This is a genomic window from Pseudomonas sp. UBA5666 (assembly GCF_002420785.1).
Taxonomy (GTDB): domain Bacteria; phylum Pseudomonadota; class Gammaproteobacteria; order Pseudomonadales; family Pseudomonadaceae; genus Aquipseudomonas; species Aquipseudomonas fulva.
On sequence record NZ_DIIQ01000002.1, the window covers coordinates 414,664 to 472,334 of the forward strand.

The 57,671-nt window shown below is 57.7% G+C and carries 53 protein-coding genes (2 of these 53 only partly in view); 16 read left to right on the forward strand and 37 right to left on the reverse strand.

The window, feature by feature from the left end; translation table 11 throughout:
- The 6 genes from B2Y33_RS02195 to B2Y33_RS02220 all read right to left on the reverse strand — a co-directional run.
- On the reverse strand, positions 1-1,749 hold the 5' portion of the coding sequence (locus B2Y33_RS02195) for an efflux RND transporter permease subunit (protein ID WP_023048566.1). It extends 1,410 nt beyond the left edge of the window; 1,749 of the gene's 3,159 nt are visible here — the first part of the coding sequence; its start codon is at positions 1,747-1,749; its stop codon lies off the left edge, out of view.
- Positions 1,746-3,206: an efflux RND transporter periplasmic adaptor subunit gene (locus tag B2Y33_RS02200; RefSeq protein ID WP_206405076.1), complete on the reverse strand. Its 1,461-nt coding sequence runs from the start codon at positions 3,204-3,206 to the stop codon at positions 1,746-1,748. Before B2Y33_RS02200 ends, B2Y33_RS02195 begins: the two co-directional genes overlap by 4 nt.
- Positions 3,203-4,453, reverse strand: coding sequence for a TolC family protein (locus B2Y33_RS02205; protein ID WP_206405166.1), 1,251 nt, complete (start codon positions 4,451-4,453; stop codon positions 3,203-3,205). Before B2Y33_RS02205 ends, B2Y33_RS02200 begins: the two co-directional genes overlap by 4 nt.
- An 86-nt stretch (positions 4,454-4,539) precedes the next feature.
- Entirely contained in the window at positions 4,540-4,887 is a 348-nt protein-coding gene (locus B2Y33_RS02210) for a hypothetical protein (RefSeq protein WP_206405075.1), read from the reverse strand.
- A 36-nt stretch (positions 4,888-4,923) separates the two neighbouring features.
- Complete coding sequence (locus tag B2Y33_RS02215) at positions 4,924-6,324, reverse strand: heavy metal sensor histidine kinase (RefSeq protein ID WP_125924308.1); 1,401 nt, start codon at positions 6,322-6,324, stop codon at positions 4,924-4,926.
- The gene (locus B2Y33_RS02220; protein ID WP_012316925.1) at positions 6,324-7,001 is read right to left on the reverse strand and encodes a heavy metal response regulator transcription factor; all 678 of its coding nucleotides are present in this window, start codon (positions 6,999-7,001) and stop codon (positions 6,324-6,326) included. Before B2Y33_RS02220 ends, B2Y33_RS02215 begins: the two co-directional genes overlap by 1 nt.
- 165 nt (positions 7,002-7,166) lie before the next feature.
- On the opposite strand from B2Y33_RS02220, the gene B2Y33_RS02225 reads away from it, so the two are divergent.
- The 6 genes from B2Y33_RS02225 (at position 7,167) to B2Y33_RS02250 (ending at position 12,053) form a co-directional block, all read left to right on the forward strand.
- Positions 7,167-7,373, forward strand: coding sequence for a co-regulatory protein PtrA N-terminal domain-containing protein (locus tag B2Y33_RS02225; RefSeq protein ID WP_053868003.1), 207 nt, complete (start codon positions 7,167-7,169; stop codon positions 7,371-7,373).
- Positions 7,374-7,554: 181 nt separating this feature from the next.
- On the forward strand, positions 7,555-9,372 hold the full coding sequence (locus tag B2Y33_RS02230) for a copper resistance system multicopper oxidase (protein ID WP_125924298.1): 1,818 nt from the start codon (positions 7,555-7,557) through the stop codon (positions 9,370-9,372).
- A 14-nt stretch (positions 9,373-9,386) separates the two neighbouring features.
- Complete coding sequence (locus tag B2Y33_RS02235) at positions 9,387-9,710, forward strand: hypothetical protein (protein WP_125924299.1); 324 nt, start codon at positions 9,387-9,389, stop codon at positions 9,708-9,710.
- Positions 9,700-10,815: a copper resistance protein B gene (locus tag B2Y33_RS02240; protein ID WP_206405074.1), complete on the forward strand. Its 1,116-nt coding sequence runs from the start codon at positions 9,700-9,702 to the stop codon at positions 10,813-10,815. The genes B2Y33_RS02235 and B2Y33_RS02240 overlap by 11 nt, the downstream gene beginning before the upstream one ends.
- 10 nt (positions 10,816-10,825) lie before the next feature.
- Positions 10,826-11,608: a c-type cytochrome gene (locus B2Y33_RS02245; RefSeq protein WP_206405164.1), complete on the forward strand. Its 783-nt coding sequence runs from the start codon at positions 10,826-10,828 to the stop codon at positions 11,606-11,608.
- Complete coding sequence (locus B2Y33_RS02250) at positions 11,598-12,053, forward strand: DUF411 domain-containing protein (protein ID WP_023048571.1); 456 nt, start codon at positions 11,598-11,600, stop codon at positions 12,051-12,053. The genes B2Y33_RS02245 and B2Y33_RS02250 overlap by 11 nt, the downstream gene beginning before the upstream one ends.
- A gap of 105 nt (positions 12,054-12,158) precedes the next feature.
- Here B2Y33_RS02250 and B2Y33_RS02255 read toward each other — a convergent pair whose 3' ends face one another.
- The 3 genes from B2Y33_RS02255 to B2Y33_RS02265 form a co-directional block, all read right to left on the reverse strand.
- Entirely contained in the window at positions 12,159-12,347 is a 189-nt protein-coding gene (locus B2Y33_RS02255) for an AbrB/MazE/SpoVT family DNA-binding domain-containing protein (protein ID WP_016489899.1), read from the reverse strand.
- Positions 12,348-12,484: 137 nt separating this feature from the next.
- Complete coding sequence (locus B2Y33_RS02260) at positions 12,485-12,817, reverse strand: DUF2790 domain-containing protein (protein WP_012316932.1); 333 nt, start codon at positions 12,815-12,817, stop codon at positions 12,485-12,487.
- 145 nt (positions 12,818-12,962) lie between these two features.
- The gene (locus tag B2Y33_RS02265; RefSeq protein ID WP_023048572.1) at positions 12,963-13,475 is read right to left on the reverse strand and encodes an antitoxin Xre/MbcA/ParS toxin-binding domain-containing protein; all 513 of its coding nucleotides are present in this window, start codon (positions 13,473-13,475) and stop codon (positions 12,963-12,965) included.
- A gap of 137 nt (positions 13,476-13,612) precedes the next feature.
- On the opposite strand from B2Y33_RS02265, the gene B2Y33_RS02270 reads away from it, so the two are divergent.
- Positions 13,613-14,536 carry a TniQ family protein gene (locus tag B2Y33_RS02270; RefSeq protein WP_125924300.1) on the forward strand — a complete coding sequence of 308 codons (924 nt, stop codon included), beginning with the start codon at positions 13,613-13,615 and terminating at the stop codon, positions 14,534-14,536.
- Here the strand turns inward: B2Y33_RS02270 and B2Y33_RS02275 are convergent.
- From B2Y33_RS02275 to rpmH, 25 genes are all read right to left on the reverse strand, one after another.
- A complete protein-coding gene (locus B2Y33_RS02275; protein WP_031312166.1) occupies positions 14,508-15,986 on the reverse strand; it encodes a TnsD family Tn7-like transposition protein in 1,479 nt (492 codons plus the stop codon). The two genes, B2Y33_RS02270 and B2Y33_RS02275, sit on opposite strands and share 29 nt — an antisense overlap.
- A 24-nt stretch (positions 15,987-16,010) precedes the next feature.
- Entirely contained in the window at positions 16,011-17,459 is a 1,449-nt protein-coding gene (locus B2Y33_RS02280; protein ID WP_023048574.1) for an ATP-binding protein, read from the reverse strand.
- On the reverse strand, positions 17,456-19,624 hold the full coding sequence (locus tag B2Y33_RS02285) for a Mu transposase C-terminal domain-containing protein (protein ID WP_206405073.1): 2,169 nt from the start codon (positions 19,622-19,624) through the stop codon (positions 17,456-17,458). The genes B2Y33_RS02280 and B2Y33_RS02285 overlap by 4 nt, the downstream gene beginning before the upstream one ends.
- On the reverse strand, positions 19,617-20,516 hold the full coding sequence (locus B2Y33_RS02290; RefSeq protein WP_049695266.1) for a TnsA endonuclease N-terminal domain-containing protein: 900 nt from the start codon (positions 20,514-20,516) through the stop codon (positions 19,617-19,619). The genes B2Y33_RS02285 and B2Y33_RS02290 overlap by 8 nt, the downstream gene beginning before the upstream one ends.
- Positions 20,517-20,784: 268 nt before the next feature.
- Positions 20,785-22,620: a glutamine--fructose-6-phosphate transaminase (isomerizing) gene (gene glmS / locus B2Y33_RS02295; protein WP_027913315.1), complete on the reverse strand. Its 1,836-nt coding sequence runs from the start codon at positions 22,618-22,620 to the stop codon at positions 20,785-20,787.
- A gap of 6 nt (positions 22,621-22,626) precedes the next feature.
- Positions 22,627-23,400 carry a DeoR/GlpR family DNA-binding transcription regulator gene (locus B2Y33_RS02300; RefSeq protein WP_049695265.1) on the reverse strand — a complete coding sequence of 258 codons (774 nt, stop codon included), beginning with the start codon at positions 23,398-23,400 and terminating at the stop codon, positions 22,627-22,629.
- Positions 23,401-23,599: 199 nt separating this feature from the next.
- The gene (gene glmU / locus B2Y33_RS02305; RefSeq protein WP_049695264.1) at positions 23,600-24,967 is read right to left on the reverse strand and encodes a bifunctional UDP-N-acetylglucosamine diphosphorylase/glucosamine-1-phosphate N-acetyltransferase GlmU; all 1,368 of its coding nucleotides are present in this window, start codon (positions 24,965-24,967) and stop codon (positions 23,600-23,602) included.
- Positions 24,968-25,087: 120 nt separating this feature from the next.
- Positions 25,088-25,507, reverse strand: a complete 420-nt coding sequence (locus B2Y33_RS02310) for a F0F1 ATP synthase subunit epsilon (RefSeq protein WP_023532701.1) — start codon at positions 25,505-25,507, stop codon at positions 25,088-25,090.
- A 44-nt stretch (positions 25,508-25,551) separates the two neighbouring features.
- Entirely contained in the window at positions 25,552-26,928 is a 1,377-nt protein-coding gene (atpD, locus tag B2Y33_RS02315) for a F0F1 ATP synthase subunit beta (protein WP_023532615.1), read from the reverse strand.
- A 27-nt stretch (positions 26,929-26,955) separates the two neighbouring features.
- Positions 26,956-27,816: a F0F1 ATP synthase subunit gamma gene (gene atpG, locus B2Y33_RS02320; protein ID WP_023532742.1), complete on the reverse strand. Its 861-nt coding sequence runs from the start codon at positions 27,814-27,816 to the stop codon at positions 26,956-26,958.
- Positions 27,817-27,864: 48 nt separating this feature from the next.
- The gene (gene atpA, locus B2Y33_RS02325) at positions 27,865-29,409 is read right to left on the reverse strand and encodes a F0F1 ATP synthase subunit alpha (protein ID WP_023532736.1); all 1,545 of its coding nucleotides are present in this window, start codon (positions 29,407-29,409) and stop codon (positions 27,865-27,867) included.
- 21 nt (positions 29,410-29,430) lie between these two features.
- Positions 29,431-29,967: a F0F1 ATP synthase subunit delta gene (locus B2Y33_RS02330; RefSeq protein ID WP_023532623.1), complete on the reverse strand. Its 537-nt coding sequence runs from the start codon at positions 29,965-29,967 to the stop codon at positions 29,431-29,433.
- Positions 29,968-29,979: 12 nt separating this feature from the next.
- Positions 29,980-30,450 (reverse strand): F0F1 ATP synthase subunit B, encoded by a 471-nt coding sequence (locus B2Y33_RS02335; protein ID WP_011536505.1) that lies wholly within the window; start codon positions 30,448-30,450, stop codon positions 29,980-29,982.
- A gap of 57 nt (positions 30,451-30,507) precedes the next feature.
- On the reverse strand, positions 30,508-30,765 hold the full coding sequence (atpE, locus tag B2Y33_RS02340) for a F0F1 ATP synthase subunit C (protein ID WP_003097235.1): 258 nt from the start codon (positions 30,763-30,765) through the stop codon (positions 30,508-30,510).
- 145 nt (positions 30,766-30,910) lie between these two features.
- The gene (gene atpB / locus B2Y33_RS02345; protein WP_023532311.1) at positions 30,911-31,780 is read right to left on the reverse strand and encodes a F0F1 ATP synthase subunit A; all 870 of its coding nucleotides are present in this window, start codon (positions 31,778-31,780) and stop codon (positions 30,911-30,913) included.
- Positions 31,781-31,796: 16 nt separating this feature from the next.
- The gene (locus B2Y33_RS02350; protein ID WP_023532288.1) at positions 31,797-32,204 is read right to left on the reverse strand and encodes a F0F1 ATP synthase subunit I; all 408 of its coding nucleotides are present in this window, start codon (positions 32,202-32,204) and stop codon (positions 31,797-31,799) included.
- A gap of 148 nt (positions 32,205-32,352) precedes the next feature.
- Complete coding sequence (locus B2Y33_RS02355; protein WP_027913312.1) at positions 32,353-33,225, reverse strand: ParB/RepB/Spo0J family partition protein; 873 nt, start codon at positions 33,223-33,225, stop codon at positions 32,353-32,355.
- 9 nt (positions 33,226-33,234) lie between these two features.
- On the reverse strand, positions 33,235-34,026 hold the full coding sequence (locus B2Y33_RS02360) for a ParA family protein (protein WP_027913311.1): 792 nt from the start codon (positions 34,024-34,026) through the stop codon (positions 33,235-33,237).
- 18 nt (positions 34,027-34,044) lie between these two features.
- On the reverse strand, positions 34,045-34,695 hold the full coding sequence (gene rsmG / locus B2Y33_RS02365; protein WP_027913310.1) for a 16S rRNA (guanine(527)-N(7))-methyltransferase RsmG: 651 nt from the start codon (positions 34,693-34,695) through the stop codon (positions 34,045-34,047).
- Entirely contained in the window at positions 34,692-36,584 is a 1,893-nt protein-coding gene (gene mnmG, locus B2Y33_RS02370; RefSeq protein ID WP_206405072.1) for a tRNA uridine-5-carboxymethylaminomethyl(34) synthesis enzyme MnmG, read from the reverse strand. The genes rsmG and mnmG overlap by 4 nt, the downstream gene beginning before the upstream one ends.
- Positions 36,585-37,066: 482 nt before the next feature.
- Entirely contained in the window at positions 37,067-38,437 is a 1,371-nt protein-coding gene (gene mnmE, locus B2Y33_RS02375) for a tRNA uridine-5-carboxymethylaminomethyl(34) synthesis GTPase MnmE (RefSeq protein WP_028686810.1), read from the reverse strand.
- Between the two features lie 87 nt (positions 38,438-38,524).
- Positions 38,525-40,213 (reverse strand): membrane protein insertase YidC, encoded by a 1,689-nt coding sequence (gene yidC, locus B2Y33_RS02380; protein ID WP_028686811.1) that lies wholly within the window; start codon positions 40,211-40,213, stop codon positions 38,525-38,527.
- Positions 40,214-40,215: 2 nt separating this feature from the next.
- Positions 40,216-40,461, reverse strand: a complete 246-nt coding sequence (gene yidD / locus B2Y33_RS02385) for a membrane protein insertion efficiency factor YidD (protein ID WP_078477749.1) — start codon at positions 40,459-40,461, stop codon at positions 40,216-40,218.
- Entirely contained in the window at positions 40,454-40,858 is a 405-nt protein-coding gene (rnpA, locus tag B2Y33_RS02390; protein WP_027913306.1) for a ribonuclease P protein component, read from the reverse strand. Before rnpA ends, yidD begins: the two co-directional genes overlap by 8 nt.
- 13 nt (positions 40,859-40,871) lie before the next feature.
- The gene (gene rpmH, locus B2Y33_RS02395) at positions 40,872-41,006 is read right to left on the reverse strand and encodes a 50S ribosomal protein L34 (protein ID WP_003253163.1); all 135 of its coding nucleotides are present in this window, start codon (positions 41,004-41,006) and stop codon (positions 40,872-40,874) included.
- 599 nt (positions 41,007-41,605) lie between these two features.
- Between rpmH and dnaA the strand changes: the two genes are divergently transcribed.
- Genes dnaA through gyrB form a run of 4 tightly spaced genes read left to right on the forward strand, consistent with a single transcriptional unit; the run spans position 41,606 to position 47,819 of the window.
- A complete protein-coding gene (gene dnaA / locus B2Y33_RS02400) occupies positions 41,606-43,132 on the forward strand; it encodes a chromosomal replication initiator protein DnaA (RefSeq protein ID WP_027913305.1) in 1,527 nt (508 codons plus the stop codon).
- 40 nt (positions 43,133-43,172) lie between these two features.
- Complete coding sequence (gene dnaN, locus B2Y33_RS02405) at positions 43,173-44,276, forward strand: DNA polymerase III subunit beta (protein ID WP_023532585.1); 1,104 nt, start codon at positions 43,173-43,175, stop codon at positions 44,274-44,276.
- Positions 44,277-44,290: 14 nt separating this feature from the next.
- Entirely contained in the window at positions 44,291-45,394 is a 1,104-nt protein-coding gene (gene recF, locus B2Y33_RS02410) for a DNA replication/repair protein RecF (RefSeq protein WP_028686812.1), read from the forward strand.
- Positions 45,395-45,398: 4 nt separating this feature from the next.
- Positions 45,399-47,819 (forward strand): DNA topoisomerase (ATP-hydrolyzing) subunit B, encoded by a 2,421-nt coding sequence (gene gyrB, locus B2Y33_RS02415; protein WP_027913303.1) that lies wholly within the window; start codon positions 45,399-45,401, stop codon positions 47,817-47,819.
- Between the two features lie 278 nt (positions 47,820-48,097).
- Here gyrB and B2Y33_RS02420 read toward each other — a convergent pair whose 3' ends face one another.
- Positions 48,098-49,396 (reverse strand): sigma-54 interaction domain-containing protein, encoded by a 1,299-nt coding sequence (locus tag B2Y33_RS02420; RefSeq protein ID WP_088522806.1) that lies wholly within the window; start codon positions 49,394-49,396, stop codon positions 48,098-48,100.
- Positions 49,397-49,625: 229 nt separating this feature from the next.
- Between B2Y33_RS02420 and B2Y33_RS02425 the strand changes: the two genes are divergently transcribed.
- The 3 genes from B2Y33_RS02425 to B2Y33_RS02435 are packed head-to-tail and all read left to right on the forward strand — an operon-like array spanning position 49,626 to position 52,634.
- Complete coding sequence (locus tag B2Y33_RS02425) at positions 49,626-50,510, forward strand: MBL fold metallo-hydrolase (protein WP_027913301.1); 885 nt, start codon at positions 49,626-49,628, stop codon at positions 50,508-50,510.
- Positions 50,511-50,547: 37 nt separating this feature from the next.
- Positions 50,548-51,819 (forward strand): NAD(P)/FAD-dependent oxidoreductase, encoded by a 1,272-nt coding sequence (locus tag B2Y33_RS02430; RefSeq protein ID WP_027913300.1) that lies wholly within the window; start codon positions 50,548-50,550, stop codon positions 51,817-51,819.
- Positions 51,816-52,634, forward strand: coding sequence for a sulfite exporter TauE/SafE family protein (locus B2Y33_RS02435; protein ID WP_027913299.1), 819 nt, complete (start codon positions 51,816-51,818; stop codon positions 52,632-52,634). Before B2Y33_RS02430 ends, B2Y33_RS02435 begins: the two co-directional genes overlap by 4 nt.
- On the opposite strand, the gene B2Y33_RS02440 is transcribed toward B2Y33_RS02435, so the two are convergent.
- On the reverse strand, positions 52,623-53,510 hold the full coding sequence (locus B2Y33_RS02440) for a LysR family transcriptional regulator (protein WP_027913298.1): 888 nt from the start codon (positions 53,508-53,510) through the stop codon (positions 52,623-52,625). The genes B2Y33_RS02435 and B2Y33_RS02440 overlap by 12 nt on opposite strands.
- A gap of 168 nt (positions 53,511-53,678) precedes the next feature.
- Here B2Y33_RS02440 and B2Y33_RS02445 point away from each other — a divergent pair, with 168 nt between their 5' ends.
- Both B2Y33_RS02445 and B2Y33_RS02450 read left to right on the forward strand, forming a co-directional pair.
- The gene (locus B2Y33_RS02445; RefSeq protein WP_027913297.1) at positions 53,679-55,325 is read left to right on the forward strand and encodes a GMC family oxidoreductase; all 1,647 of its coding nucleotides are present in this window, start codon (positions 53,679-53,681) and stop codon (positions 55,323-55,325) included.
- Positions 55,326-55,418: 93 nt separating this feature from the next.
- On the forward strand, positions 55,419-57,038 hold the full coding sequence (locus B2Y33_RS02450; RefSeq protein ID WP_027913296.1) for an MFS transporter: 1,620 nt from the start codon (positions 55,419-55,421) through the stop codon (positions 57,036-57,038).
- A 180-nt stretch (positions 57,039-57,218) separates the two neighbouring features.
- Here B2Y33_RS02450 and B2Y33_RS02455 read toward each other — a convergent pair whose 3' ends face one another.
- Positions 57,219-57,671 carry the 3' portion of a lysophospholipid acyltransferase family protein gene (locus B2Y33_RS02455; RefSeq protein ID WP_206405071.1) on the reverse strand. 330 nt of this gene lie beyond the right edge of the window, so the window shows 453 of its 783 coding nt (coding positions 331-783); its start codon lies off the right edge, out of view — the gene reads right to left on this strand; its stop codon occupies positions 57,219-57,221.

Here is a 57,671-nt window from a genome sequence, read left to right on the forward strand (position 1 = left end):
CTGCGCGGAGAGTCCAGGCAAGGCTGAAGGCATGTAGAGCAGATCACCTTCATCAAGTGGGGGAAGAAACTCGCCACCCAGATGGTTCAAGGGCCACAGACTGCTGAGCAGGATGAGCAATGCTCCAGCGAGGGTAAGCAAGGGCCGGCGCAGGACGACCTCCAATGCCGGACGGTACAGCCGGATGAGGCCCCGGTTGAGCGGGTTGCGCTGTTCCGCAGGCAGTGGCCCTCTGATCCAGTACCCCATCAGCACCGGTATCAGGGTCACCGATAGCGCAGCCGCCGCTGCCATCGCGTAGGTCTTGGTAAAGGCCAGGGGGGCAAAGAGGCGGCCCTCCTGGGCTTGCAGCGTGAACACCGGGATGAACGAGAGCGTGATGATCATGAGGCTGAAGAACAGCGCTGGTCCAACCTCGACGGCCGCCTCCGTCATTACGTTCCAATGCGCTTCGCCCCGCAAAGGTTGACCAGGATGCTGGGCATGCCAGGCCTCTACACGTTTGTGGGCGTTCTCGATCATGACCACGGCAGCGTCCACCATTGCACCGATGGCAATAGCGATTCCGCCAAGGGACATGATGTTGGCGTTGATGCCCTGATGACGCATGACGATCAGCGCAATCAGGATTCCCACGGGCAGCGACACGATGGCCACCAGCGACGAGCGCAGGTGCCAGAGAAACGCTGCGCATACCAACGCCACTACCACAAACTCCTCGACCAGTTTGTGACTGAGGTTCTCCACAGCACGGTCGATCAGCTGGCTGCGGTCGTAGACGGTGACAAGCTCCACCCCGGCAGGCAGGCCTTTCTTCAGGGTTTCGAGCTTGGCCTTGACGTGCGCGATGGCCTCACGAGCATTCTTGCCGCTGCGCAGGATAACCACTCCACCTACGGCTTCACCGAGGCCGTCCAGTTCACCTATGCCTCTGCGGGCTTCCGGACCTATCTGCACCGTAGCGACATCGCCTAAGTTCACCGGCACGCCCTTGGTAGCCAGTCGCAGAGGGATCGCTCTGAAATCGTCCAGCGATCCTAGGTAGCCGGCCGCACGAACCATGAATTCTGCTTCGCCTTGCTCCAGCACACCACCGCCGGTCTCCTGGTTGGCCTTACCTATAGCCTCTATCACCTCAGCTTGGGTGATACCGAGGCTGGCCATGCGAAGCGGATCGAGGAGGACTTGGTATTGCTTGACCATACCGCCGATGGTGGCCACCTCAGCGACATCCGGCAGGGTCTTGAGCTCATAGCGCAGGAACCAGTCCTGCAGGCTGCGCAGTTGCGACAGGTCATGGCCACCGTTGCGATCGACCAGCGCATACTGAAAAATCCACCCGACTCCGGTGGCGTCCGGTCCGAGTACCGGCTTGGCTGCCGCAGGTAATCGCGATTGTGCCTGGCTCAGGTACTCAAGAACCCGAGAGCGCGCCCAATACAGATCGGTGCCGTCCTCGAACAGCACGTAGACGAAGCTGTCACCGAAGGCGGAGAAGCCGCGTACCGTTTTGGCCTCCGGAACCGAGAGCATTGTGGTGGTCAGCGGATAGGTCACCTGATTCTCAACGATCTGAGGAGCCTGACCTGGGTAGGACGTGCGGATGATCACCTGTACATCCGACAGGTCGGGCAAGGCGTCGATTGGCAGACTGCGCACCGAGACGAAGCCCCATGCCACCAGAAACAGCGTAGCGAGCAGCACCAGTACCCGGTTGCCTACCGACCAGCGGATCAGTTTGGCAATCATGGTTGGCCCTCCAACACTTTGATCTGCTCAACCACCATGCCCTCGTCGCGTTCGCGTATCCCAAAGCGAATCTGTGCACCGACCTTGAGGCCATCAAGGAGCGACTGATCAGCCACCGGGAAGGTCATGGTCATCCCAGGCATACCCAGGGTGAGGAAGGGACCATGGTCAACGGTGAGCTGGGCTCCGTCTATCTGCACGATACGGCCGTTCGCTTCATGTAAGGCGGGCCCCGCTTTTGGCTGAGCGTCTTGCGCCGTCGCCGCTTCGATGCCTTTCAAATTAGCTTCGGAGTCCAGTAGGAATTGCCCCGACGCTACGATGCGCTGACCTGCCTGAAGGCCCTGCAACACCGCAACTTGCCCCTTGCTCTCCTGACCCAACACGACTTCCACCGGTCGGAAGCGACCACCTTCTTCAGCCAGCATCACCAGATCCCGCTTGCCGGTACGTATGACCGCCTCGGCAGGCACCAAGAGGCTCTGCTCGGCAGACACGCCGGGATTGAGAGCCACTTGAGCGGTCATCCCAGGACGAAGCCGTCCATCCGGGTTGGGCAACTCGATACGCAGGCGCAACGTGCGGCTTTGCAAATCGGCATCAGCCAACAGCGCGGTCAACTTGCCCGGTACCGGATCGCCTGGGAAAGCTGGCAATTGCGCTTGCACAGGCTGGCCTTCGCGCAGGCCTTGAGCCTGGGCTTCTGGCACAGCGGCTTCCAGCCAGACGTTGGCCACTCCGTTGATCCTTGCCAAGGTAGTCCCCGGCGTCAGCGTCATGCCGGGTCGCAGATCGAGAACCTGGATGACACCGGCAGTGGGCGCGGAAAGTGTGATCGAGAGCTGTACCTTTCCAGTGCTCGCGACCCGGTTGATCAGGTAGACCGGCATGCCGGAGAGCAGGAGCCGCTGTCGTGCCGCCGCTGTCAGTTGAGCGTCGCCGGAATGCCGCAACGCCAGATATTCCTCCTGCAAACCAGCCCACTCCGGGGTCAGCACATCGGCTAGGGGAGCCCCTTTAGCAACTATATCCCCCGCCGCCCGGCCATATACGCGTTCGACGTAACCGCCAGTACGGGCCTGCAACACGCTGAAGTCGCGTTCGTCGAACGCCAGAACGCCGCTCACGCTCAGGGATCGTTCAAGCCTGCCAGCCATCACCGTTGCCAATCGCATCCCGAGATTTTGCTGGAGCCCAGCCGAGACCTGAACCGCAGGCTGCCCCTTGTCATCCGTCTCGCCTGAATACTTGGGCACGAGCGGCATGTCCATGAACGGCGACTTTCCGGGTGCCGGGAAATGCTGCTGGGGATACATCGGGTCGTACCAATACAGCGCTTTTTGCTCACCTACTGGCTGCGATGGGGTAACCGTGCCCCGTCCACCTAGCCAGAAGCCCGCGCCTGCTCCAATAGCAAGGGCAGCAGCCACAACCAACCCAATCGACCTATTCCTCATGCCCGCACCTCTCCATATACGAAATGCAGACGCGCTGCTGTTGCAGCCAACTGTCCTTGCAGATCCACATCCTGTAACAGCGCTTCCACGCGTTGCCGACGTGCCGACAGCACTTCACTCAACGGCGACTTACCGGCGCGGTAGTCCGCCAGAGCGAGGCGTACCCGGTCCTCGGCCAGAGGTAGAAGCGTCTCGCGACTGCGCCGCACCGCCCGCTGCAAACGTTGGTACTCGGCAAGGTCTGTTTCAAGCTGGGCTTGATGCTCGCGCAGGGCTGCATCCTGCTCATCCTCCAACTGACGAACTTGCGCGCGTCGTGCCGCAATCATCGGGTCTTGCCGGGAGCCGGTGAACAACGGCAGCTGGAAGCTGACTTGCAAGCTGACCATGTTGCTGAAGTCCGGGCCACGACGCTGATAATCCACCCCCCAAGACCAATCCGACTTCTTTTCTGCCTGGGCCTGGTGTACCTGGGCTTGCGCCTCGCGTGTCATGGCGTTGTAGGTATTGAGCTCCGGGTGGGCATGTACGGAGTGCAGGTATTCAGCTGCGTCTACAGGCCAGAGTGGGAACGTCGGCGCCCCTACTTCGGCGTCCTGCCCAATCCAGCGCTTCAGCGCGGATCGCGCTTGAGCTGCCTGACTCAATAAAACATCCTTCTGCTCGTCCAGCTGCGCCAATTCCTGTTTCGGAGCCAGCGTATCGGTCGTCGAGCCTGCGCCACCGGCCAGGCGCGCCCGCACCGTAGAAGCCAGCAGCTGGTTTTCTTTGTAGAAAGCGTCGAACTGTTCAAGTTTTCGCTGCACGGTGTACGCATTAACCCAAGCCTGCGCGGTTGCCGCTCGAATCTTCAGGCGCTCGAAGACCGCCTCAGCATCGGCTCGCTCGACCGTGGCCTGAGCTGTCTCTACGCGAGCTTTACGTTTGTCCCGGTTCGGTACGTCCTGAGACAGGCCAACCACCTGCATGGTCATGAAGTCTCTGTTCAAGCTCCAGCGATCAGCGCCTTCAATCGGCAGGTTTTGTACTCCAAGATTCAGGCGCGGATCGGGTAGTTCGCCCGCTGGAATGACCAAGTTGCGCGCAGCTGATGCCTGCTCTTGGCGGGCTTGTAGAGAGGGAGCGTTGCGTTCAGCCAGTTGCAGCGCTTCATCCAGCGACAGCGTTGTCGCCTGTGCTGAGACAGCCGGCAGCAGTATGAAAAGGACGGCAGTGGGAGTTCGTCCCTGAAAACGTTGGGGAGTCATGAGAATGATTCCTCGAAAGATCAGCGCCCAGGCGCGTGCCATCGGCCCGCTGCTAGGCAGAACGATGGTGTGAAATTAAGAGGGAGTCAGACGCGGGGAGGACGCCATGGATCGGGGGGAGAACCTGTTGCTATGCCTACAGCGTAGGGATCGGCAGGTCGTGGCTTGGCATAGGTCAGTCCAGGCGTCAGGAAGCTGAGCTGCACTGTGCTGGCAGTTCTGCACTCCTGGCCTACCTTGCAGGATTTGGCATGGTCACCAGTCTTGCCCGGCTCTTGGTCCTGGCAGCAGTCATGGTCCATGCCCGCCATCATTTCCATGCCCATGGTCTGCATTGGGCAAGGTTCAGTCGCCGAATCGATGCCCGCCATCCCGTTAAGCGGAAGCGCCACGATAAGCATCAGGATGGTGAGCAGTCGAATGAAGCGTTTCATGATGGGCGAATATAGGTTACCGGGATGAATTCAGCATTAAGAGGCTTCACCAAACAACCGCTTGGAGGCTGGAAGGCTGATGTAAAAGGTTGTGAATCCCTCCGCTGAAGTACACCAAATTCGTCCGCTGTGAGCCTCGATGATGGAGCGTGTTATCGACAGGCCCAGGCCTGCATTGCTTGGTCCGCCTTCGCGTCTGGCTGGATCAGCCCGATAGAACCGGTCGAAGATCTTGCCAATGTGCTGAGGATCGATGGTTACTCCGCTGTTACGTATGGACAACGTCACGTTTTCACGTGTTTGCTCGATCTGCACTGATATCTCGTTGCCTTCCGGGGTGTAGCGCAACGCGTTCGATAAAAGGTTGGAAAGCGCTCGGTCAATCATCAAGAGATCGCCACGAACCTTGCCACGACCTTGGAGGGTCAGCTGGATGCCTTGATCCTCAGCCAGAAACTGGTAGTACTCGAACAGCTTGGATACGAGTTCGGAGAGCTCCACATCAATCTGCTCAGGCACGATCAGACCGTTATCCGCCTTCGCGAGGAAAAGCATGTCGTCGATCATGCGCGACATGCGCTTGAGGTCTTCAAGGTTCGAATAGAGGTTTTCCTCATAGGCATCCAGGTCACGCTTCTTGGTGAGCACCACTTCGGTATGGGTAAGTAGGTTGCTGACCGGCGTTCTCAACTCATGAGCGATATCGGCAGAGAAGTTGGACAACCGAACGAATGCATCCTCCAACCGTCCCAGCATCCCGTTGAAAGACAGGATGAGCTCCTGAAGCTCTAGCGGTACGGGCTCCAGCGGAATGCGCTCGCGGAGCGATCTTGCCGACATCCCGGTGGCCACTTTGGTGATTTGCCCGACAGGCCGAAGCCCACTCTTGGCAACGACCCAGCCCAAGCCTGCGCTCACAATCGCGCTGATCACCAAGCCGATGCCGAACCACCATTGCAGGGTGACAAAGAAATGCGCGTGAGTGGTGACATCGAGCATCAGCACGGCCGTCACCGGTTCCGGCTCGCCCGCGATGGTCATCTGGGCGGTGATACCGCGGAAGTTCTGCGCTTCATCCTGCCATTCCCAAACTGCGCCCCGGTGCGCCTGCTCGAACTGCTTAGGAATTTGCGAAGCCTTGGGATCTGAAAAAAGGACCGTTCCGTCAGCCTTGGTGATTTTCGCCGACAGATCCTGATGTGCGCCGAGCAATGCCCGCAGCTGCTGCTTCTGATCGTCGAGCCCGCCTCGCGCTACTGAAATGGACAGAATATGACGCGTTGACTCCAGCTTTTCGGAGAGCGCCTGCTCATCCAGCATCCGGAAATGGTGCTGGCTGAGCCCGTAGAAAGCCACGCCGGCAACGACCAAGACAGCAGTCACCGCGAACATGAACATCAGGGTCAGTCGCTTGACGAGCGATGATTGCGGGCGCATCACTCGGCCACATCCATCATGTAGCCCATGCCTCGGGCGGTATGGATGAGCTTTGGCGCGAAGTCGTCATCAATCTTGGCCCGCAGTCGGCGAATCGCGACCTCGATCACGTTGGTGTCACTGTCGAAGTTCATGTCCCAGACCTGAGAAGCGATCAGCGACTTGGGGAGCACCTCCCCGCGTCGGCGCATGAGCAGCTCCAAAAGGGCAAACTCCTTGGCAGTAAGGTCGATCCGCTTGCCGTTTCGCGTAGCCCGGCGCTTGAGCAGGTCAACCTCAAGGTCCGCCATCTTCATGGTGGTTTGAGCAGAACCACCGTTGCCTCTGCGCAGCAGTGTGCGGACCCGAGCCAACAGCTCAGAGAACGCAAAGGGCTTCACAAGGTAGTCATCAGCACCCAGCTCCAAGCCTTTAACGCGATCATCTACGCCATCACGGGCCGTGAGAAAGAGGACCGGCACGTCTTTCCCCGCTGCCCGGATCTTGCGCAGGACCTCCCAGCCATCGAGCCCCGGCATCATTACGTCCAAGATCAGCAAGTCATACGCTTCGCTCTGCGCCTGTTGCAGGGCGTCAGTGCCTGTCATCACCCGGTCTACAGTGAAGCCAGCCTCTGTTAGGCCTTGCTGGAGGTAGACACCGGTTTTCGGCTCATCTTCGGCTACGAGTAATTTCATCTGCTCTCATCCACGCGGAGTGCATCTCCAGTTTGCAGGAAAAAAGACGCCCAACCAGAAGCTGACGGAAAAGTAATGTCGCGATCAGTTTTCTGACAGCACCGCGAGGCTAATTTGACCCTGTACCTGACGCCATGAGGCGCAGAACCCACTGAGGATCTCCAGATGAACATGGTCAAAGCAATTGTGATGGTCGTTACCTTCGGCATGGCAGGCATCGCCCTGGCAGAGGGCGGCGCGGACCGGACCTTTGCGCGGATGGAAGCGGCTCGCCAAAACTCCATGCAGGCCTATCAGGTTGCGCAGCAGGAGAAAGAGCAGCCGCCGGTCGCCGCACAGTCCAGCAAGCATGTCGGCCACGAGAGCTGCTGATCCGAGCTTACAGAAATGTAATCACTCCGGAATCTGAACTATGGCAGTTTCAGACTACGGCCTCTCATCAGCCTCGCGCAGTAGCGAAAGTCTACGAGACTGGTGAGAGCTCCAACGAACCCAAGGGCTGCGCCATCGAGCAGCCTGGATATCAGCGATCTACCTGACTGGACGCAACGGCATGCAAAGCAAAACCACGAGACGATCATTCGTCAAAGGCCTGGCCGCTACCGGACTTCTGGGTGGGCTCGGCATGTGGCGCGCGCCGGTCTGGGCTGTGACCAGCCCTGGCCAACCGAACGTGCTCAGCGGCAATGAATTCGACCTGTATATCGGTGAACTGCCCGTCAACATTACGGGGGCAGCTCGTACGGCCATGGCCATCAACGGCTCCGTGCCAGGGCCGATCCTGCGATGGCGCGAAGGCGACACCGTGACGCTGCGCGTACGCAACCAGTTGAAACAGGACACCTCCATTCACTGGCACGGCATAATCCTGCCCGCCAATATGGACGGTGTGCCGGGCTTGAGCTTTCACGGCATCGCTCCCGATGGCATGTACGAATACAAGTTCAAGGTCCATCAGAACGGCACTTACTGGTATCACAGCCACTCAGGCCTCCAAGAGCAGTCTGGGGTCTATGGCGCACTGGTGATCGATGCTAAGGATCCCGAGCCGTTTGTATATGACCGCGATTACGTCGTCATGCTCAGCGATTGGACGGATGAGGACCCGGCGCGGGTGCTCTCCAAACTCAAGAAGCAGTCCGACTATTACAACTTCCACAAGCGCACGGTCAGCGACTTCGTTGACGACGTGAGCGAGAAAGGCTGGTCGGCCGCTGTAGCGGATCGGAAGATGTGGGCTGAAATGAAGATGAGCCCCACCGACCTCGCAGATGTGAGCGGGTATACCTACACCTACCTCATGAACGGCCAAGCTCCGAACGGCAACTGGACGGGTATCTTCAAGCCCGGCGAGAAGATCCGCCTGCGATTCATCAACGGCTCGGCCATGACCTATTTCGATGTCCGGATTCCTGGGCTCAAGATGACGGTTGTGGCTGCCGACGGCCAGTACGTCAAACCCGTATCGGTCGATGAGTTCCGGATCGCCGTTGCTGAAACCTACGATGTCATCGTCGAGCCTGAAAACGAACAGGCCTATACGATTTTCGCGCAATCCATGGACCGTACCGGGTATTCCCGAGGCACCCTGGCAGTTCGCGAAGGCTTGCAAGCGCCCGTACCGGCGGTAGATCCACGCCCGATCATCGCCATGAGCGATATGGGCATGGACCACGGCAGCATGGGCGGAATGGATCATGGCAGCATGGCTGGCATGGACCAGGGCAGCATGGCCGGCATGGATCACAGCAAGATGGCTGGAATGGACCACGGCAGCATGGCCGGTATGGACCACAGCAAGATGACTGGGATGGGCAATGAAGGCATGGCCGGCATGAGCGGCGCAATGCAAAGCCATCCGGCTTCCGAGACCAACAACCCACTGGTCGATATGCAGACTATGTCGCCAACGCCAAAGCTGAACGATCCGGGAATTGGCCTACGCAACAACGGGCGTCGAGTGCTGACGTACGCCGATCTGCGGAGCACCTTCATCGATCCCGATGGTCGAGAGCCTGGACGGACAATCGAACTGCACCTTACCGGCCACATGGAGAAGTTCGCGTGGTCGTTCGACGGTATCAAATTCTCCGACGCTGAACCGCTGCGGTTGAAATATGGCGAGCGTCTTCGCATCACCTTGGTCAACGACACCATGATGACTCACCCCATCCACCTCCACGGTATGTGGAGTGATCTGGAGGACGAGAACGGCAACTTCATGGTTCGCAAGCACACCATCGACATGCCACCTGGCTCAAAACGAAGCTATCGCGTCACCGCAGATGCCTTGGGACGTTGGGCCTATCACTGTCACCTACTGTTCCACATGGAAATGGGCATGTTCCGAGAAGTACGTGTGGACGAATGAACTGGAGATTTGAGATGAGCAAACCAATGAAACGAAGCGCCTTTTTCCTTTCTGCTGCGATGGTAGGCATTCTGGCTGTTTATGCCCCGTCGTCGTGGTCCAGCGACAATCATGATCAGCATTCCCAGAAAACCACAGAGGCCGGCAAAGCCAAAGGCTCGCAGGACAAGCAGGGCCGGGGGATGAACCATGAAGGCATGGACCATGGTTCCATGGAAGGTATGGACCACGGCTCGATGAAGGGAATGGACCATGGCTCGATGGAAGGCATGGACCACGACAAAATGATGAAATCGCATGGCAGCGACAAAGCTAAGGCAGGGAAAGATGGCCAATAGCCTCGGGCGGCCTTCGCTGCTGGCTCTGACCGTTTCGATCAGCATGCTGGGCGTAACGCCCAGCTTCGCTGCTGAAGAAATGGATCACTCGGGCATGGATCATTCGAAAATGGGGCACGGCTCCATGCAAATGGATGCTGCTCCATCCGAATCGATGCCGGCGATGGATCACAGCAAGATGGGGATGGGCAAACAGCAGAAAAAGCCTGCCCCTGTTGATCACAGCCAGATGGGGCATGCTCAAAGCAAGAGTAAATCCAGCCCGGTGGACCACAACAAGATGGACCACAGCAAAATGAACCATGGAAACATGCAGGGCATGGATCACGGCTCTATGAAGGGCATGGACCATTCCCAGATGAACCATAGCTCAGCGACTTCTCCGACCACGACGAGCCGCACGCCGATTCCAGTGCTCACTGATGCGGATCGCGAGTCGGCCTTTCCGCCCCTGGGTGGCCACCAAGTGCACGACAGCGGAATCAACAGCTTCTTCCTGTTGGACCAGCTCGAATACCAGGACGCCGATGAGGGCAGCACCCTGGCCTGGGACGCATCAGGCTGGATAGGCGGCGACATTAATCGCCTCTGGGTTCGTTCGGAAGGCGAGCGCACCAATGGGGTAACCGAAGATGCTGAGCTGCAACTCCTGTACGGGCGCTCGGTCAGCCCTTGGTGGGATGTGGTCGCCGGGGTCCGCCAGGATTTCAAACCGGAATCCCCACAGACCTGGGCAGCCTTTGGTATTCAGGGCATGGCTCTGTATGACTTCGAGGCCGAAGCCACGGCGTTTATAGGCGAGAACGGTCAGGCTGCTGCGCGTCTTGAGGGCGAATACGACATCCTGCTGACCAATCGCTTGATTTTGCAGCCCACGGCCGAGGTCAATTTCTATGGCAAGAACGATCCTGAGCGCGGCGTTGGCTCGGGCCTTGCCAATACCGAAGTCGGGCTGCGCCTACGGTATGAAATTGTCCGCCAGTTTGCTCCATACATAGGCGTTACCTGGAGCCGCTCCTACGGCAACACCGCTGACTTCATCCGAGACGAGGGTGGAGATGTTGATGAGGCACGCTTCGTTGCCGGTATCCGGATGTGGTTCTGAGAATTCCAACATGAAAAAAACAATTACAACGCTGCTTGGGGCCGGTGCTGTCGGAAGTGCTGCGGTATTGGGCACAGCCTATTTCGGTCTGGTGAATGTCGGCGCTGATGATCCTCACTTCCCGGCAGTCCATTCCTTTCTCGCCATGGCTCGTGATCGGTCTATTGAGGTTCGAGCGCGAGACATCGAAGTCCCTGATCTGAAGGAAGCCGCGTTGATCAAAGCGGGGGCGGGCAACTACAACGCCATGTGTATAGGCTGTCACCTTGCCCCTGGCGTTGGGAAGACTGAGCTAAGCCAAGCGCTATACCCGTCGCCACCCGACCTCACCAAGGTGGGTGTCGGAGGCGATCCAGCCGCCGCATTCTGGACAATCAAGCACGGTATCAAAGCCACGGGCATGCCCGCCTGGGGCAAGAGCATGGGCGATGAGTACATCTGGGGAATCGTCGCGTTCCTGGATCAACTGCCCCAGATGAATGCCGAGCAGTACAAGGCCTTGGTGGCCACGAGCGGCGGCCACCAGCACGGCGGCGGTGAAAGCGATATGCATAACCATGAGGGTCAGCACGGCGTAAGCGGTCATGCCGAGCATGGTGATCACGATGAAGCGGCAGACGACGATCATGCCCAGGCAGCTCACGACCATGGAGCTGCACCCGCAGGCTCCGCTCAAGCGGCAGATCATCACGGTGACCACAATGCGGCCGAGGCCCATTCGGATGCCCACCCGACATCGTCGCCAAAGACGCATGTTCACAAAGACGGTAAGGAGCACACTCATGCCAACTAACCGGATATTCGTTCGGCTAGCCGCTATCGCTGGGCTTCTGGTGACCTCGGCGGCCTATGCTGCCGAGCCATTGTCCATCGACGTTCACCGAGACGCGAACTGCGGTTGCTGCAAGAAGTGGATCGCGCACCTGGAAGCCAATGGTTTCAAAGTGACCGACCATGTTGAGACGGACATGAGCGCAGTGAAACAGAAGCTGGGCGTAGCGCCACGGTTAGCGTCCTGCCACACAGCTGTGATCGACGGAAAGTTTGTTGAAGGTCACGTGCCAGCTGAGCAGATTCGAGAACTCAGGGGGCGGAACGATCTAGTCGGGATCGCCGTACCAGGAATGCCAGCTGGGTCCCCAGGCATGGAGGTTGATGGCGTAAGCCATGCCTACCAAGTCATTGGTTTAATCAAAAGCGGCGAGGACCAAGTAGTCGCCAACTATCCAGCCAAATAACGCACCTACCAGGAGGACGGCGGTAGGCTGACTGCCGTCCCTTATTCCCCCGCTAGAAAGCTTCATCAGCTCAACAGGACGACAGAGAGGGGCTACAAAGGGTAGCTAGTCAGATTCACGGCGCTCGCGGACTGGCTTGAGTACGATATCGCCGTTGATGAGCTCGATGGAGAGTCTGTCGCCCGTCGTGACCCCGAGCTCGCGCAAAATGTCATCGGGTAATTCCACAATCACATCGCCGGAGCCGTCGCCGGGATCTAGGCACTTTACCGTGGTGCGCGCTGATTGAGTCATTGGACTCTCCTGCCTGAGCTACCAGTCCTCATCGTACTCCACCAGTCATGAAAGCCGGTAACCAGGCGATCTATTGCCGGAATTGACGCTTCAACCCGGCGTTTTATCAGAGTAAGTCCTGTCCACTCGCTCAGTGCTCAGTTCTGGCCCCGGCAACCGACTCCAGCGGTCCGGTATTCAAGGATTTTCACGTCTCCGTTGGAATCCTCGTAATTCATCTGTGCCGGCATCACGTCACAGCTCGCCTTGGTCGACGTCATGCTGATCACCTTCGCCACGTCGAGCCGCATCCCGTAGCGATAGTGGATCACCTCCGGTGGGTTCTTTCCCTTGGCAGCGGCATAAGCTCGCATAGCTTGCTCATTGGCCTGAATCATCTTTCCATGCAGACGGTCGGATCCTCCTTCGGCGAGTACGGCTGACGAAGCCACTAGGGCCAGGATAGCGGTGATACTTTTGATGACTTTCATTTCAATCACTCCAATAAACGTGACTGAAGATTAGGGGTTGATCGCTGTCAATTGAGTGATACGGGAATTACAAGGTTGTAAGTCCCGCATGTAAAAAGAGGTAGCGTTGCCTCCTCGCCGCATACCAACCTCGCCCTCAGGCAAGCTACTGGTAGACACCCAAGCGTATACGCTCAAGATAGTCCGCTACGACGCTGAACCCGAGCGACGTGTCGAGCATCTCGAAGGGTACAAACCCCAACAAACGGCCGCACGGCCGACAAAGCCACTGCTCCGCGAGCATCTGAGAGCCAAATACCTTCGATGCAAGCTCCAGTCCTTTCGCATACTGGAACGCCACCGCGCTCTGCTGGGCATCCAGACGATGGGCCTGAGCGGGATGGCTCAGACGGTGAATGCTTCTGGTCGATCTTCCTGTGATTCGCCCGACGAGGTTACGAGCCTTGAACAGGCTCGATGACTCGACCATGCACTTCACGTCGCTGAAAAAGAATCCTGTTTGGACTAGACTCAGGAGCTCCAGCTGGCTCAACCCGTCGGGGTGGGTATGAACCAGGTGGAACGTTGGTGGAAAGGCCTGCGATTCAACAGGTGGGCGAGTGCTTGTAGGATTCACTGCATCGACCTCCTCTTGTGCGTTGGCTGCCAGACTAGCCATTTTGATTCCCAAGCACGTCCGGCGCCCTTCCACCTTCACAATAGCCCAATACGGTCACCAATGTGGATGCGATACCGGTGACTTCTAACTAAAATGGCATACCGCCCGTCTAGCAACGTGTACAAGCACTTCAATTAATGAGAATTTTCGCACCATTACCTGGAGAATATGTCGCATCAGCGCTTAAGCGAGGCAATGAGCTTCTAGGTATTAAATCTCTAAAAACTGAAGATTTCTATATAAAACCGATACCTCGTGTTGGCTTCGGGATTAGTAAAACCTTAAGCACCGTGCAAGCAGAGTGGCGGCCGCATCAAGAATTTTATTACCCAAAACTGCTAGACGACCACAAAATTTCCGAACTAGTCCTAAACGACCACACTTTGTATCCTATGATAGCTGCGCTTGGTCGTCATCGAGCGACCGCAATCGTCACACCAAAGACTTGGCAGAAAGTTTGTCCAGATTGCGTTCTCGAAGATTTGAATAACTGCGGAAGCCCCTATATTCATTGCAGGCACGTGTTGGGTTCCGTACAGGTTTGCAGTACTCATGCTTGCACTCTAATCGAAACATGTCCGGCCTGCTCAATGCCACTGAAAAAGCACGAGATTGGTCACCTAGCCAAGTGCAGCAAGCAGGGCAAATGGTCAAGACGTCAAAAGCGAGAATTCGGATCAACCCGTCATATGTACGCCAAATTTGTCGCAGATCTTCTGGGCTACCGCGGCCCGATGATACATGATGGAACGGCAGACTTTATCGCATATGCAAGCCTCATGATTAATCGCACTAGAGAATTCGAACGCACCGAGCTGGATATTTCCAAACTGATTTACAAAGAAATGGGGATTACGTCGAGACTTACCACGAGCAGTATCTCCACCAGTGACAAATTTCCTATGTATGTATTTTTAGGATGTCACACCGCTGAGAATTATTTAAATTTGCTAGCGAACCAAGATGAGCAAGACCTCCTGCGAGAGAAGAAAAAATCCATATTCAATAAACTCTTGCACGAAGCCAATAGAACTAGTCCATATCGTCACGTATCTGCATGAGGATTTCATCTTCGGATACGCGAGATATCCGTATTCCGGCATAACGGTAGAGAACACTCATGGCACAGTGTTCAGTCAGAGAGTATTCTCGGATTGCCCACCGGATTTTACGCAGCTGGTGGTCATGAGTAGACTCAAGCAAATCCGCCATCAACCTTATGCTCCTCGGAAAATGTTCCGGCATTTTAAGGAAAGCGTGGGCGTTTACCACAAGCCTGCATAGAGCAGCGCGGGTGACCTGCTGAGGCTTTCCGTGTACAGAAAGTAAGATCGCCCTAGCTTTAGCGAGCTCTGACGCAAGGGTGAAGTCCCTGGATTGCCAGTCGATTCGAATCTTTCGATCTCTGAGGTAGGGGTTTGCAGCAACATAGTTGACCAACCATTCCCTGTCGTGGCGGTACAACCACTGATAGCCCGGCTTGTCATGACATTTGGGGTTAGCACTGTTTGCAAAGGCTAACCGGCGGGCTTGGAGGTCATTGTCATCAGTAAGGTTATTCGGCCTATCACGACAGACCATAACACCAGCGGATATATCGGCCTCTGGACAGTAGGTCTTGAGGTGTTCCAGCTCCAGATCGAGGAGCCAGCAGAGGAAATAGAACTTGAAGGGCTGCACGATTCGCTCTCGTCGCCGTATGATCTGCAAAACCCAGTCACAGGACCGAACCATTTCTTCAAACTCGGCAGCGCTAGGACTGCACCGAAGTCGCCTGGTTAAGAACTCTCTCAGCATTCCCTCTCTAATTCGACCAGACCTAATAAAACTCATCTCGTCCAAACGGGTCCTGAAAAAATTTCCAGCCTGGATCGCTTTGATCTCATCGGGGTGGTCGAGCCCCCATAGCTGCATACGGGCAATCGCAATGGCCGCGCTGTGTTCTCCACAGTCCATAACCGGCGTTCCACCTGATTCGCCCGGTAGCAACATGCAACGCCAATCTGCCCCTTTGGGAAATCTCATCGCCTGTAGCACTTCGCTGTGGCGCGGACAGACGCAAATGCCCGAAGCTTGATGAATACGATGCCAGTAGGCTAAGCCGCACTCCAGCATGTCCTGTCCGACGCAGCTCTCGCAATATCTAAACGAGGCGTGTTGGAGGAAACGCGACGCTGTTATGCCCAAGGCCATCTTGAGTCCTGTACCCCGATTACCTCCCATTAGAACAACGGCATCGCGGCCCTTCTGTTCATTCAAAAACGGCAAATAAAGCGGTAAAAGTGTGAAGCGATTGATCAACTCTCCTACGGGAATGGCGCCTCCCAGACGCTCAGACAGAGCCCCTAAGCAGCATGGCAAAATGGAACCACAGGTACGCGAGTAGCTACCGAAGAGCTCGTGGCTTGACACGCGGTATCCTGGATTGGCCGCTAGCTTGTGATAGCGCACGGCCAGGCTGTAGAGCGACTCATCCGGGAACGGCTGGGGGAAGAACAGAAGGTTAGCCACTGCCTTGAGCTCCCGATCCTCATGTCACCAGGAGGAATCCCTATCCACCCAGCCGCGCTGTTCGAGCTGAGCCTGAAGGTCTTCGTCCTTCGAAAAATGCACGTTAGCTAATGCTCCGTCAGCAACCGGGACCACGGTACGACCCGTAGCCTTCGATGCCGATTTATCCTTGGCTTGAGGTGGAGGAGTGATCGCGGCCTGGGTAAGTAGCGAAAGATGAGCTCTGTCGGCCCGGCGAGCCAAGTCGTAGTTCATCATCTGGGCGATCTGGTCTTTTGTAGGCATCATGTCCTCGAAGTCAGCAATCTGAAGAGGATCACCGCTTCGTAGAGCCTCGATGGGCTTGTGTAGAAGCCTCATTTGATTGTCATACACCTGCTGAAGCACCGCTGGCGTAATAGCGTCGAGGCCCTCCCAAATTACATGACGCTGCGCAAGCATAAGCAGTTTCGCTAGGAAATCAGTATTGCCTTGGGCGAGATCATAGATCTTGGACAAGAGCTCCTTCGTCAGGGGGGCGCATGATGCCGTCCAGTCATAGGCCCAGAGTTGGGACACCAAGTGCTCCCAAAACGGATCGTCTTCGCTGAATCGGTCAAAAGCGATGGGTCCCATCCCCGCCGCTCTTCGGGCGTTGCGCAGCACACCAGAAAACAGCGGGAGCATTGCGTTGGTCCCTACATACACCAGCGGAACGCCTGCATCGTTAGATAAAGTTACGAAGAAATTCAGCAACTTTTCCCGATCCTGTCCCCCCCGCGAGGAGCAAAGATGCTGCATTTCATCAATGATCAAAGCACCAATGAAAAAGGTTTTGCACAGCTGACTGATGTGCTGGAGCATTACGCTGATGCTGTTGCCAGAACCGCCCCTGCGCGAGTATTTGTCGACTCCTAACGCAGCATCCAACGCTGAGAAGAATGCTGCACAGAAACCGCGCAACGAGCCGTCATGAGGGCACTCAATCTTTAGCCACACGACCTGGGTTTCGATGAGAATGGCGTCTTTATATCTGCTGTGGCTGATCACCTGCGGATAAAGCCTTGCGATGGAATTGAGCGCTGTGGTCTTACCCATACCACTCAAGCCGATGAGCGTCATCGTCTCAGCGGTGGACATGAATCCGTGGCCCTTGGCCTCCGCTGAGGAAGGCAGCCGATGCCTAACAGATGAGGCCAACAGCGGATTGCGTCCCATATATCCGTAGCGAATCAGCTGGCTGAAAAGGTCTTCAAGGCGCAGGTGAATTTCGAATGGAACAACAACATCTTTCAGCCGGTTGATCCCATGACCGCGAAGCTTCGGTGGCAACGCTCGTTCGGCCTCGTCGGGCTTCGGCGGAAGGTTCCCAACGCGCCTGACCACATCTACATCCGACAGAATTCTAGGCAAGCATTCGATCAGCGGGTTGCCATCGTACTGAGGCATGCCTGTAGGAATGTATTCTGCGGGGGAGAACGTCAAATCGTTCATGTCTCAGCCTCGCTTCCCTCGCTGACGACTAGTTTCAGAAACGCCGCGCTTCTCGCGGAACTGGGCCTGCCGGTGACTAGCTTAGAATTTTCTGCCACAGGAGGTATGTTATCCACAACGCGTAGCTGATTCAGATCAGCGGTATGGGAATCGCGCTCGGTCTGAGCTTCGGTAGCACGCTTGGCACGTTTGTCCCGCTTGAAATCTGCATTCGATTTCGGGTCACCCTGAGCGACACGTTTGGATTTGGCCCGGTCAAAGATTTCCTCTTGCCGCCCCCTTACCAGCGCCGCAGTATTATCACTGTCATAACGGGCATCCGGCGAAACTTGGTTCAGGACATGGATCATATCAAGAACCTCCTCCATACGGAGTCCACCATATTTCTGCCGTTGCTGCGGTACAATAGTTAAAGCCTCAAAACCTGCTTCTGACTTGATCCAACAATTTTCAATAGAGTTAGGATCATAGAATACTCGAACATATTTCGTCCGCAGGTTGTGCGAGCGCTCCAACCACTCCTCGCGTAACGCTGTTTGACATGTATACTGTACGCCTTGGAAAACAATACCGCCTCGACTTATACGACACTGCTGAGAGGGCAATAGAGCGATTTTCAACTCAGCCGGCGATACTACTTTTGAATTTATAGGGCTATTATCCTTCGACCAATTCCAAATCGCTATAGGCGTTGCTTCCACTCCGCCGGCAATCATCTCGCGATTTAAAAGGTGTGGTATCCGCAGGTTCTTATTGTGAGCCAAGACTCCTACAATAACCATTTCGGTGAACTCGTCGATATCCAAAATGGCATCGAGTTGGTAGTCCCTATCGCCGCGCTCCATTTTACGAGCATCCACTCCGCCTGGAACGAACTTCAAGTCGAGGTGTTCATTGATCAGACGGAAACGGCTTTCGATGATCCCTTTCCAATCAGGCCTGAAAGGAGGCAAAATTTGCACCCCAAGCCCCAAGCTTTGGGAGAGCGTTGCCCCCGCCTCGCTTAGAAGTTCAGCCCGGTCAGCCACAATTTCGACTGGCAAATGCGAGCATGGCCAGTCAGCTTCCTCAATGTCTACGTTGTATCGTTTGCAAAACTCAACCTTTGAGGTGCAAGCGTTGTATATCGCGTGTCTAGCCCCATTCCAGCTGGGCCCCTCAAGGCCCACGTGAATTCCTACAATCATTCTGGTGTAGGTATCGACGACTACATAAAGTATCGGACGCCCAATGAGCCACAGCCTATTAACGCGATGCACTAAATAGACATCAGCGATGGTGGAATCTATCTCATATCGCTGCGTCGCGCCTATCAGGCCTTGGGATGCTGAGCCAACGATAGCCCGATGGTCTTTGTTGTACCTGATAGAACCGCCACGCACCTTGAGCTTATACAGGTCATCGAAAAATAATTTACCGTGATATCTAAGCTGTGCAGTAGTCGGGTAACTGCCGCGTACAATATTTCCTTTCGATCCGTCAGGGAGAGTCGCTCTATAAAATTTGTTTAACATCCACTTATGTGCATCTTTCAGGGTGCCACACTTGCCGCTAGCGACTCGCCCGTAAGCCAAACGGATATGAGAGAGATGGCGCTGTTCGAGCGGGATGGCACCACCATCATTGACAACGACACCAAGATACTTACGCGGCCGACCGGGGATAATACCTGAGGACCGATCCTTTTTCTTCCCACGTCCGCCGCAAGCGCTTGTGTTCCAAAGAAACGCGTTAGGTGTCTGACCCATACTCCAATAGCGGTATAGAAGCCGGTATATCTGCTTACGCTCTACCCCTGTCTCTATGGCATGCGTCGCAACAAGCTTCCCAAAACCAGGACCAAGAATATCCAAGGCAGAGCGATCTTCTACTAAACTTCTTATAAGACTCCAATTTCGATTTCGGCTCGCCTTTTCATTTTCACTAATTTCATCGTCGCTTCTGAGCAGATGTAAAGGAACCATTTCTGGACTTAAGACCGCGCGCCCTGAATCAATTTCGTCAATTAAAACTGACTTATCAATCTGCCACGGCTTGCCTGGATTCATATTCAGCTCAATCACGATAACAGTATCATTATTTATGCCTAAGACCCTAACTGCCTTTTTTAGTAAGCTCGGTTCTTCGCCGGGAGAAACAATGCTGTTAATTTGAAAATCAAGCATGATGAGAAACCTCGGTTGGCGGAGACAAAGCCGCTGACCGATGGCTCGGCCATACGTGCAACGGCTGCGACAAGCTTATTATTTTCGAGGTAATATCAGACTCTAAACGGCCGATCCATAGCAGGTGATGGAAGAGCCGCTTCACGCTCATATAGTCAATATAGATATCACGTGACGCCTTTTCCAAAAGAGCTTTTAAGGGTATTTGATCCGTCTTTGACCCCGCGATGTATTCAAGTAAGTTCCCTATATTTTTCTCAGTCGGCAACGAGGGATGGATATTGGCATAAGTCCTGAGAACTCTGAGGTTCGCTAATCTAATCTTCGAGAGGTTTTCGTGCAGGACCAGCTTCCAGTCCACGCCCCTCATTGACCAGTATTTTTCCTCAATAGCGAGCTTTTCAGCTATTCGATTCCGCACATGAAGATCAGCCTGCTCAAATTCCTTTCTATATTTTACTGAGCGAGCAGCTAACCTCGTTTCACCAGAGGGATCCAAGAAGGTGATGAGAAAGTCCGTCGTCATAACGACAGGTATCTGCGTCCCAGGATATACAGGGTGACGACAATTTATGCTTGAGGCAATTGCTTGAGTCTCAGCCTGTGTAAGCAGGGGGTACTGCTCTCGGATATCAATGATCGAGGCGTCGTGCTCAAGTACAGTGAGGTAATCTCGCTCCGCATTGGACAGCAGGTGATGAGTGCGGAAAATCTTAACTCCCGCAATCATATGGGAGACACCCTTTGATTTGATTTCCCACACCTTGATCCATGGTTTATAGGAATCTCTCACTCCACTTCCACGGCCTGATTTAATTTTTTTATCTATTTTTGATTGGGTCATCAGCTGGCGGTGGGCAGCCTTGACCGGAGCTACGGGCGCAGATGCCATGTTCAAGTCGCTCATGATTGGGCGACCCACTCGAACGGAACGAGGCTGGTGTGTCGTGTAAAGAGGACATGCCAGCGAGCGGGCTCAGCCAGGACAACAGTCACAGCGGTGCGTAGAGGATTGTCACCCAAATCTCCAAGGCCTGGCTCCGGCCTGATGTGCGGTCGGGGCCAGCCTTGTGACAACCTTTATTACGTTGTGACAACCTTTATTGTTTTGTGACAACCTTTATTAATCAAAAACAGCCGGCACTGTTGAAACGCTACCTTTACTCCACCGTCACCGACTTCGCCAAGTTGCGCGGCTGGTCAACATCAGTCCCTTTGAGCACGGCGACATAGTACGAGAGCAGCTGCAAAGGAATGGTGTACAGAATTGGGGCAAGCGCATCCGCGATATGCGGGACTGGAATCACATGGGTGCCTTCGCCGTTGCTCAAGCCGGCTTGCTCGTCAGCGAAGACCACCAGCTCACCGCCGCGTGCACGCACTTCCTGCAGGTTGGACTTGAGCTTCTCCAGCAGTTCATTGTTCGGCGCAACGGTCACCACGGGCATGTCGTTATCCACAAGCGCCAGTGGGCCATGTTTGAGCTCGCCCGCAGGATAGGCTTCGGCGTGGATATAGGAGATTTCCTTGAGCTTGAGCGCACCCTCCATGGCCACCGGATATTGAGCGCCGCGCCCCAGGAACAAGGTGTGATGCTTGTCTGCGAACAGCTCGGCGATTTTCTCGACGGTTGCGTCCATGGCCAATGCTTCACCCAGACGGGTTGGCAAGCGGCGCAGCTCCTCGACCAGCTCAGCTTCGACGCCCTTGTCCAAGGTGCCGCGCACCTGGCCCAAGGCCAAGGTCAGAAGCATCAACGACACCAGCTGGGTGGTGAAGGCCTTTGTCGAGGCGACGCCGATTTCCGGTCCGGCCAGGGTCAGCAACGTCAGGTCAGATTCACGCACCAGCGAGCTGATGCCCACGTTGCAGATCGCCAGGCTGCCAAGGAAGCCCAGCTCCTTGGCGTTGCGCAGCGCTGCCAGGGTATCGGCGGTCTCGCCCGACTGGGAGATGGAAACGAACAGCGTATCGGGCTGCACGACCACCTTGCGGTAACGGAACTCGCTCGCCACCTCTACTTGGCAGGGGATCCCTGCCAGGCTTTCCAGCCAGTAACGTGCAACCATGCCAGCATGATAGCTGGTACCACAGGCCACGATCTGCACATTGCGCACTTTGCCGAACAACTCGGCTGCCTGCGGGCCGAATGCCTGGACCAGCACATGGTCACTGCCCAAGCGACCTTCCAGTGTGCGTTGCACCACGCGTGGTTGCTCGTGGATTTCCTTAAGCATGAAGTGGCGGTACTGGCCCTTGTCGGCGGCCTCGGCACCCTCGTGGTACTGCACGGTTTCACGCTGCACGGGGTGGCCATCATGGTCCCAGATGGCGACGTGGTCGCGACGGATCTCGGCGATGTCCCCTTCTTCGAGGTACATGAAGCGGTCGGTGACCTGTCGCAGGGCCAGCTGGTCGGAGGCGAGGAAGTTCTCACCGAGCCCCAGGCCAATCACCAATGGGCTGCCGCTACGGGCAGCGACCAGGCGGTCCGGCTGGCTTTTGCTGATCAACGCCAGGCCATAGGCGCCGTGCAAGCGCTTGACCGCAGCCTTCAAGGCGTCTGCCAGGTCGGGGATGCCCTTGAGGATATGGTCGATCAGGTGGACGATCACTTCGGTATCGGTCTGCGACACGAAGGCATAGCCCAATCCTTTCAGTTCCTCGCGCAGCGCCTCGTGATTCTCGATGATGCCGTTGTGCACCACGGCCACGTCATGGCCTGAGAAATGAGGGTGGGCATTGGTTTCAGTAGGCGCGCCATGAGTGGCCCAGCGGGTATGCGCGATGCCGAGCCGTCCTGCGATTGGCTCGAGCACGACGGCTGCTTCGAGCTCGCTGACCTTGCCGATACGGCGACGGCGTTGCAATTCGCCTTCCGGCGTCAGCACCGCCAGGCCTGCGCTGTCATACCCACGGTATTCAAGACGCTTCAGGCCCTCGATAAGGATGGCGGTAATGTTGCGTTCGGCCACAGCACCTACGATTCCACACATGCTTGGTTACTCCTGACTGATAGCGGCGCAGATCAAATTGACGCCGCGTGCTTTAATTTGTTCGCGTGCCTGTTCGCACAGGCGTTCGTCCGAGATCAGGGTGTGCACCCTGCCCCACGGCAGTTCGAGGTTGGGAATCTTGCGGCCGACCTTGTCCGACTCGACCATCACGATCACCTCACGGGCGACCTCGGCCATGACTCGGCTCAAACCCAGCAACTCGTTGAATGTGGTGGTGCCGCGTTCCAAGTCGATGCCATCGGCCCCAATGAACAATTGGTCGAAGTCATACGAACGCAGAACCTGTTCGGCCACCTGGCCCTGAAAAGACTCGGAATGTGGGTCCCAGGTGCCACCCGTCATCAGCAGCACCGGCTCGTGCTCGAGTTCGCTGATGGCCCTGGCAACATTGAGCGAATTGGTCATGACCACCAGACCAGGCTGGCGTCCGAGTTCAGGGATCATGGCAGCGGTGGTACTACCGCTGTCGATGATGATCCGGGCGTGTTCGCGGATGAGGCTCACGGCGGCGCGAGCAATGGCGCGTTTGTAGGCCGATACGGGTTGTGCCGGCTCAGCCAGCAATTCCTGCGGCATTGTTACCGCACCGCCGTACCGGCGTAACAACAAGCCGTTGGTTTCAAGTGCCGCCAGGTCCTTGCGGATAGTGACCTCAGACGTGTCAAACCGCCTCGCCAGCGCGTCCACGCTGACTTCACCCTGCTCCGCGAGCAGGGCCAGTATGTTATGGCGACGTTGTGGCGTGTTTCGTTTCGACATCGGCGCTTTAAGTTTCGTTTCGAAAGATAATGATCGCAATCAAAACCTAAATGCTCGGGTTCGTCAACCCGTCTTAGCGCTGTGGATAAAAACGCTGTGCAGAGGCATAGTCCAGCTTTTGGCTATCCATCTGATGCCGGACAAATAAAAAGGCCGGCTTGTTATGCACAAGGCCGGCCTTGATAGAGCTGTGGATAAATCAGGGCTTCTTGATTTTCTCTGGACGCTTCCACCCCGAGATGTTGCGCTGACGGGAGCGTGCTACCGCCAACTCACCTGCTTCCACGCATTGAGTGATCGTCGAGCCCGCGGCAGTCGTGGCCCCGGCCTTGATTTCCACAGGCGCGACAAGGGCGCTGTTGGAGCCGATGAAGACGTCTTCGCCCATGACTGTCTTGAATTTGTTTGCGCCATCGTAGTTACAGGTGATGGTGCCAGCACCAATATTGGTACGGGCACCGATTTCGGCATCACCCAAGTACGACAGGTGCCCCGCCTTGGCGCCTTCACCAAGATGAGCATTCTTCAGCTCGACGAAGTTACCCACATGGGCCTTGGCATCGAGTACGGTCCCCGGACGCAAGCGTGCAAATGGACCTGCATCACTCCCCTCGCCCATGACGGCACCCTCAAGGTGACTGTTGGCCTTGATCACGGCACCTTTGCGCAGCGTGCAATCCTTGATCACGCAATTAGGGCCAATCAGCACGTCGTCTTCGATGACAACCTTGCCTTCCAGAACGACGTTGATGTCGATCAGCACATCCCGGCCGACCGTCACTTCGCCCCGGACATCGAAACGCGAAGGGTCACGCAAGGTCACACCCTGCGCCATCAGGCGGCGGCCTTCACGCAACTGGTAGTGACGCTCCAGTTCGGCAAGCTGACGACGGTCATTGGCACCCTGCACTTCCATGGGATCGGCGGGTTGCTCGGTGGCAACCATCAAACCATCAGCGACTGCCATGGCGATCACATCCGTCAGGTAGTACTCGCCCTGGGCATTGTTGTTCGACAAGCGGCCCATCCAATCCGCCAGGCGAGCGCCAGGAAGCGCCAGAATGCCGGTGTTGCCCTCACGAATGGCCTTCTGCGCCTCGTTGGCGTCTTTATGCTCGACGATGGCCGTTACTTGCCCATGCGCATCACGCACAATGCGGCCATAGCCCGTCGGGTCTTCGAGCGTGACCGTAAGCAAACCGAGTTGCTGCTCGCTGGCTTTGGCCAACAAACGTTGCAGGGTCGGTACCTCGATGAGCGGAACGTCGCCATACAGCACCAGCACGGTGTCCGCCGACAGTGCTGGCAAAGCTTGCGCCAAGGCATGCCCCGTACCCAGTTGCTTGTCCTGCATGACAAAGTTGAGGTCGTCGCCTGCCAGTCTCGCCTGAACCAACTCTGCCCCATGGCCTATCACCACGTGGATGCCCTGCGGCTGAAGCTGGCGAGCGCTGTGGATAACATGACCGAGCATGGAGTTGCCGGCTACCGGGTGCAGTACCTTGGGCAGCGACGAGCGCATGCGGGTGCCTTGGCCGGCGGCAAGAATAACGATATCGAGGGACATGACTGGCTACCAATCCTGGGCGGTCAGTTGCTTGACCGAAAGGGGGAAATCGAAAAAAGAAAAAGGGTAGCCGAGGCTACCCTTTTACTCAATCGCAACACAAATGATGGCCGTAGCCGATCACTTGCCTCTGCGCATCTGCTGGACAGTACGCAGCTGAGCCGCAGCCTCGGCCAGACGTGCGGCAGCAGCGCCGTAGTCGAAGTCCGAGCCTTTGGTGTTCAGCGCGTTCTCGGCAGCCTTGAGGGCTTCCTGAGCCTGAGCTTCGTCCAGGTCGGCAGCACGTTGCACGGTGTCGGCAAGAACCTTCACCATGTTCGGCTGCACTTCGAGGAAGCCACCGGAGATGTAGTACACCTCTTGAGTGCCACCCTGCTTGGTCAGCGTGATCGGACCCGGCTTGAGATTGGTGATCAGCGGGGCGTGACCTGGTGCGATACCCAGATCGCCCAAGTTGCCGTGCGCTACTACCATCTCGACCAGACCGGAGAAGATTTCTCCTTCCGCGCTGACGATATCGCAATGGACTGTCATAGCCATCTGCTTGCCTCAACCTGATTAGCGCCCCTTGCGGAGCGCCGGGATTACAGTTTCTTGGCTTTCTCGATCGCTTCGTCGATGCTGCCGACCATGTAGAACGCTTGTTCTGGCAGGTGGTCGTAGTCACCTTTGAGGATGCCGCTGAAGCCAGCGATGGTGTCTTTCAGGGAAACGTACTTGCCTGGCGAACCGGTGAAGACCTCGGCCACGAAGAACGGCTGCGACAGGAAGCGCTGGATCTTACGAGCGCGCGCTACCAGTTGCTTGTCGGTCTCGGACAGTTCGTCCATACCCAGGATCGCAATGATGTCTTTCAGCTCTTTGTAGCGCTGCAGAACATACTGAACCTGACGGGCAGTTTCGTAGTGCTCGGTACCGATCACGTTCGGGTCCAGCTGGCGCGAAGTCGAGTCCAGTGGGTCGACCGCTGGGTAGATACCCAGGGAGGCGATGTCACGGGACAGAACGACGGTGGCGTCCAAGTGGGCGAAGGTGGTCGCTGGCGACGGGTCGGTCAAGTCATCCGCAGGCACGTAAACGGCCTGAATGGAGGTGATCGAACCTTCCTTGGTCGAAGTGATACGCTCTTGCAGAACGCCCATCTCTTCGGCCAGGGTCGGCTGGTAACCTACTGCCGAAGGCATACGGCCCAGCAGTGCGGATACTTCGGTACCGGCCAGGGTGTAACGATAGATGTTGTCGACGAACAGCAGAACGTCGTTACCTTCGTCACGGAATTTCTCAGCCATGGTCAGGCCAGTCAGCGCAACGCGCAGACGGTTTCCTGGTGGCTCGTTCATCTGACCGTAGACCAGCGCTACTTTGTCGAGAACGTTGGAGTCCTTCATCTCGTGGTAGAAGTCGTTACCCTCACGAGTACGCTCACCCACACCGGCGAACACGGAATAACCGCTGTGCTCGATGGCGATGTTACGGATCAGCTCCATCATGTTCACGGTCTTGCCGACACCGGCACCACCGAACAGACCGACTTTACCACCCTTGGCGAACGGGCAAACCAGGTCGATAACCTTGATGCCGGTTTCCAGCAGATCGTTGCCGCCTGCCTGGTCAGCGAACGAAGGCGCCTTCTGGTGGATACCACGACGCTCTTCTTCACCGATCGGGCCGGCTTCGTCGATTGGGTTACCCAGGACGTCCATGATGCGGCCCAGGGTAGCCTTGCCGACAGGAACGGAGATGGCCGCGCCGGTATCGACGACGTCCAGACCGCGCTTCAGACCTTCGGTCGAGCCCATCGCAATGGTACGAACCACGCCGTCGCCCAGCTGCTGCTGAACTTCCAGGGTGGTTTCCGCGCCTTGTACTTTCAGCGCGTTGTAAACACTCGGCACGACGTCACGTGGGAATTCCACGTCGATGACGGCGCCGATGATTTGAACGATACGTCCGCTACTCATAGCTGGATCCTCTGAATTTTTGAACCGTTAAACCGCGGCAGCGCCGCCGACGATTTCCGAGATCTCCTGGGTGATCGCAGCCTGACGCGCCTTGTTGTAGATCAGCTGGAGTTCGCTGATCAGGTCACCGGCGTTGTCTGTGGCGTTCTTCATGGCGATCATCCGGGCTGCTTGTTCAGCAGCATTGTTCTCGACCACCGCCTGGTACACCTGCGACTCCACGTAACGCACCATCAAGCCGTCCAGCAGCTCTTTTGCGTCGGGTTCGTACAGGTAGTCCCAGTGATGCTTGAGTTCCTGATCCGGGGTTGCCACCAACGGTACCAATTGCTCGACCGTCGGCTTTTGGGTCATGGTGTTGATGAACTTGTTCGAAACCACCGAAAGGCGATCGATACGACCATCGAGGTAGGCGTCCAGCATGACCTTGACGGAGCCGATCAAGTCATTGATCGATGGCTCTTCGCCCAGGTGGCTGATCGCGGCTACTACGTTGCCGCCAAAGATACGGAAGAAAGTCGCACCCTTGCTGCCGATCACGCACAGGTCGATTTCCACGCCCTGTTCGCGGTTTTCGTTCATGTCCTTGACCAAGGCCTTGAACAGGTTGGTATTCAAGCCACCGCACAGACCACGGTCACTGCTCACCACGATATAACCGGCGCGCTTTACAGGGCGCTCGATCATGAACGGGTGGCGGTATTCCGGGTTGGCGTTGGCCAGATGACCGATCACCTGGCGGATACGCTCCGCATAAGGACGGCTAGCAGCCATGCGCTGTTGTGCCTTGCGCATTTTGCTGACCGCCACTTTTTCCATGGCGCTGGTAATTTTTTGCGTGCTTTTGATGCTCGCAATCTTACTGCGAATCTCTTTTGCGCCTGCCATGTATCACCTATCAGGTTAGCAAGCGGGGGCCTGGGCCCCCGCTGCGGCTTACCAGGTCTGGGTGGCCTTGAACTTCTCGATACCGGCTTTCATGCCTGCGTCGATTTCGTCGTTGAAGTCACCCTTCACGTTGATCTTCGCCATCAGTTCGGCGTGATCACGGTGGAAGAAGGCGATCAGTGCTTGCTCGAAGCTGCCGACCTTGGAGACTTCTACGTCGGTCAGGAAGCCACGCTCAGCGGCGTACAGCGACAGGGCCATGTCCGCGATGGACATCGGCGCGTACTGCTTCTGCTTCATCAGCTCGGTAACGCGCTGACCATGCTCCAGCTGCTTGCGGGTCGCTTCGTCCAGATCGGACGCGAACTGGGCGAATGCCGCCAGTTCACGGTACTGAGCCAGTGCGGTACGAATACCCCCGGACAGCTTCTTGATGATCTTGGTCTGAGCGGCACCACCTACACGCGATACCGAAACACCGGCGTTCACTGCAGGGCGGATGCCCGAGTTGAACATGGCCGATTCCAGGAAGATCTGACCGTCAGTGATGGAAATCACGTTGGTCGGAACGAACGCCGAAACGTCGCCAGCCTGGGTTTCGATGATCGGCAGAGCGGTCAGGGAACCGGTCTTGCCAGTGACTGCGCCATTGGTGAACTTCTCGACGTATTCTTCCGAAACGCGCGATGCACGCTCCAGCAGACGGGAGTGGAGATAGAACACGTCGCCTGGGTACGCTTCACGTCCTGGTGGACGACGCAGCAGCAGGGAGATCTGACGGTACGCAACAGCCTGCTTGGACAGGTCATCGTAGACGATCAGGGCGTCTTCACCGCGGTCACGGAAGTACTCGCCCATGGTGCAGCCGGAGTACGGCGCCAGGAACTGCAGTGCAGCCGATTCCGAGGCGCTGGCGGCAACAACGATGGTGTTGGCCAGGGCACCGGCTTCTTCGAGCTTGCGCACGACGTTGGCGATGGTCGACTGCTTCTGGCCAACGGCCACGTATACGCAGAAGATACCGCTGTTTTTCTGGTTGATGATCGCATCGACCGCCATGGCAGTCTTACCGATCTGACGGTCACCAATGATCAGCTCACGCTGACCACGGCCAACCGGGATCATGGCGTCGACCGACTTGTAGCCAGTCTGTACAGGCTGGTCTACCGACTTACGCCAGATCACGCCTGGAGCAACTTTCTCGACCGCGTCGGTCTCGGTGTTGTTCAGCGGACCTTTGCCGTCGATCGGGTTACCCAGTGCGTCCACGACGCGACCCAGCAGTTCCTTACCAACCGGAACTTCCAGGATGCGACCGGTGCACTTGGCGCTCATGCCCTCGGCGAGGGAGGTGTACGCACCCAGTACCACCGCACCTACGGAGTCTTGCTCCAGGTTCAGTGCCATACCGTATACGCCGCCCGGGAACTCGATCATTTCGCCGTACATAGCGTCGGCCAGACCGTGGATCCGTACGATACCGTCGGAAACGCTTACGACGGTACCTTCGTTACGGGCTTGGGAGCCGACATCGAGCTTCTCGATGCGACCCTTGATGATTTCACTAATTTCGGAAGGATTGAGTTGCTGCATTGCTCTGCTGCCCCTTCAAACTCAAGATTTCAATGCTTCGGCCAGTTTCGCGATTTTGCCGCGAACAGAGCCATCGATTACCAGGTCGCCGGCGCGGATGACGACGCCGCCGATCAGGCTGGCATCCTCCGACGCGTGCAGGCGCACTTCCCGGCTGAGCCGTGCACTGAGAACCTTGGCGAGTTTGTCTTGCTGTTCTTGGTTCAACGCAAAAGCACTGGTGACTTCCACGTCCACGGATTTCTCTTGTTCTGCCTTGTACAGGTCGAACAGAGCGGCAATCTCCGGCAGAAGCAGGAGACGGTCGTTTTCCGCGGCAACATGAATGAAATTCTGTGCCGATGCATCGAACTTGTCACCGCAAACGTCAATGAATGCGGCGGCCTTTTCTGCGCTTGTCAGTCGCGGGGCCTTGAGCAGGCGCTGCATGGTGTCGTCTTCGGACACTGCAGCAGCCAGGCCGAGCATGGCTGACCAATTGGCCAGTTGCTGATGGGCCTGGGCATGCTCAAAGGCAGCCTTAGCGTAAGGTCGGGCCAACGTGGTCAGTTCTGCCATGATCGCCCTCGCTTAAATTTCAGCGGCCAGTTTGTTAACCAGCTCTGCATGCGCGTTTTGATCGATTGTGGCGCCAAGGATCTTTTCAGCACCGCCAACAGCCAGGGCACCCACTTGGGCACGCAGGGCGTCTTTGACGCTGTTCAGTTCCTGTTCGATCTCGGCCTGAGCCTGAGCCTTCACACGGTCAGCTTCGACACGAGCCTGTTCACGGGCTTCGTCTACAAGCTGAGCAGCGCGTTTCTTGCTTTGCTCAATGATTTCAGCTGCCTGTGCCTTTGCTTCACGCAGTTGCTGACCCACTTTTTCTTGGGCCAGCTCCAGGTCGCGAGCTGCGCGGTTGGCAGCGTCCAAGCCGTCTGCAATCTTCTTCTGACGCTCTTGCAGAGCAGTGATGACCGGAGGCCATACGTACTTCATGCAGAAGAGTACAAAAATCAGAAAAGCAACGGATTGGCCAATCAGGGTTGCATTAATGTTCACGCCAACACCTCGCTCGGTCTTTGTCCATCACACCAATCAACTCGTCGAAACGAGTGATTAGCCGGCGATTTGACCAACGAAGGGATTCGCGAAGGTGAAGAACAGAGCGATACCAACACCGATCATGGTGACGGCGTCGAGCAGACCGGCAACGATGAACATTTTGACCTGCAGCATCGGAACCATCTCAGGCTGACGAGCAGCGCCTTCCAGGAATTTGCCGCCCAGCAGGCCGAAACCAATGGCGGTACCCAGAGCACCCAGGCCGATCAGCAGAGCAACAGCGATAGCGGTCAGACCAACTACAGTTTCCATCTTTCCTCCCGACTTTTACGTCGTATTGGTTAGGTTTTTTAGTTTGAAGCGGTAAAACGAATCGTTTGGTACAGCATGCCCTTGCGGACTTTTTAAGCCCTCCCCCCAAACGAGCGGGGAAGGCTATCAGACACGCCAGGCGGTCTTAATGGTTATCTTCGTGAGCCATCGACAGGTAGACGATGGTAAGCATCATGAAGATGAAGGCTTGCAGGGTGATGATCAGGATGTGGAACACAGCCCACGCCCATTGCAGCACGATACCCAGGCCGCTGAGCCACAGGATGCCGGCGCCGAACATCACGGCAATCAGGATGAACACCAGTTCGCCGGCGTACATGTTGCCGAACAGACGCAGTGCCAGCGAGATCGGCTTGGCGATCAGGGTCACGAATTCCAGCAGGAAGTTGACCGGGATCAGCAGGATCTGCAGGAAGATGTTCTTGCTGCCGAACGGGTGCAGGGTCAGCTCACCGATGAAGCCACCCAGGCCCTTGACCTTGATGCTGTAGAAGATGATCAGCGCAAACACGCAGAAAGCCATGGCCAGGGTCGCGTTCGGGTCGGTGGTCGACACGGCGCGGAACGGAATGTGCGGATCACCCGAGATCAGGATGGCCAGCTGAGGAATCCAGTCGACCGGTACCAGGTCGATGGCGTTCATCAGGAATACCCAGACGAAGATGGTCAGCGCCAGCGGCGCGATCACCGGGCTACGGCCGTGGAAGGAGTCCTTCACGCTGCCGTTGACGAAGTCCACCAGCACTTCGACGAAGTTCTGCAGGCCGCTCGGTTGACCGGAAGTCGCCTTCTTGGCCGCCATGCGGAAGATGAACAGGAAGATCAGACCCAGTGCGACGGACCAACCCAGGGTATCCACGTGGAATGCCCAGAAGCCCATAGCCTTGGCTTCTGCAGCCGAATGGGCGAAGCCCCAGCTGCCGTCTGGTAGTTGACCGTAAGTCAGGTTCTGCAAGTGGTGCTGGATATAGCCCGAAGCGGTTTCTGCTGCCATGGTTGCCTCAAACGCCCTAAGGTCTCGAAAGTCTTTTATTCATCAGCAGGGGCGCGAACCAGCTGACCAAAAGGGTCAACACGAAGACGCCGAATACTGCCAGCGGCGCCAGTGGCTTCACTCCTGCGAAGGTCAGTGCGAAGAGCACTGCCGTCAAAATCATCTTGCCTGCCTCGCCAGCGTAGAACGACTTGACGATGGCCTGCGCCGCCCGAGCTCCGCTAAAGCGAAAAGCCTTCCAGGCGAAATAAACATTGGGCAGCCAGGCAATCAGGCCTCCGCAGAGCCCTGAATATCCGCTGACCGTCCCAGCCAACTGCCACAACACCAAGGTTGCCAGCAGCAGCACGACGAATTGCGTCAGCAATACCGGAAAAACCGCCCAGCGATGGAAAGGCAACCGGTTTGGCGTGCGGATTTCCATCACAACTGCTCCCCGTGAATCGGCCCGCCAGTCAGCGATGACTTGGCATAATTTGTGCCGACAAAATGCGCGCAGAGTATAGGGGTGGATTAACCCCTATTCAACTATTCGTAGTGATTTCCGATTGCGCGCTACAACAGGAATTGTTTCAGCGAATGTGTGCGAGTACGCCCTGCAACTCATCGAGCGAGTTGTAGCGAATGACCAGTTGGCCCTTGCCTTTAGTGCCGTGGCGAATCTGTACAGCCGAGCCCAAACGCTCTGCAAGCCGCTGTTCCAGGCGTGCAATGTCCGGATCAGGTTTGCCGGGTTCTACCGGATCAGGCTTGTCGCTCAGCCACTGGCGCACCAGTGCCTCGGTCTGACGTACGGTCAGCCCACGTGCGACAACATGACGCGCCCCTTCCTCCTGGCGATTCTCCTCCAGGCCTAGCAAAGCCCGTGCGTGACCCATTTCCAGGTCTCCATGGGCGAGCATGGTCTTGATCGCCTCCGGCAACGTGATCAACCGCAACAGGTTGGCCACGGTCACCCGTGACTTGCCTACCGCATCGGCCACTTGCTGCTGGGTCAGCTCGAACTCCTGCTGCAACCGCTGCAAGGCCAGCGCCTCTTCCAGAGGGTTCAAGTCCTCGCGCTGGATGTTCTCGATAAGGGCCATGGCAATGGCCGCTTCGTCAGGGACCTCGCGGACCATGGCCGGAATGGTGTCCAGCCCAGCTTGCTGAGTCGCGCGCCAGCGCCGCTCACCGGCGATGATCTCATAGCGCTCATCGCCAACCGGCCGCACCACGATCGGTTGCATCACGCCATGGCTGCGGATCGAGTGTGCCAGTTCTTCGAGCGCCTGCGGGTCCATGTCGCGACGCGGCTGGTACTTGCCCCGTTGAATCAGCTCGACGGGCAGGTGCTGAAGCTCCTTCAGGTCGATCTTTACAGCCTGCTCTTCGAGCGCGCTCACGGTTGGACCGCTGAGCAGCGCATCCAACCCACGTCCGAGACCCCGTTTCTTGACGGCCATGCGGATTCCTTAAGTTGCTTGTGCAGTGCGGGACTGGCGGCGTTGACGACGGACCAATTCTCCCGCCAGGGCGAGGTAGGCCTGTGCGCCGCGCGATTGCTTGTCGTAGGCCAATGCCGGCATACCGAAGCTGGGTGCTTCGGCCAGGCGGATGTTTCGAGGAATGACGGTGTCGTACAACTGCGAACCGAAGTGCTCCTTGAGCTGCGCCGATACATCGTTGTTCAGGCTCAGCCGCGGATCATACATGGTTCGCAGCAACCCCTCGATCTTGAGCGCGGGGTTCAACTTGGCGGCAATGCGCTTGATGTTGTCCACAAGGTCGCTCAGCCCTTCCAGCGCGTAGTACTCGCACTGCATGGGAATGATCACGCCATCGGAAGCCACCAGGGCATTGAGCGTCAGCATCGACAGTGAAGGCGGGCAGTCGATGAGGATGAAATCGTAATTGTCGCGAATGGGCGCCAGCGCATTGCGCAGGCGGCTTTCCTTGACCTGCATCTCCAGCAGCACCACTTCGGCAGCGGTCAGGTCCCGGTTGGCCGGCAACAGCTGGAACCCGCCATGCTCGGAAAAGTGCATGGCCTGGGCCAGGTCACACTCTCCGATAAGCAGGTCGTACACAGAGTGCTCGAGCTCGTGCTTGTCCACGCCGCTGCCCATGGTGGCATTGCCCTGCGGATCGAGGTCGATCAGCAGCACACGGCGCTTGGTCGCCACCAGCGAGGCAGCGAGATTGATACAGGTGGTGGTCTTGCCCACACCACCTTTCTGGTTCGCGATTGCGAATACCTTAGCCATTGATGCGTCTGTTCCCAATCAAGCCTTGCGGCGCAGTATCAGCAGATGACGTTGGCCCTGGCAACCCGGAACGGTCAGGGCCTGCTCGCTTTCCACTGTGAAGTCTGCGGGCAATGCTACCAGTTCATCGGCAGGATGCAGCCCCTTCATTGCAAGCCACTGCGTCCCGGTGTCGCCCAGGTGGCGGGTCCAGTTGGTGAAATTCTCCATGCTGCTGAAAGCGCGGGAGATGATGCCGTCGAACGGCTGGGCCGGCGTGTACCCCTCGACCCTGCTGTGGATAACCGTGAGGTTGTCCAGCTTGAGTTCCATTTTCACCTGGGTCAGAAAGCGCGTCTTCTTGCCGTTGGCATCCAGCACGGTGATTCGTTTTTCGGGATGCAGGATAGCCATGGGCACACCGGGCATGCCTCCGCCGCTGCCAACATCCAGCCAGTTGCTGCGCTCGCTGTGGATAAACGGCATCACGCTGAGGCTGTCGAGCAGGTGACGCGAAACCATTTCGTCCGGATCCCGGACGGCGGTGAGGTTGTAGGCCTTGTTCCATTTGATCAACAGGGCCAGGTAGCCCAGCAGTTTTTCATGGTGTTCAAGGCTCAGGGGCACCCCCAACTGGCGGGCACCTGTGGACAACTCTTCGGCATGTTGCGAGGTAACCAGGGAACTCAAACGCTTTGCTCCAGCTCGCGGCCTGCGCCGCGTTTCTTCAGGTGAATGAGCAACAGGGAAATGGCCGCCGGCGTAACGCCCGGAATGCGCGAGGCCTGCCCCAGGGTTTCGGGACGGGTCTGGCTGAGTTTCCCCTGAATTTCCTTGGACAGCCCCGAAATCGTGGCGTACTCGATATCCACAGGCAGGCGCGTGTCCTCGCTGGCTCGCAGGCGGGCAATTTCGTCCTGCTGACGGTCGATGTAGCCCGCATATTTGGTACGAATCTCGACCTGCTCGGCAACCTGTGGGTCGATCGACTCGCCGCCGGTAGCCGCCATAAGCCCTGCGTAGTCGATTTCAGGCCGCGCCAACAGGTTCAGCAGGCTGTACTCGTGGCTCAGTGGCGTACCGAACTTGTCCACAACGGCTTGGCCTAGTTCGGTGTTGGGTCTTATCCAGGTCGATTTCAGCCGCTGCTCTTCTTTTTCGATTCCGTCGCGCTTGGTGCAGAAGGCGGCCCAGCGCTCGTCGTCGATCAACCCCAGCGCTCGCCCTTTTTCAGTCAGACGCAGGTCAGCGTTGTCCTCGCGCAGGATCAACCGGTATTCGGCACGGGATGTGAACATCCGATACGGTTCTTGAGTACCCAAGGTGATCAGGTCATCGACCAGCACGCCGATATAGGCTTCATCGCGCCGCGGGCACCAGGTCTCGCGCCCCTGGGCGCGCAGTGCGGCGTTGGTCCCGGCCAACAGGCCTTGCGCACCGGCTTCTTCGTAACCGGTGGTGCCGTTGATCTGGCCAGCGAAGAAAAGCCCACCAATGACTTTGGTTTCAAGGCTGTACTTCAGGTCACGCGGATCGAAGTAGTCATATTCGATGGCATAGCCTGGGCGCACGATATGCGCGTTTTCCATGCCGCGGATCGAGCGCACCAACTCCAGCTGCACATCGAAGGGCAGCGACGTGGAGATGCCGTTGGGGTAGAGCTCATGGGTGGTCAGGCCTTCAGGCTCGATGAATACCTGATGGCTTTCCTTGTCCGCAAAGCGGTGGATCTTGTCTTCGATCGACGGGCAGTAACGTGGCCCTACCCCTTCGATGACGCCCGAGTACATGGGCGAGCGGTCAAGGTTCGAAGCGATGATGTCATGTGTGCGGGCGTTGGTGTGAGTGATGTAGCAGCTCACCTGGCGCGGATGCATGCCGGCATTGCCCATGAACGACATCACCGGGATGGGCGTGTCGCCGGGCTGCTCGGTCATGACCGAGAAATCAACGGAGCGACCGTCGATGCGAGGCGGCGTACCTGTCTTCAGACGGCCAACGCGTAGCGGCAATTCACGCATGCGATGCGCCAACGCGATGGAAGGCGGATCACCTGCGCGTCCACCCGAGTGGTTCTGCATGCCGATATGGATCAAACCGCCCAGGAAGGTGCCGGTGGTGAGCACGACAGAGTTTGCAAAGAACCGCAGCCCCATCTGGGTGACCACGCCTTTGACTTCATCCTGTTCAACGATCAGGTCGTCACACGATTGCTGAAATATCCACAGGTTGGGCTGGTTTTCCAACATCTCACGCACCACCGCCTTGTAGATGGCGCGGTCAGCCTGCGCACGCGTGGCGCGAACGGCTGGGCCTTTGCGGTTGTTCAACACGCGAAACTGAATACCACTCTTGTCGGTGGCCAGCGCCATGGCGCCGCCCAAGGCATCGATTTCCTTGACCAGATGGCTCTTGCCGATGCCACCAATGGCAGGGTTGCAACTCATGTGCCCGAGGGTTTCCACGTTGTGGGTCAGCAGCAGGGTTTTCACACCCATGCGTGCAGACGCAAGCGCAGCCTCGGTACCGGCATGGCCGCCGCCGATGACGATCACTTCAAAACGGGAAGGGAAATCCACCACGCACCTCGTGCCTGTTGTGCAAATAGAAAAGGTAAGCCGACAAGTATAGGGACATCACCCCCCTCAATGAAACCGTCTGAGCAAATTTTGATCAGGCTGTGGATGAATGGCATACAACAGAAATCAAGAAGAGAGATTTATAAAAGCTTTGTTTTTATGTTTATTCTTATGCACAGTACTATCTGTGGATAACGCTCTGAAGGCCATGTATCACGTGCTGTACAGAGATCCTGAACCCTGTGGCTTACCCCCTCTGAGCGCTTGGGATAACGAGGAATAGCCTGTGGATTAAAGTGATGGTTACCCACAGGGCCATTTATCCTCAAGAAAAAGTGCCGCTTATCAACGGAGCTTAGCGAGGGTTTTCCACAGGGCTTAGCGGGTGCCGTTCTTAGGCTATGCCTTGCTGGAGGCTTTGTTCGGGCCAAAAAAAACCGCCTCAAAGAGGCGGTTGGCTGATGTGGGACCTGGCTTGTCTGTTACTTGCCGATGCAAAAACTCGAGAAAATCCGTCCCAACAAGTCATCGGAACTGAAGGCTCCGGTGATTTCCCCAAGCACCTGTTGTGCCTGCCGCAGGTCCTCTGCCAGTAACTCACCTGCACCGGCAAGGGTCAGCTGCGCACGGCCATGCTCCAGGTGCTCACTGGCCTGGCGCAAGGCATCCAGATGCCGTCTACGGGCGCTGAAACCACTTTCGGCGGTCTGTTCATAGCCCATGCAGGCCTTGAGATGGTCGCGCAACAGCTGCAGCCCTCCCCCCTCTCCTTTGGCGCTCAGCGTGATGGTGGCTTGTCCATCTTCGCCCTGGTGCAGCGCGACAGGCTCCCCGCTCAGATCCGCTTTGTTGCGTATGAGGGTTACCCGTGCCGGATCCGGGCGCTGGTCCAGAAACTCGGGCCACAGGGAGAAGGGATCGCCGGCTTCAGGGGCCGTGGAGTCCACAACCAGCAATATCCGGTCTGCCTCACTTATCGCTCGTAGCGCGCGCTCCACACCGATCTTTTCCACATGATCATCTGTCGAACGTAGCCCGGCTGTGTCCACCACGTGAAGCGGCATACCGTCGATGTGGATATGTTCGCGCAGGGTATCCCGGGTCGTGCCGGCGATATCCGTCACGATCGCCGCTTCACGTCCCGCCAGCTGGTTGAGCAGGCTCGACTTGCCTGCATTGGGCCGCCCAGCGATGACCACTGTCATGCCATCGCGCAGCAATGCACCTTGGCCTGCCTCACGCAGTACTGTGGATAAATGATCCCTTACGGCATCGAGCATCGACAGCACATGGCCATCGGCTAGAAAGTCGATTTCCTCCTCGGGAAAATCAATGGCGGCCTCAACGTAGATGCGCAGCGCGATCAACGCTTCGGTAAGGCTGTGGACATGTCTTGAGAATTCGCCCTGCAGCGATCGCAGTGCGTTTCGCGCTGCCTGGCTGGAGCTGGCTTCGATCAAGTCGGCGATGGCCTCAGCTTGAGCCAGGTCGAGCTTGTCATTGAGAAATGCCCGCTCGCTGAACTCACCCGGCCTGGCCAGGCGACAACCCAGTTGTACACAGCGCTGTAGCAGCATATCCAGAACGACGGGGCCGCCATGGCCTTGCAGCTCGAGTACATCTTCACCGGTGAATGAGTGGGGCCCCGGAAAGAACAGCGCGATACCTTCATCCAGTACCACCCCCTCCTCGTCTCGGAACGGCCCGTAATGAGCATGACGCGGTTGCAGGCTGCGACCGGTTATCCACTGGCCCGCCTTGGCAGCCAGTGGCCCTGACAACCTTACGATGCCTACACCGCCGCGGCCTTGGGCAGTAGCGATGGCGGCAATGGTTTCACGCACAGTATTCATGCTGGGGAAGCCTCTACGACAAAAACGACAGATAGCAAAAACGCCCCACGAAGGGGCGTTTTATTCACAAGCTAGCGTAGCAGCCCGTCAGGCAGCCGCTTTCTTGTTGGCAGCCTCGATGCTGCGTGTGATGTACCACTGCTGCGTGATGGACAGGCAGTTGTTCACAACCCAGTACAGCACCAGACCTGCTGGGAACCACAGGAAGAAGAAGGTGAAGATGATCGGCATCATTTTCATCACCTTGGCCTGCATCGGATCCGGCGGGGTCGGGTTCAGGCGCTGCTGGATGAACATGGTGGCGCCCATGATGATCGGCAGGATGAAGAACGGATCCTTGATAGACAGGTCGGTAATCCACAGCATCCAAGGTGCCTGACGCATCTCGACGCTTTCCAGCAGTACCCAGTAAAGGGCCAGGAATACTGGCATCTGAACCAGGATCGGCAAGCAACCGCCCAGTGGGTTGATCTTCTCTTTCTTGTACAGCTCCATCATCGCCTGGGACATCTTCTGGCGATCATCGCCGAAGCGTTCCTTGAGCGCTGCGAGCTTGGGCGAGACCGCACGCATACGTGCCATGGAACGGTAGCTGGCAGCGGACAGCGGGAAGAACAGGCCCTTGATGAGCATGGTCAGCACGATGATCGACCAGCCCCAGTTACCCAGCAGGCTGTGGATATGTTGCAGAAGCCAGAAGATCGGCTGGGCGATGAACCACAAGAAGCCGTAGTCGACGGTCAGTTCCAGGCCTGGGGACAACTCCTTGAGCTTGGACTGGATCTTGGGACCGGCATACAGCATGGCGCTGGTTTCAGCCTTGCCCCCAGCAGGCACGCTGATAGCCGGGCCGGTGTAGCCGATGATGTAATTACCCTGGCTGTCCTTGCGGGTTTGCACCACGTTGTTGTCGGACTTGGCCGGGATCCATGCGGTCACGAAGTAGTGCTGAAGCCATGCTACCCAGCCGCCGGACACATTTTCTTTCAAACTACCTTTGTCGATGTCCTTCATCGAGACCTTTTTGTAAGGCTCCGAAGGTGTCCACAAGGCCGCACCCAAGTAGGTCGCGGTACCCGTGGCAGTGCTCGACGATGGATCGGAACTGGCATCGCGCTTGAGCTGGGCGAACATGTTGCCGCTCCAAGCCTGGCTGCTCTGGTTGTCGATCAGGTAGCTGACGTTCAGGTCATATTCGCCGCGCTTGAAGCTGAAGCGCTTGATGTAGTTGACCCCGTTGTCGCTGAACTTCAGGTCCACCACCAACTGGTCCTGACCATCGGCCAACTGATAACGCTTCTGATCGGCAGCGTAGAGGGGGCGACCGGTCGAGCGGGCATCTGGACCGTTGGCACCAGTCAAGCCGCTTTGCGCGAGATAGACGCGCTCCCCACCGTTGTCGAACAGTTGGAACGGAATGTCCGGATGGTCCTGACGGCGTGGATACTGCGGCAGGTTCAACTGGACGACGTCACCACCTACCGGATCGATAGCCAGGTCCAGCACATCGGTCTTGACCCGGATCAGGTCCTTGCTGACAGCCACGGGTGCCTGATCGGCGGTGTGGGTTTCAGCAGTGGCGCTTGGCACATCGGCGCTGGCACCCGCACCGGAATCACCGGCAGGTACGCCATCGGGCAAACCAGGGTTGGTCGTGCTGGCAGCAGTATTCTGAGTCGGCAGGGCAGCCTGGCCGTAGTCCTGGTTCCATTTAAGGACCATGACGTAGGACACGATTGCCAGGGCGACGATCAGGATCGTGCGTTTAATATCCATGATTACTCGGCTATCGAAGAAGTTCGGGAGGAAGGAGCGGGTGGAACGGGGTCGAAACCGCCGTCGTTCCACGGATGACAACGCCCCAGGCGACGAACGGCTAGCCATCCACCACGCCAGAGGCCGTGGTTTTCGATGGCTTCGTAGGCGTAACAAGAGCAACTGGGGTAGAAACGGCAGTGGCTGGCCATCAGAGGACTAATGGCATAACGGTAAAACTGGATCGGAACGAGTGCCAGTTTACGCATCTTGGCTGCTTACCCCTGCGCGATCGGCGGAGACTGCTGGTGCCGGTCGGCTACGCGCCAGGCGCTTCCAGAGTTTGCCGAAGTGTTGGTGCAATTCCGGGTTTTCTATCTCACCCAATCCCTTGCGCGCGACGATCACGATATCCAATCCGGCAAGTGAATGCTGGTTCAGACGAAAGGAATCGCGCATCAAGCGCTTGAGGCGGTTGCGTTGAACGGCGAGCTTGACGCTTTTCTTGCCAATCACCAGGCCAAGGCGCGGGTGATCCAGACCGTTCTCGCGAGCAAGGATCAGCAGGTTTTTCCCTGGAACCTTGCCGGTTGGGGAGTCGAAGACCGCTTTGAAATGCCGGGGTGTAAGCAGTCGCTTTTCCCGACTGAAGTCCTGACTCACCACCTGTGCCGAAAAATCAAATGGCCAGACGCTTACGGCCTTTGGCACGACGACGCGACAGAACAGCGCGGCCGTTCTTAGTAGCCATACGGGCACGGAAACCGTGAGTGCGCGCGCGCTTGATGGTGCTTGGTTGGAAAGTACGTTTCATGGCGTGTTACCTGGGTTTGTCGACGACGGGCCGGGATGGCCCCCTTTTAAGAGACCGGCGATTCTAGAGAAAGCAAGCCCATAGGTCAATTTCCAACCAACCTTTCCTTTAGGTGTGGGATGAACGGGCGTAAGGATTGGCTAGCGGCACTGACACCTCCATGAGGCTGGGCAGCACACAACATGCTCAACATGAAAAATAAGAAAGACATATAAAAAGCTTCTCTAAAGATCTTAATACTCTTAAGTGGATAACTTTCTGTGGATAACGTGCTGAAGGCCTCATAGCCAGGGCTTCGCAGCATTTTTAAACCTTGTTCGGAAGCCGTGCTGCGACTGTTCTAGAGCTGAATTTAAGCTGTGCATAAAAGGGCTATTTATACACAGGCAGGTTATACACAGGCCAATTCACTGGGTTGTGCATAGCCCTCATGGCTAGTTATCCACATGGTTTATGCACAGCGTATAAGTGGTGTTTCGGTCATTGAATGACAGTTCTGCCATACATGCCGGCGTGTCCGCATGTGGATAACTGAGCGCGTGCCCGGTACAATGGCCGTTTGTTTCAGCCTTCGTGGCTTTCAAGCTCAGGGGATATCCGTGTCAGTGGAACTTTGGCAGCAGTGCGTGGAGCTTCTGCGCGATGAACTGCCTGCCCAGCAATTCAACACCTGGATCCGTCCGTTACAGGTCGAAGCCGAAGGCGACGAGTTGCGCGTCTATGCGCCTAACCGTTTCGTTCTCGATTGGGTCAATGAAAAGTACCTGGGGCGTTTGCTTGAGCTTTTGGGAGAAAAAGGCACGGGCATCGCCCCTGCGTTGTCGCTGCTGATCGGCAGCCGGCGCAGCTCTGCCCCCCGTGCGGCACCTAATGCCCCAGTGAGCGCGGCTGTGGCAGCCTCTCTGGTGCAAACGACGCCCAAGGCCCCCTCCATCACGCCGTCCGAGCCCGCTCCAGTGGCCTCGTCCGACCCCGCGCCTGCAAACGCCAACGACGTGGCCGAGCCTTCTTCGAGGGATAGCTTCGATGCCATGGCCGAACCTGCTCAGGCCCCCGCGGGTAGGACAGAGCAGCGGACGGTGCAGGTGGAAGGTGCTCTCAAGCACACCAGCTACCTGAACCGCACGTTCACGTTCGACACATTTGTAGAAGGCAAGTCGAACCAGCTGGCCCGTGCCGCCGCCTGGCAGGTTGCCGACAACCCCAAGCATGGTTATAACCCCCTGTTTCTCTATGGCGGTGTGGGCTTGGGTAAAACCCACCTTATGCATGCCGTGGGTAACCACCTGCTTAGAAAGAACCCGAATGCCAAGGTGGTGTACCTGCATTCCGAGCGCTTCGTCGCCGATATGGTCAAGGCACTTCAGCTCAATGCAATCAACGAGTTCAAGCGCTTCTACCGTTCGGTCGATGCGCTGCTCATCGATGACATTCAGTTCTTTGCGCGCAAGGAGCGTTCACAGGAAGAGTTTTTCCACACCTTCAACGCACTGCTCGAAGGTGGCCAGCAGGTGATCCTCACCTCCGATCGATATCCCAAGGAAATCGAAGGGCTCGAGGAACGTTTGAAATCGCGCTTTGGCTGGGGCCTCACGGTTGCCGTGGAGCCGCCGGAACTGGAAACGCGCGTCGCGATCCTGATGAAGAAGGCCGATCAGGCCAAGGTGGAACTGCCGCACGATGCGGCCTTCTTCATCGCTCAGCGTATTCGGTCGAACGTGCGTGAGCTGGAGGGCGCCCTGAAGCGCGTGATCGCCCATTCGCACTTCATGGGGCGCGACATCACTATCGAGTTGATCCGCGAATCCCTGAAGGACCTTCTGGCACTGCAAGACAAGCTGGTGAGTGTGGATAACATCCAGCGTACGGTGGCCGAGTACTACAAGATCAAGATCTCCGATCTGTTGTCCAAACGCCGGTCCCGTTCGGTAGCTCGTCCACGTCAGGTGGCGATGGCGCTCTCCAAGGAGCTGACCAACCACAGCTTGCCAGAAATCGGCGACATGTTTGGTGGGCGCGACCACACGACCGTGCTGCATGCCTGCCGAAAGATCAATGAACTGAAAGAATCCGACGCGGATATCCGCGAGGACTACAAGAACCTGCTGCGCACGCTGACGACCTGAGGGCCGTCAGCGCAGCCATATGAAGGCAAGGGACTAGACCATGCATTTCACGATTCAACGCGAAGCCTTGCTCAAACCTCTGCAACTGGTGGCAGGTGTCGTCGAGCGCCGGCAGACGTTGCCGGTGCTTTCAAATGTTTTGCTGGTCGTTCAAGGCCAGCAACTGTCGCTGACCGGTACCGACCTTGAGGTTGAACTGGTGGGCCGCGTGCAACTGGAAGAACCTGCCGAGCCTGGCGAGATCACTGTCCCAGCACGCAAGCTGATGGACATCTGCAAAAGCCTGCCCAGTGACGTGCTGATCGACATCAAGCTCGATGAGCAAAAACTGCTGGTCAAGGCCGGGCGTAGCCGCTTCACACTGTCGACGTTGCCTGCCAATGATTTCCCGACCGTGGAAGAAGGGCCAGGCTCGCTCACGTGCAATCTGGAACAAAGCAAACTGCGTCGATTGATCGAACGCACCAGCTTCGCCATGGCCCAGCAAGACGTGCGTTACTACCTTAACGGCATGCTGCTGGAGGTGTCGCGCAATACCCTGCGTGCCGTTTCCACTGATGGCCACCGCCTGGCATTGTGCTCGATGAGTGCACCGATCGAACAGGACGACCGCCACCAGGTGATCGTGCCGCGCAAAGGTATTCTGGAGCTTGCTCGCTTGCTGACCGAGCCTGAAGGCATGGTCAGCATCGTTCTTGGGCAACACCATATCCGCGCAACGACGGGTGAGTTCACATTCACCTCCAAGCTCGTTGACGGTAAATTCCCTGATTACGAGCGTGTGCTGCCCAAAGGCGGTGACAAACTGGTGATTGGTGATCGCCAAGCTTTGCGCGAGGCGTTCAGCCGCACCGCGATCCTGTCCAACGAAAAGTACCGCGGGATTCGCTTGTTGCTCGCTGCCGGCCAGTTGAAGATCCAGGCCAACAACCCCGAGCAGGAAGAGGCTGAGGAAGAAATCAGCGTCGACTACGACGGTAGCTCGCTTGAGATCGGTTTCAACGTCAGCTACCTGCTGGATGTGCTGGGCGTCATGACCACTGAGCAGGTGCGCCTGATTTTGTCGGACTCCAACAGCAGTGCACTACTGCAGGAGGCAGGCAATGACGACTCTTCGTACGTTGTCATGCCGATGCGGCTGTAAGCAAAGCAGGCCAAATGTCACTTAGGCGTATCATCGTCACCGGGGTGCGAAACCTGCACCCGGTGACGCTCTCCCCTTCCCCGCGTATCAACGTGCTCTTTGGCGATAACGGGAGCGGCAAGACAAGCCTTCTTGAAGCTGTTCATCTACTCGGTCTGGCTAGATCCTTTCGCAGCACTCGCTTGAACCCGGTAATCCAGTACGAGCAAGCCTCTTGTACGGTATTCGGGGAGGTGCTCCTTGCCGAAGGCGGTACCTGTAACCTTGGGGTGTCTCGCGAGCGGCAGGGTGATTTCACCATCAGGATCGATGGGCAGAATGCGCGTAGCGCTGCACAGCTTGCTGAATTGCTTCCATTACAGCTCATCAACCCAGACAGCTTTCGACTCCTCGAAGGCGCCCCGAAGATCAGGCGACAGTTTCTCGACTGGGGCGTGTTCCACGTGGAACCTCGCTTCATGCCCGCGTGGCAACGCCTGCAGAAGGCCCTCAGGCAGCGGAACTCATGGTTGCGGCATGGTACACTTGACCCAGCTTCGCAAGCCGCTTGGGACCGGGAGTTATGCCTGGCCAGCGCCGAAATAGATGAATACCGCCGCGAATACATCAAGGCCCTGAAGCCTGTATTCGAAAAGACTTTGAGTGAGTTGCTTGAGCTAGACGGTCTTACCCTGAGCTATTACCGAGGCTGGGACAAAGACCGGGAGCTGCAGGATGTGTTGGCTACTTCCCTCCTTCGTGACCAGCAGATGGGACACACGCAGGCGGGTCCGCAACGTGCAGATTTGCGACTTCGATTAGCTGCAAACAACGCAGCAGACATCCTGTCCCGCGGCCAGCAAAAACTGGTGGTATGCGCACTGCGGATAGCTCAAGGCCATTTGGTTGGCCAAGCACGACGCGGCCACTGCATTTATCTTGTGGACGATTTGCCGTCGGAACTCGATGAGCAACATCGCCGCGCACTATGTCGCTTGCTTGAAGAATTACGCTGCCAGGTATTCATCACCTGTGTAGATCATGAATTATTGAGGGAAGGCTGGCAGACGGAAACGCCGGTTGCTTTGTTCCACGTGGAACAAGGCCGTATCACCCAGACCCACGACCATCGGGAGTGAAGGCATGAGCGAAAATCAGACGTACGACTCCTCCAGCATCAAGGTGCTAAAAGGTTTGGATGCCGTGCGCAAGCGTCCCGGCATGTACATTGGCGACACCGATGATGGTAGCGGCCTGCACCACATGGTCTTCGAGGTGGTCGACAACTCCATCGACGAAGCCCTGGCCGGCCACTGCGACGACATCACAGTAATTATTCACCCTGATGAATCCATCAGCGTGCGTGACAACGGCCGTGGCATTCCGGTCGACGTGCATAAAGAAGAAGGCGTTTCGGCAGCAGAAGTCATCATGACTGTGCTGCACGCAGGCGGTAAGTTCGATGACAACTCCTACAAGGTATCCGGTGGATTGCACGGGGTAGGCGTTTCGGTCGTCAACGCGTTGTCCGAGCAACTGATACTGACGGTGCGTCGCAGCGGCAAGATCTGGGAACAGACGTACGTCCACGGTGTGCCTCAGGCGCCGATGGCCATCGTCGGTGAAAGTGAGACGACCGGTACTCACATTCACTTCAAGCCGTCCGCAGAGACATTCAAGAATATTCACTTCAGCTGGGACATCCTGGCCAAGCGTATTCGTGAGCTGTCTTTCCTGAACTCGGGCGTCGGCATTCTGCTGAAAGACGAGCGCAGTGGTAAGGAAGAGTTCTTCAAGTACGAAGGCGGTCTGCGGGCATTCGTCGAATACCTGAATACCAACAAGACGCCGGTGAACGCCCAGGTGTTCCACTTCAGCGTACAGCGCGAAGACGGTGTGGGTGTAGAAGTTGCTCTCCAGTGGAACGACAGCTTCAACGAGAACCTGCTGTGCTTTACCAACAACATCCCGCAACGCGATGGCGGTACGCACCTGGTGGGTTTCCGTTCGTCTTTGACGCGCAGCCTGAACAGCTACATCGAGCAGGAAGGCCTGGCTAAGAAGAACAAGGTTTCCACCACTGGGGACGACGCACGCGAAGGCCTGACTGCGATCATTTCGGTCAAGGTGCCCGACCCCAAGTTCAGCTCGCAGACTAAAGACAAGCTGGTATCGTCGGAAGTAAAAACCGCTGTCGAGCAGGAGATGAACAAGTACTTCTCTGACTTCCTGCTGGAGAACCCGAACGAAGCCAAGGCTGTCGTCGGCAAGATGATCGATGCTGCGCGCGCCCGTGAAGCTGCACGCAAAGCGCGTGAGATGACTCGCCGTAAAGGCGCACTGGATATTGCGGGCTTGCCAGGCAAGCTGGCTGACTGCCAGGAGAAGGACCCTGCCCTGTCGGAACTCTACCTGGTGGAGGGTGACTCTGCAGGCGGCTCTGCGAAACAGGGGCGTAACCGTCGGACCCAGGCCATCTTGCCACTCAAAGGCAAGATCCTGAACGTAGAGAAAGCTCGGTTCGACAAGATGATTTCGTCCCAGGAAGTTGGGACTTTGATCACCGCGCTGGGCTGCGGCATTGGCCGGGAAGAGTACAACATCGAAAAGCTGCGGTATCACAACATCATCATCATGACCGATGCTGACGTTGACGGTTCGCACATTCGTACGTTGCTGCTGACCTTCTTCTTCCGTCAGTTGCCAGAGCTGGTCGAGCGCGGCTACATCTACATTGCTCAGCCACCGTTGTACAAGGTCAAGCGCGGCAAGCAAGAGCAGTACATCAAGGACGATGAGGCCATGGAAGAGTACATGACCCAATCGGCCCTGGAAGACGCCAGCCTGCACCTGGACGAATCCGCGCCGCCGGTATCCGGCGTGCAACTGGAAGCCCTGGTCAACGAGTTCCGCGGTGTGATGAAGACCCTCAAGCGTCTGTCGCGCCTGTACCCGCAGGAGCTCACCGAGCATTTCATCTACCTGCCTGAAGTCACTCTCGAGCAGCTGGGTGATCATGCGGTGATGGAAGCCTGGAAGAACCAGTTGCATGAGCGCCTGAATTCGACCCAGAAATCGGGCCTGGTCTACAAGGCCAGCCTGCGTGAAGACAAGGAACGTAATGTGTGGCTGCCTGAGGTGGAAATCACCTCCCACGGGCTTGCCAGCTACATCACGTTCAACCGTGACTTCTTCGGCAGCAACGACTACCGCACCGTGGTCAACGTGGGTGCCAAGCTGTCCAGCCTGTTGGGTGAAGGCGCTTATGTGCAACGTGGTGAGCGTCGCAAGGCCATCGTCGAGTTCAAGGAAGGCTTGGACTGGTTGATGAACGAGACCACCAAGCGCCATACCATCCAGCGCTATAAAGGGCTGGGTGAGATGAACCCGGATCAGTTGTGGGAAACCACCATGGACCCAACTGTGCGCCGTATGCTGAAGGTCACCATCGAAGATGCAATCGCGGCTGACCAGATCTTCAACACCCTGATGGGTGACGCCGTTGAACCGCGCCGTGACTTTATCGAAAGCAATGCATTGTCGGTGTCCAACCTGGACTTCTGATCAGCCTTGACCGTTGCACGACCGGGCAGCTTCGAAATTCGAGCCTAACCGGTCATCATCAAGCCCGCGCTAGCGGGCTTTTTCATTTCCAATCTCCGGGTAGGCACGCTCACCCCGCATTAGCTCAAGGGTGTAATTCAGAACGGACTTGCAGTGGGTCATACGCCTCGACCTTGAGTGCTTCAAGTTTTAAAAGCAGCCAATCGCTGACATGATTCTGCAAGGGTGACGTGCGACGAGGGTAAGCAGTGGCCCAGATCGAGCTTGTGCGTAGGGGATCAATGGTCCTCGGCAATGCCCGCCGCTTTCAAACGCCGATACAACGTACGTTCGCTGATACCCAAGTGCTTGGCCAGCTCACTGCGCGACCCCCTGAACTGACTAAGCACCTGTAGGAGATCTGCTGGCCGACTTCCGTGGGCGCGCACTTGGGCAGGGAGCGACACCACGTCTTCGGGCAAGTGTTCTGGCTGAATGACGCCTTCATCGGCAAACAGCCGTGCCCGCTCCAGGATGTTGCGTAACTCGCGGATGTTCCCCGGAAACGGATACGTCATCAGTCGATCGAGAGCAGCATTACCGAGTGTGGGCGCGCTGGGCCCTGCGATTCTTTTCAGCAGGCTTTGGACCAGCAGAGGCAGATCCTCGATACGCTCGCGCAGTGCAGGCATCCGGATAGGGAACCCACTGATCCGGTAGTACAGGTCCTCCCTGAACGTGCCGTCGGCCACCATCTGCCTCAAGGGTTTATGGGTTGCCGACACCAGGCGGAAATCCGAATGCACGGTACGCAGGCTGCCAACAGGCCGGAAGCTGCCGGTTTCGATCAAGCGCAGCAGCTTGACCTGCATGGCCAAGGGCACTTCACCGATCTCGTCCAGGAACAGCGTGCCGCCGTGGGCAGCTTCTGCCAGGCCGGTCTTGCGCTGGTGAGCACCGGTGAATGCACCCTTCTCGTAACCGAACAGTTCGCTCTCGAAAAGCGCCTCCGTCAGGCTGGTGCAATCGACCACGACCAAGGGGCCATCGGCCTTGGGGCTGCCCATGTGCAACGCCCGCGCGAACAGTTCCTTGCCCGTGCCGGACTCACCCTGGAGCAGGACAGGGATGTCAGCCGGCGCCGCACGTTGCAAGCTGGCCAATGCCGCCGTGAATGCAGGTGCCTGGCCAACGAGCCCTTGCTCTTGCGGCTGGGCAGATGCGATGACGATACGGGTGAGCCGTTCGACGAAAGCAATCACCCTGCCCTGCTCATCCAGGATCGGCCGAAGTTCGACATCCACATGTTCCGGTCCGCGAGGGGTGTGATGCACATGCAGCACGCGCTCGGGCACCTTGCTGGACCAGGCCTTGCGCATCGGGCAGTCCTCGCCGGCCTGGTCGCAGGGAACGTGGTAATGGTGTGAGACCTTGTGACATTTCTGCCCAAGCGGCGCCTGCTGGTCCTGACCGAACTGACGTCGATAAGCGGCGTTGGCGGCCAGAATGTTGTAGTCGGTGTCCAGCACGATGGCGGGCAGGACGTCGTGCTCCAGAAAAGACACCAAGGCAAGCACTGAGGGGTGAGGTTCGGACATGACGGCACCAGTCGGATAACGTGTTCGAGGGTAGCAAGGACTGCCAGCCGCTGCCATCGACTGACACCGCACTGCCACTCTTCACTGCCAACGAAGCGGCCATCTGCCCATGACCCGCCAATCCAGGGCCCCAGGCAGGCATCTGTGCGGTGGCATGTATCTTGATGGGGGATAGATGTGGCGCCCCTGAACCGTGCAGCAAACGGGGCTAGCCGAATGGGAGACTTGAATGATCATTGGCAAAAACCTTCACGTGGAAGCGTTCTTCGACAGCGCCACCTCAACTATCAGCTATCTGGTCATGGATGGCGAAACGCGCGCTTGCGCCTTGATCGACAGCGTTCTGGATTACGACCCGAAGGCCGGGCGCGTGACGACGGCCTCTGCGGACTGCCTGATCGAACGTGTGAAAGCGCTTGGTGCTCAGGTGCAATGGATACTGGAAACCCATGTGCATGCAGATCACCTGTCCGCTGCTGCCTACCTCAAAGACACGCTGGGGGGGCGCATTGCAATTGGAGCTTGCATCACCCAGGTCCAGAAAGTCTTCGGCAGCTTGTTCAACGCTGAACCTGGCTTCGCCCGTGATGGTAGCCAGTTCGACGTGCTGTTCGACGATGAAGAAATTTTCCACATAGGCAATCTGCAGGCTAAAGCCCTGCATACCCCTGGGCATACGCCTGCCTGCATGAGCTATCTCATCGAGCATGAAGGCCAGGCGGCAGTCTTCGTCGGCGACACGTTGTTCATGCCGGACTACGGGACTGCGCGATGCGACTTCCCTGGTGCCGATGCCCGGACCCTGTACCGCTCGATTCATCGCCTCCTGGCGCTAGGGGATGGCACCCGGCTGTTCATGTGTCACGACTACCTGCCCGAAGGGCGCGAGCTGCGCTACATGACCACCGTGGCCGAGCAGCGCACTCAGAACATTCACATCCATGAAGGTATCGACGAAGACAGCTTCGTGGCCATGCGCGAAGCGCGTGATCGAACGTTGGACATGCCTGTCCTGATCCTGCCCGCCGTCCAGGTGAACATGCGCAGTGGCCAGTTCCCAGCCCCTGAGGCCAATGGGGTGCGCTACCTGAAGATTCCCCTCAATACGTTGTAGTCAGGCACATCCCATAATCAGACAGTCAGGATCGACCATGCCCGCCGTGCCCTCCTCCGTTCCAGCGTTTCATCACCAAGTCATCATCATAGGCGCCGGTGCTGCCGGCATTGCGACGGCGTCCAGCCTCCTCCAGCGCGACCCCTCGCTGGACATCGCCCTGATAGACCCCGCCGAGGTTCATTACTACCAACCCGGCTGGACCATGGTCGGTGCCGGGGTCTTCGATGCCCCGAGCACGGCTCGGCCGATGTCGTCGGTCATCCCCCGCGCGGTGCGCTGGATCAAGTCACAGGTGCAAGGGTTCGATGCACAGTGTCGCAAGGTCCTGCTGGCAGATGGCAGGGCCTTTACCTTTGAACAGCTGGTGGTCTGCCCTGGGCTGAAGCTGGATTGGGCGGGCATCGAGGGGCTGGCAGACACCCTGGGCGAGAATGGCGTCACGTCCAATTACCGCTACGACCTGGCGCCCTATACCTGGGAGCTGGTGCAGGGCCTCAAGCAAGGCCGCGCCGTGTTCTGCCAGCCGCCCATGCCCATCAAATGCGCTGGCGCCCCGCAAAAAGCGCTGTACCTGTCCTGCGACCACTGGCTGCGCCAGGGCCGGCTGGGCGCCGTGCAAGCCAGCTTTTTCAATGCCGGCAATGCCTTGTTCGGGGTGCCCGCCTACGTGCCCGCCTTGATGGCTTACATCGACAAGTACTCGGTAGACCTCAACTTCGGCCATCGGCTGATCGCCGTGGATGGACCAAACCAGCAGGCTGTGTTCGCCCATACGCTTGCGGATGGCACCCAGCACCTTCGCACCGAGCCGTTCGACATGCTGCATGTGGTACCGCCACAGGTCGCCCCCGACTTCATTCGCCACAGCTGCCTCGCCGATGGCGCTGGTTGGGTGGATGTGGACCCCTCTACCCTGCGCCATCGTGTCTTCGCCCATGTGCACGCGCTTGGGGACGTGATCAATGCCAGCAACGCGAAGACGGCTGCCGCTGCACGCAAACAAGCGCCGGTGGTGGCAAACAATGTATTGGTGGCACTGGGTCGACGCACGGGCCTGGCGCACTATGATGGCTACGGCTCCTGTCCGCTGACCGTCGAGCGCGGCAAGATCGTGCTGGCCGAATTTGGCTATGGTGGCGCGCTCAAGCCGAGCTTCCCTCAGTGGCTCCTCGACGGCCGCAAACCCACCCGCTTGGCCTGGCTGCTCAAAGCTCGTCTGCTGCCGCCCTTGTATTGGCAAGGCATGCTCAAGGGCCGTGAGTGGCTGGCCAAGCCGGTTGCAAGAACGACCGAGGCAGCCCAGTGATCGATCAGACGTGGCTCAGCACAGGGCTGGGCACGATCATCGGCGCGGTCTTGGCGCTGACAGGTGCCGGCGGTGGCATCCTTGCGGTTCCGTTGCTGGTGTTTGGCCTGGGGCTTTCGATGGCGCAGGCTGCCCCGATCGGTTTGCTGGCTGTGGGGCTGTCGGCGGCGGTTGGTGCCGGCTTGGGCTTGCGCCAGGGCGTGGTGCGCTACCGTGCGGCCCTGTTCATCGCTGCGGTGGGTATCGTGTTTACGCCGCTGGGGCTGATGCTTGCGCATCGTTTGCCCAACGCACCGCTTCAGCTGATGTTTGCAGGCATCCTGATCTACGCGTGCGTGCGCACCTGGTTGAAGGCCCGTCAGCAATTGAGCGGCGCAAACCCAGGTGCACATCGCTTCATCGAGCCCTGTGTACTCAACCCCCTGCAGGGTCGTTTACGCTGGACGCTTCCGTGCGCGCGGGCGCTCGCCGGCACCGGGGCGTTGTCGGGGCTGCTGTCAGGCCTGCTGGGCGTGGGCGGCGGCTTCGTCATCGTCCCTGCCCTGCGGCGCTACACCAACTTGTGTATGGGCAGTATCGTCTCTACCTCCCTGGCAGTCATCGCGCTGGTTGCCTTGGGCAGTGTTGCCACCGCCACCTTTGCAGGGAGCATGCGCTGGCAGGTGGGTGCGCCGTTTGCGCTGGGTGCGGTACTGGGCTTGCTGGTGGCCCGGCCACTGGCGGCAAGGCTGGAGGGCCCGCGGCTGCAACAACTGTTCGCCATCGCAGGGTGGGCCGCGGCGGCATTGCTGATCAGCAAAGCGCTAGGGCGCTAGCAGCGCATCCTGCTCGGCAGCACACAGGTTCAGCAGGTAATCCCATACCACGCGCAGGCGTACGGATTTATGCAGTTCGCGCCGCGTGCAGATCCAGTAACTGCGCTGGATGGTTTCCCCTGGCAGCACCCGCACCAGCGTCGGGTCATGCCGCGCCATGTAGTTGGGTAGCACGGCGATACCCAACCCTGCACGCGCCGCCGCTTGCTGGGCTATCACGCTGGTACTGCGAAACACCACGTTCGGCGATCGGCAGAAGCTGTTGAGAAACAGCAGCTCCTGACTGAACAGCAAGTCGTCCACGTAGCCAATCCAACTGTGGCGCGCCAGGTCTTCGCGGTTGCGCAGGGGCGCGGCACGCTCCAGGTACGCTGCGCTGGCATAGAGGGCCAGCCGGTAGTCGGTGAGCTTGCGGGTGATCAGCAAGTCTGCACTTGGCCTTTCCAGGTGAATGCTGATTTCCGCTTCACGGTTGAGGATGCTGACAAAACGCGGCACCGCAACCAACTCCACTTCCAGGCCGGGGTAGCGCTCGAACAACTCATTCATCCGTGGCGTGAAGAACATGATGCCGATCCCCTCGGTCACACCGAGGCGGATCTTGCCAAGCGGCGTGATGGCTTGGGTGATTTCCTCCTGCGCCAGCAAGGCGGTGTTCTCCATGGCTTCGGCATGTTTGAGCAGCGCCTGTCCGGAAGGCGTCAGCTCATACCCTTGGGCATGCTGGACGAACAACGCAGTGCCCAGGCTCTGCTCGATACGCTCGATGTGGCGCGCAACGGTGCTGTGGGTCGTCTCCAGACGCTTGGCAGCCGTCAACAAGCGCCCGCTGCGCTGCAGCTCCAGGAAAAACCGCAAATCATTCCAATCGAACATGCTGGTCCTTGCATATCTGTATCGAACACCCGGTTAGAGGCGCCGACGCTCCGAGAGGCATCGCTGTGCTTAAACGCACAACGGGTGCGCGAAATCGCGTGTTTCTTCCGCGAAATTACTCACTAAGCTGGTTGGGGACAAGAACAAAAACAGGCCCTGAGGTCCTCTATGTCATCAGTCGATTCTGCCTACGACTATGTGATCGTGGGCGCCGGCCCCGCTGGCTGCTTGCTGGCGAACCGGTTGTCTGCCGACCCGTCATGCCGGGTACTGCTACTCGAAGCCGGTGGGCGGGACAACTATCCCTGGATACACGTGCCGGTGGGCTACCTGTACTGCATTGGTAACCCCCGCACGGACTGGTGCTTCAAGACCGAGGCGCAGCCTGGGCTGCAAGGTCGGTCGCTGGGCTACCCCCGTGGCAAGGTCCTGGGCGGGTGCTCCTCCATCAACGGCATGATCTACATGCGTGGCCAGGCGGCTGACTACGATCACTGGGCTAGCCTAGGCAACCGAGGCTGGGCCTGGAAAGACGTGTTGCCGCTGTTCAAGCAAAGCGAAAGCCACCATGGCGGTGCCAGCGAATACCATGGTGCCAGCGGTGAATGGCGTGTAGAGCGCCAGCGCTACAGCTGGCCGATCCTCGACGCCTTCCGCGATGCAGCCGAGCAGGCGGGTGTTGCCAAAATCGATGACTTCAACACCGGCGACAACGAAGGCTGTGGATATTTTCAGGTCAACCAGCGTAGCGGTGTTCGCTGGAACGCATCCAAAGCGTTTCTGCGCCCCATTAAGCACCGCGCCAATCTGACTGTTATGACCGATGTGCAGGTGGATCAAGTGCTGCTAGGCAACACGCGCGCCCGCGCTGTCAAAACCCGTTGGCAGGGCCGCTGGCACGAGTTCTCGGCGCGACGAGAGATTGTGCTATGCGCAGGTGCAGTAGGCTCACCCGGCATCCTGCAACGCTCGGGCATTGGTCCGCAGCAGTTGCTGGAGGACTTGGGTATCGGGGTGCGCCATGCCATGCCGGGTGTAGGCAGCAATCTGCAGGATCACTTGCAGCTACGGCTGATCTACCAGATCGGCAACGCACGTACCCTCAACCAGATGGCCAATAGCCTGTGGGGCAAGATGGGCATGGGCCTGCGCTACCTGTACGATCGCAGCGGTCCGCTGGCCATGGCGCCAAGCCAGCTGGGCGCTTTCGTGCGTTCGAACCCCGACCAGGCCACTGCGAACTTGCAGTACCACGTGCAGCCTCTGTCCCTGGACCGTTTTGGCGAGCCGTTGCATCCGTTTCCAGCCTTCACGGCTTCTGTGTGCAACTTGCGGCCACTGAGCCGCGGGCGTATCGATATTCGCAGTGCAGACATGCACAGCGCGCCGCTCATCGACCCCAACTACCTCAGCGACCCCCAGGACCTGCGTGTCGCCGCCGACGCTATCCGTCTCACCCGGCGCATCGTGCAGGCCCCTGCCCTCGCAGCCTTTGCGCCCGAAGAATATCTGCCTGGACCTGCCCTACAAACTGAAGAACAGCTGCACGAAGCGGCGGCCAAGATAGGCACGACGATTTTCCATCCCGTAGGGACATGCCGCATGGGCAATGGCCCCATGGATGTGGTCGATGACCAGCTTCGTGTCCATGGCATCCCCGGCCTTCGTGTGGCAGACGCATCGATCATGCCCCAGATAACGTCGGGCAATACCTGTTCACCTACCCTGATGATCGCTGAAAAGGCGGCGCAGCTTATTTTGAAAGGAGCAGCCACAACGACCTTCCTCAACCAGGATGCACTACCAACACCCTGAAGGGGTGTGCAATACGGCAGCGCGTAGTCGGACGCTGTCGGCAGTGGAACAACAAGAATAATCACTGTGGCCTGCGGGCCGAGGACAGCAACGATGTCGGATTACATCCAAGAGCAGGATGCGGCCGCCAGCCGCCCCAGTCGTCGTGAAGAACGCAAGATCATTTTCGCGTCATCGCTCGGTACGGTGTTCGAGTGGTACGACTTTTTCCTCTACGGCGCCCTGGCTGCCGTCATCAGCAAGCAGTTCTTCGCGGGCGTCAACGACACCACCGCGTTCATCTTCGCACTGATGGCGTTTGCCGCCGGCTTCCTGGTGCGACCGTTTGGTGCCCTGGTATTCGGCCGCTTGGGGGACATGATCGGTCGCAAGTACACCTTTCTCATCACCATCGTGCTGATGGGGCTGTCCACGTTCGCCGTTGGCCTTTTGCCCACCTATGCCAGCATTGGCATCGCGGCGCCGATCATCCTGGTCGTGTTGCGCATGCTGCAAGGCCTGGCGCTGGGCGGTGAGTACGGCGGTGCAGCCACCTACGTGGCCGAACATGCGCCACCTGGCAAGCGGGGCTTCCATACTGGGTTCATCCAGTCCACCGCCACCTTGGGACTGTTGCTGTCATTGCTGGTGGTACTGGGCAGCCGTTATGTAAGTGGCGATCAGTTCGAAACCTGGGGCTGGCGCCTGCCGTTTCTGCTGTCCATCGTGCTGCTGGGGATCTCGACCTGGATTCGAATGAGCATGCACGAGTCCCCGGCCTTCGTGAAAATGAAGGCACAGGGCAAGATCAGCAAATCGCCGATTCGTGAGTCGTTTACGTCTTGGCCTAACCTGAAGGTCGTGCTCACTGCGCTGTTCAGTATCAATGCGGGCCAGGCTGTCACCTTCTATACGGCACAGTTCTACGTACTGTTCTTCATGACCCAGATGTTGAAGATGGACCCGGCCCAGGCCAACACCTTGCTGATCATCAGCGTCGTGATCGGCGCGCCGTTTTTCGTGTTCTTTGGCTGGCTGTCCGATCGGATCGGGCGCAAACCGATATTGATGCTGGGCCTGCTGTTGGCCACGGTGCTCTACTTCCCGTTGTTCAAGGCCCTTAGCTTCTACGCCAACCCGCAGATCGACACCGCCAGCCGCCAGGCCCCCATCGTCGTGACCGCTGACCCGAAAGGCTGCACCTTCCAGTTCGACCCTGTGGGCAAGGCGCGCTTTGATAGCCCCTGCGACAAAGTAAAGACCTTCCTGGTCAAGCAAGGCTTGCCCTATAGCTCGGTAAGCGTTGACGGCAGCGAAGTGGTCGTGAGCATCGGCGACAAGACCATCAATGGCTATGACGAGGCGGCCATGCGCGCGGCGGTCGAGCAGGCAGGGTACCCCGCCAAGGCTGACCCGGCCCAAGTCAACAGCGTGATGGTGGTGGTGTTGATCGTGGCCATGATCCTGATCGCCACGATGACCTACGGACCGCTGGCTGCCGTGATGGTCGAGCTGTTCCCTACGCGTATCCGGTACACCTCCATGTCCTTGCCGTATCACATCGGTAATGGCTGGTTCGGCGGTTTCCTGCCCACGGTATCGTTCGCCCTGGTGGTTTACACCGGCGATATCTTTTACGGGTTGTGGTACCCGGTACTGGTCACGGGCATCAGCCTGATAGTGGGCATCTTCTGTCTCAAAGAGACCAAGGACGTGGATATCGACAAGGTGTGATTCGCTGAACCACCCCCACAAAAAAACCGGCTCTAAAAGCCGGTTTTTTTATGCCGTGAAAAAACTTATGCACGTTTTTAGGAAAAATCAACAAAGAGTAAATATGTAGCTAATTCATAGGGTTAGCTTAGTTTTGCAACAGCTAATCCATAATTTGCTCACACGTTATCCACAAGCCGCTCAGGCCTCGGCTTGCGTGCTTTCTTCGACCTGCGCAAGCGAGCCCAGGGCCCGTTGGGTGGCTTCGTTCCAGGCCTGGGCGCGGTCATTGAGCTCGGCAATGGCGCGAGGGCCTGTGCCGTTGGCGTACATGGGTTCGCCGATCACCACTTCGATGGTGCCAGCGTGCTTGCCCCACCCATTCTTCGGCCAGTACTTGCCGGCATTATGGGCAATGGGCAACACCGGGAGCCCAGCGTTTACCGCCAGCGCCGTCCCGCCCCGGGAGAACTTGCCCACCGTGCCAAAGGGTACGCGTGTGCCCTCCGGGAAGATCAGAACCCAGGTTTCCTGCTTGAGCAGTTCATCGCCTTTCTTGGCCACTTGGCGCAATGCTTCCTTGGGGTTGTCGCGGTCGATGGCAATGGGACGCAGCATGGCCATGGCCCAGCCGAAGAACGGCACATACAGCAG

Coding starts and splice junctions, on each gene's coding strand:
- yidD (WP_078477749.1), bottom strand. CDS start 40,461: ATGCGTAAACTGGCACTCGTTCCGATCCAGTTTTACCGTTATGCCATT.
- B2Y33_RS02350 (WP_023532288.1), bottom strand. CDS start 32,204: ATGGAAATCCGCACGCCAAACCGGTTGCCTTTCCATCGCTGGGCGGTT.
- B2Y33_RS02235 (WP_125924299.1), top strand. CDS start 9,387: ATGAGCAAACCAATGAAACGAAGCGCCTTTTTCCTTTCTGCTGCGATG.
- B2Y33_RS02210 (WP_206405075.1), bottom strand. CDS start 4,887: ATGAAACGCTTCATTCGACTGCTCACCATCCTGATGCTTATCGTGGCG.
- B2Y33_RS02215 (WP_125924308.1), bottom strand. CDS start 6,324: ATGCGCCCGCAATCATCGCTCGTCAAGCGACTGACCCTGATGTTCATG.
- B2Y33_RS02280 (WP_023048574.1), bottom strand. CDS start 17,459: ATGAACGATTTGACGTTCTCCCCCGCAGAATACATTCCTACAGGCATG.
- B2Y33_RS02230 (WP_125924298.1), top strand. CDS start 7,555: ATGCAAAGCAAAACCACGAGACGATCATTCGTCAAAGGCCTGGCCGCT.
- B2Y33_RS02220 (WP_012316925.1), bottom strand. CDS start 7,001: ATGAAATTACTCGTAGCCGAAGATGAGCCGAAAACCGGTGTCTACCTC.
- B2Y33_RS02310 (WP_023532701.1), bottom strand. CDS start 25,507: ATGGCTATGACAGTCCATTGCGATATCGTCAGCGCGGAAGGAGAAATC.
- B2Y33_RS02245 (WP_206405164.1), top strand. CDS start 10,826: ATGAAAAAAACAATTACAACGCTGCTTGGGGCCGGTGCTGTCGGAAGT.
- yidC (WP_028686811.1), bottom strand. CDS start 40,213: ATGGATATTAAACGCACGATCCTGATCGTCGCCCTGGCAATCGTGTCC.
- glmU (WP_049695264.1), bottom strand. CDS start 24,967: ATGTCCCTCGATATCGTTATTCTTGCCGCCGGCCAAGGCACCCGCATG.
- B2Y33_RS02450 (WP_027913296.1), top strand. CDS start 55,419: ATGTCGGATTACATCCAAGAGCAGGATGCGGCCGCCAGCCGCCCCAGT.
- B2Y33_RS02225 (WP_053868003.1), top strand. CDS start 7,167: ATGAACATGGTCAAAGCAATTGTGATGGTCGTTACCTTCGGCATGGCA.
- glmS (WP_027913315.1), bottom strand. CDS start 22,620: ATGTGTGGAATCGTAGGTGCTGTGGCCGAACGCAACATTACCGCCATC.
- mnmE (WP_028686810.1), bottom strand. CDS start 38,437: ATGAATACTGTGCGTGAAACCATTGCCGCCATCGCTACTGCCCAAGGC.
- atpB (WP_023532311.1), bottom strand. CDS start 31,780: ATGGCAGCAGAAACCGCTTCGGGCTATATCCAGCACCACTTGCAGAAC.
- B2Y33_RS02360 (WP_027913311.1), bottom strand. CDS start 34,026: ATGGCTAAGGTATTCGCAATCGCGAACCAGAAAGGTGGTGTGGGCAAG.
- B2Y33_RS02440 (WP_027913298.1), bottom strand. CDS start 53,510: ATGTTCGATTGGAATGATTTGCGGTTTTTCCTGGAGCTGCAGCGCAGC.
- atpE (WP_003097235.1), bottom strand. CDS start 30,765: ATGGAAACTGTAGTTGGTCTGACCGCTATCGCTGTTGCTCTGCTGATC.
- B2Y33_RS02355 (WP_027913312.1), bottom strand. CDS start 33,225: ATGGCCGTCAAGAAACGGGGTCTCGGACGTGGGTTGGATGCGCTGCTC.
- B2Y33_RS02330 (WP_023532623.1), bottom strand. CDS start 29,967: ATGGCAGAACTGACCACGTTGGCCCGACCTTACGCTAAGGCTGCCTTT.
- B2Y33_RS02425 (WP_027913301.1), top strand. CDS start 49,626: ATGATCATTGGCAAAAACCTTCACGTGGAAGCGTTCTTCGACAGCGCC.
- B2Y33_RS02290 (WP_049695266.1), bottom strand. CDS start 20,516: ATGGCATCTGCGCCCGTAGCTCCGGTCAAGGCTGCCCACCGCCAGCTG.
- atpD (WP_023532615.1), bottom strand. CDS start 26,928: ATGAGTAGCGGACGTATCGTTCAAATCATCGGCGCCGTCATCGACGTG.
- B2Y33_RS02205 (WP_206405166.1), bottom strand. CDS start 4,453: ATGACTCCCCAACGTTTTCAGGGACGAACTCCCACTGCCGTCCTTTTC.
- B2Y33_RS02445 (WP_027913297.1), top strand. CDS start 53,679: ATGTCATCAGTCGATTCTGCCTACGACTATGTGATCGTGGGCGCCGGC.
- B2Y33_RS02300 (WP_049695265.1), bottom strand. CDS start 23,400: ATGTCGAAACGAAACACGCCACAACGTCGCCATAACATACTGGCCCTG.
- B2Y33_RS02240 (WP_206405074.1), top strand. CDS start 9,700: ATGGCCAATAGCCTCGGGCGGCCTTCGCTGCTGGCTCTGACCGTTTCG.
- B2Y33_RS02285 (WP_206405073.1), bottom strand. CDS start 19,624: ATGCTTGATTTTCAAATTAACAGCATTGTTTCTCCCGGCGAAGAACCG.
- atpG (WP_023532742.1), bottom strand. CDS start 27,816: ATGGCAGGCGCAAAAGAGATTCGCAGTAAGATTGCGAGCATCAAAAGC.
- dnaN (WP_023532585.1), top strand. CDS start 43,173: ATGCATTTCACGATTCAACGCGAAGCCTTGCTCAAACCTCTGCAACTG.
- gyrB (WP_027913303.1), top strand. CDS start 45,399: ATGAGCGAAAATCAGACGTACGACTCCTCCAGCATCAAGGTGCTAAAA.
- B2Y33_RS02260 (WP_012316932.1), bottom strand. CDS start 12,817: ATGAAAGTCATCAAAAGTATCACCGCTATCCTGGCCCTAGTGGCTTCG.
- B2Y33_RS02270 (WP_125924300.1), top strand. CDS start 13,613: ATGAGAATTTTCGCACCATTACCTGGAGAATATGTCGCATCAGCGCTT.
- B2Y33_RS02250 (WP_023048571.1), top strand. CDS start 11,598: ATGCCAACTAACCGGATATTCGTTCGGCTAGCCGCTATCGCTGGGCTT.
- B2Y33_RS02255 (WP_016489899.1), bottom strand. CDS start 12,347: ATGACTCAATCAGCGCGCACCACGGTAAAGTGCCTAGATCCCGGCGAC.
- rpmH (WP_003253163.1), bottom strand. CDS start 41,006: ATGAAACGTACTTTCCAACCAAGCACCATCAAGCGCGCGCGCACTCAC.
- B2Y33_RS02200 (WP_206405076.1), bottom strand. CDS start 3,206: ATGAGGAATAGGTCGATTGGGTTGGTTGTGGCTGCTGCCCTTGCTATT.
- B2Y33_RS02265 (WP_023048572.1), bottom strand. CDS start 13,475: ATGGCTAGTCTGGCAGCCAACGCACAAGAGGAGGTCGATGCAGTGAAT.
- B2Y33_RS02430 (WP_027913300.1), top strand. CDS start 50,548: ATGCCCGCCGTGCCCTCCTCCGTTCCAGCGTTTCATCACCAAGTCATC.
- atpA (WP_023532736.1), bottom strand. CDS start 29,409: ATGCAGCAACTCAATCCTTCCGAAATTAGTGAAATCATCAAGGGTCGC.
- B2Y33_RS02420 (WP_088522806.1), bottom strand. CDS start 49,396: ATGTCCGAACCTCACCCCTCAGTGCTTGCCTTGGTGTCTTTTCTGGAG.
- recF (WP_028686812.1), top strand. CDS start 44,291: ATGTCACTTAGGCGTATCATCGTCACCGGGGTGCGAAACCTGCACCCG.